Consider the following 57,671-nt stretch of genomic DNA (forward strand, 5'->3'; position numbering starts at 1 on the left):
GGAGATCATCCGTGCGCATGAGGGCGAAGTGTGGGTACGCGAACTGGGCTTCGGCATGAACCGCGCCTTTTCGCGCGAGCAGCTGGTAAACGACATCGGCACCTACGAACGCATGTGCGGCATCCATTTGTCGCTGGGCGCCAAGCACGGCGTCTACACCAAGCCCCAGTTCAAGCGCAAGGATGCGCGCTACCACGTCGATATCTTCGCCGTCACCGAGGCCGTCTACCTCGACGACGAACGCGTGTACGCCGATGGCGCGTGGACGGTGGAAGCCGTCGCTTTCAACTGAGCCTCAGCTGAAAAATCCAGCCGCTTCCAGTTCGCGGTCCCACGGCGGCAAGGGCTGGTATTGGGCCACCAGGAAATCGATCAGCGCGCGCACCTTGGGCGATGGCTGGCGGCTGGCCGGATACAAGGCGCTCAAGTAATTCAACGGCAGCTCCCAGCCCGACAGCACGGGTAGCAGGCTGCCATCGAGCAGCTTGCGCCAGGCGAGAAAGGTGGTGCTATAGACAATGCCCAGGCCGCGCAGCGCCGCCTGGTGCAGCACCAGCCCGTTATTCGCCGTAAAACCTGCCTGCACGCGCACGCTCACCTCTTCGCGCTGCGCTCCTGCTCCACGCTGGAACTGCCAATTTGTGCCATCGGTCAGGTGGCTGAAATGCAAACACTGATGCTGCAGCAAGTCTTGCGGCACCTGCGGCATGCCCCATTGCGCCAGATAGGCGGGGCTGGCGCACAGCACGGCGCGACACGGCGCCAGCCGGCGCATGGCCAGCACGCTGCTGTCCGGGATGCCGCCGACGCGGATAGTCAAGTCAAAACCGTAGCGTATCGGGTCGAGCAAGGCGTCGTCGACAAATAACTCGGCCTGCACCTGCGGGTGCAGCAGGCTGAAACGGGCGACGGCATCGGCTAGCCAGACGCTGCCGAAACTCGATGGTGCCTGGATGCGCAGCGGCCCGGCGAGCTCCGCCCCGGCACCCGCCTGCGCCACGTGCGCCACCATGCGCGCCGCTTCCTGCGCCTGGCTGACGGTAGCCATGCAGGGCGCCAGGTAGGCGCGCCCCGCGTCCGTCAGGCTCACTTCGCGCGTGGAACGGTGCAGCAGGCGCGCATTCAGGCGCTGCTCCAGCTGCATGATGGTCTTGCTGACCATGGCGCGCGTCAGGCCCAGGCGCTGCCCGGCCATGGTGAAGCTGCGCTGGCGCGCCACCTCGACAAAGATTTCCATCGCTTTTAGTTGATCCATGCGAAGAATTGTCTTCGTTTTTGAGACAATCTGTCAACCGACTAGCAATTGTTTGCCCCCACTCCACCACCTACAATGGCATCTTTCTTTTTGTAACAACGCCTGACAGAAGCGTAGCGAGCGGAAGTGAGTTGTGGCTGAGAAGCGGAGCTGTGCTCTAGCACAGTGAGCCTCGCAAGCCGCAAATCGCGGGCGCAGTAGCTTATGTCAGGCGGAACCTGGAGACGCCATGCTGACTACATCACAACAAGAACAATACCAACGCGACGGCTACATTATCCTGCCCGACTTCAAGAATGCGCACGAAATCGCCGCCTTGCGCGCGCGCGCCGAGCAGATTGTCAACGAATTCGATCCCAGCGTCAGCCAGTCCATCTTCACCACGCGCGACCAGGCGAAGAACACCAACGACTATTTCCTCGCTTCCGACAACACCATCCGCTGCTTCTTCGAGGAAGAAGCCTTCGGTCCGGACGGTCAGTTGAAACAGGCCAAGTCCCTGTCGATCAACAAGATCGGCCACGCCATGCATGACCTCGACCCCATCTTCCGCGCCTTTTCGGCCGATCCGAAACTGGCCGAAGTGGCGCGCGACCTGGGCCTGGCAGACGCCCAGGTATGGCAATCGATGTATATTTTCAAGCAGCCCGGCATCGGCGGCGAAGTGCGCTGGCACCAGGATGCCACCTACTTTGAAACCACCCCCATCAGCGTGACCACCTTCTGGTTCGCGCTGGAAGACGCGACCCTGGACAACGGCTGCCTGTGGGCGGAACCGGGCGGCCACCGCGGCCCCCTGCACGAGCGCTTCATCCGCAACGGCGACGCCGTGCACGTGGAAAAACTCGATGCCATGCCCTGGCCCGACGACAGCACGGCAGTGCCACTGGAAGTGAAGGCCGGCGCACTGGTCTGCTTCCATGGCTTGCTGCCCCATTACAGCGCGCCAAACCGCTCGCCCGTCTCGCGCCACGCGTATACCTTGCACGCCACCGATGGCCAGACCGAGTACGCAAAGCATAACTGGATACAGCGCGACGCAGCGTTCCCCGTGCGGGGCTTCGTCTGATGCGCATCGACATCTACGCCGCCCACTGGGGCAATAACGACCTGTCGCCCGAGGTCTTCATCGACAAAGTGCTGACGGCAGGCTTCGACGGCATCGAAATGTCGCTGCCGCTGGACGCCGCTCTGCGCGAGGAATGGACGCAGCGTATCGCCAAGGCAGGCCTGAAACTGATCGCCGCACAGTGGGAAACCGTGTTCCACAGCGATTTTGACCTGCACCGCGCCGCCCTGGCCGAACTGCTGGAAAACGCCTGCCTGGCGCGCCCCGTGCTGGTCAACACGCACACGGGCAAAGACTATTACAGCCAGGCGCAGAACGCGCAACTGCTCGACCTAGCCGCTGCCATCGCGGCAAAGCACGGCGTGCCCATCGTGCATGAAATCCACCGCAGCCGCTTCAGCGGCCATCCCATGCTGCTGCTGCCGTATCTGCAGCAGTACCCGCACCTGGCATTGACGGCCGACCTGTCGCACTGGTGCTGCGCCTGCGAATCGCTGCTGGAAGACCAGCCACAGACCCTGGCGCAGGTGCTGCCGCTGGTGCGCCATGTGCACGCGCGCGTGGGCCACGCACAAGGGCCGCAGGTGGCCGACTTCCGCGCGCCAGAAGCAAAGGGTGCGCTCGACGCCCATCTGGCATGGTGGGATGCCATCGTCGCCATGCGCCGTGCGGCCGGCGCCGAACACATGACGTTTACGCCGGAATTCGGCCCCGCGCCATACCTGCAAACGCTGCCCTACACGCAGCAGCCGGTGGCCGACGCCTGGGAACAGAACGTCGCCATGCTCCATCTGCTGCGCGCGCGGTATGCCGGCTAGGTAAATAGACGCGGTACGGCGCCGTATCGCCAGGTACGGCGCCGTACATTGCAATTAAATAGCGCACTATATATACTGTGCGCATGGATACCACCACCGCCCCCAACCCGCTGCACCAGGTGCCGCGCCTGGACAGCCAGCTATGCTTTGCGCTGTACTCGACCTCGCTCGCCATGAACAAGCTGTACCGCAAGCTGCTGCGCAAACTTGGCCTGACCTATTCGCAATACCTGGTGATGATGGTGCTATGGGAACGCAACGGCTTGACGGTATCGGAAGTGGGCGAGCGCCTGTTCCTCGACTCGGCTACCCTGACGCCTCTGCTCAAACGCATGGAGCAAGCTGGCCTGTTGACGCGTGCGCGGGCAGCCAGCGACGAGCGCCAGGTCATCATTTCCCTCACGCAGCAGGGCGACCAGTTGCGCCACGCAGCGGCCCTGCTGCCCGAAGCCATCCTGACGGCCAGCCACTGCAGCCTGGAACAAGTTGTGGACATGAAGCAACAACTAAACCAGTTGCGCGATAGTTTGATGAAAAGTGAGTAAAGACGCCAATCTACCGATCAAAATCAGGTAAAGCATCGCGCTGACAGCGGTAGGCAAAAGCTGGCGCAAAAGCTGCCTTCCTTTATTACAAATCGATACAAGGATGGCCCCACCCTGCGTATAGAATAGTTGCTACTATTTCCTTACAACAACATCAGGGTGAAAATGCGCATACCTTTCGGCTCCGTCGCCTCGTTGGCTCTCTGCTTTGGCGTCTCGGCTTTCGCCGCCGAGCCATTCGACGACAAGTTCCGCCAACTCGACAATGTGCTGCCCACCCCGAATACCTACCGCACCGCCTCCGGAGCGCCGGGCCACGCCTATTGGCAACAACGCGCCGACTACACGCTGCGCGCCACGCTGGACGAAGCCAGGCGCGAAATCGTCGGCAGTGGCAGCATCACTTACCACAACCAGTCACCCGATACCCTCGGCTACCTGTGGCTGCAACTGGACCAGAATATTTACAAACCCGATTCCGACGCGCGCCGCATGAGCACCGCGCCATCGCGCCAGGCGTGGGCCAAAACGGCAGGCGACGAGACGATGAAGTTCGACGGCTTGCGCAGCATGCTGGCGCGCGGCGACTTCCAGGGCGGCTTCAATATCCGCGCCCTGAAGGGTGCCGATGGCCAGCCATTGAAATATGTAGTGAACCGCACGATGCTGCGCATCGACCTGCCGCAAGCGCTCAAGCCGGGCCAGGACTTCGTCTTCCAGATCGAGTGGGATTACCGCATCAATGAACAGAAAGTGCTGGGCGGACGCGCCGGCTATGAAGTCTTCGACGACAAGAACGCCCTGTTCGAAGTGGCACAGTGGTTCCCGCGCATGGCAGCCTATTACGACGCGGCCGGCTGGCAGCACAAGCAGTTCCTGGGCTCGGGCGAATTCACGCTGGAATTCGGCGACTACGACGTGCAGTTGACGGTTCCTGCCGACCATATCATCGCCGCCACGGGCGAGCTGCAAAATCCTCAGGATGTACTGTCCGGTGCACAGCGCGAGCGCCTGGAAAAGGCCCGCAACAGCGACAAGCCTGTCATCATCGTCACGCAAAAAGAGGCCGAAGCGGCCGAAAAAACGGTGAGCCGCGCGCAAAAGACTTGGCACTTCAAGGCATCGAACGTGCGCGACTTCGCCTGGGCCTCGAGCCGCAAGTTCATCTGGGACGCGCAGGGCTATAACAAGGGCGGCAGCAAGCTGATGGCCATGTCCTACTATCCGAAGGAAGGCAATCCGCTGTGGGAAAAGTACAGCACGCAAGCCATCGTGCATACGATCGAACAATACAACAAGTACAGCATAGACTACCCGTACCCGACGGCCATCTCCGTCAATGGCCCCGTGGGCGGCATGGAATATCCGATGATCTCCTTCAACGGCCCACGCCCGGTCAAGGACAAGAAAACGGGGGAGCTGAGCTACTCCAAGCGCACCAAATATGGATTGATTGGCGTCATCATCCACGAGGTGGGCCACAACTATTACCCGATGATCATCAACTCGGACGAGCGCCAATGGACGTGGATGGACGAAGGCCTCAACACGTTCGTGCAATACCTGGCGCAGCAAGCCTGGGAAGAGAACTATCCGGCCTCGCGCGGCGAGCCGCGCGACATCGTCGACTACATGCGTAGCCGCGACCAGGTGCCCATCATGACCAATTCCGAGTCCTTGCTACAGTTAGGCAACAACGCCTACGCCAAGCCGGCGGCTGGACTGAACATCCTGCGCGAGACGATACTCGGGCGCGAACTGTTCGACTACGCCTTCAAGGAGTATGCGCAGCGCTGGAAATTCAAGCGTCCGACGCCGGCCGACTTTTTCCGCACCATGGAAGATGCTTCCGGCACGGATCTGGACTGGTTCTGGCACGGCTGGTTTTATACCACCGACCCGGTCGACATCAGCATCGACGGTATCAGCGAATATGGCGTGAGTTCGAAAAATCCGGAAACGGAAAAAGCCTGGAAAAAGGCGCAGAAGGATGCGCAACCCGAATCCGTTGCGAGCCGCGCCAACAAGGGTATGCCACGCCGTGTCGACGCGCATCCTGAACTGAAGGATTTCTACAACCAGCACGACGATTTTACGGTGACCAACAAGGACCGCAATGCCTACGCCGAAACGCTGGCGGGCCTGGAACCGTGGGAAAAGGACTTGCTGAAACAGGGCAAGCACCTGTACCTGGTCGACCTGTCGAACCTGGGCGGCATGATCATGCCGCTGATCCTCGAGATCGAACTGAAAAGCGGTAAAAAGTACGTCGAGCGCGTGCCGGCCGAAGTGTGGCGCTACTCACCAAAAAAGATCACCAAGGTCGTCATCACCGATGAGCCGATGGTGGGTCTGGTGCAGGACCCGTACTGGGAAACGGCCGATATCGACACCAGCAACAACGCCTGGCCGCGCAAGATCACGCCATCGCGACTGGAACTGTTCAAGAGCGAGAAGTCGCCCAAGGATAACCTGATGCGCGATTTCAATACGCCGCTGAAAGGCAAGCATGGCGGCGCGGACAAAGGCGACGAGGCGTGAAGCGCTGGCGCACGTTCGCGGCAAGCCTGCTGGCCTGCGCCAGCATGGCAGCAGGCGCGCACAATTTCCACATGGGTATCGCCGACATCAGCTATAACGCGGCCAGCGGCAGCACCGAAGTAGTACACACCTATACGAGCCACGACGTCGAGGCGTTACTGACGCAACTGTACCAGCGCCAGTTCGACCTGGGCCAGGAAGATAGCCAAGCGGCCCTGCGACGCTATGTCGAGAAACAGTTTTATCTGCTGGCGCCGGACGGCAAGCGATTGCGCCTGAACTGGGTCGGCATGAAGGTCAATGCAGACAACGTGGTGATCTTCCAGGAAATCGAGCACACGCGCCTGGCGCCCGCCACGCGCATCCACAACCAGTTGCTGATCGATTTCCTGCCCAGCCAGAGAAATACCCTCAATGTGCAAGATAGCGGCAAGATCCAGACGCTGATTTTCGACAGCCAGAATACGCAACTGCCGATCCGCTAAGCCTTGCCCCCACAGACCCATGACGCCACGCTATCTTTCCCTCCTCCTCACGGCGCTGTTTTCACCCGCCGCCCACGCTGACGACATCTTCCAGCGCGTGCTGGTCGACGGTTCACGCATGAACCAGCTCGGCGTGGCCGATGCAGCCAACGCCGGCAGCGTCACGCAACAGCAGCTCGCAGCACGTACCAGTTATCGGCCCGGCGAATTGCTCGAAGCCGTGCCGGGGCTGATCGCCAGCCAGCATAGTGGCGAAGGCAAGGCCAACCAGTTCTATCTGCGCGGCTTCAACCTCGATCACGGCACGGACTTGCGCACCAGCGTCGACGAGATGCCCGTCAACCAGCGCAGCCATGGTCATGGACAGGGCTGGACGGACCTGAACTTCCTGATTCCCGAACTGGCCATGCGCCTCGATTACAAGAAGGGGCCGTATTCGGCGGTGCACGGCGATTTCTCCTCGGCCGGCGCGGCGTCCATCATTTATGCGAACCGACTGACGCAGGGCATCGCCAGCATGGGGATGGGGCAAAACGGCTTTCGCCGCGCCCTGCTGGCCGACTCGTTTGACGCGGGCGACGGCAGCGTGCTGTATGCGCTCGAAGCGCAGCACAACGATGGGCCATTCACGCAGCCGGACCGCTACCGCAAACGCAATGGCGTGCTGCGCTACAGCCAAGGCTATGCCAACAACGGTTTCAACGTCACGGCCATGGCCTACGACGCCAGTTGGCATGCCACCGACCAGATTGCGCTGCGCGCAGTACAGGACGGCACGCTGGGTCGCTTCGACGCCATCGATGGCAGCGACGGCGGCAAGGCGCAGCGCTACAGCTTGTCGGGCGCCTGGCGCCAGACGACGGACGATATATCGTCCAAGGTCAGTGCCTATGTGATCGCCAACCGCCTGGCCCTGTACTCGAATTTCACGTATGCGATGGACGACCCGGATAACGGCGACCAGTTCGCCCAGCCCGATCGGCGCGTGACGGCCGGCCTGGAGGCCAGCCACACCTGGCACCACCACACGGACAAGGGCAGCAGCGATACCAGCATCGGTCTGCAGCTACAGAACGACAACATCCACAATGGCTTGTACAACACGCGCCAGCGGCAAATCGTGTCGCGCACGCGACAAGACCACATCGTCGAATCGAGCCTGGGCGTGTATGGCGAAAACAGCACGCGCTGGTCGCCCTGGCTGCGCAGCGTGGCCGGCCTGCGGGCGGACGCCTACCGCTTCGACGTACGCAGCGACCGCGCCGCCAATTCGGGGCAGGCCAGCGACCATTTGTTCAGTCCCAGCCTGAGCGTGATCGTCGGCCCCTGGCGCGAAACGGAGGCGTATATCAACATAGGCAATGGTTTTCACAGCAACGACGCGCGCGGCACGACCATTACGCTCGACCCGAAGACGGGCCAGGCGGCAGATAGGGTCACGCCACTGGTGCGCTCGCGCGCCCTGGAACTTGGCCTGCGCAGCAGCGCCATCGCCGGTCTGCAAACATCGCTGTCGCTGTACCGCCTGGACTTCGATTCCGAGCTGCTGTTCATCGGCGACGCCGGTGCCACCGAGGCGGGCCGCCCGAGCCGGCGCTACGGCATCGAGTTTTCCAGCTACTACAAGGCGGCCAGCTGGCTATCGCTGGACCTTGACCTGGCATATGCGCGGGCACGCTCGCGCGGCAGCGACCCGGCGGGCGACTTCATTGCCGGCGCCATCGAAGGCGTGGCCCAGCTGGCCATGACGCTGACGCCGCGCGGGCCATGGTCAGGCTCTTTGCGCCTGCGCTACTTTGGCCCGCGCCCTCTGATTGAAGATAACAGCGTGCGCTCGAGGGCCAGCGTGGGCTTGAATGGGCGCATCGCCTACCAGATCGACAAGACCTTGCGCGTGGAAGTCGAAGGCTACAACCTGGCTAACCGGCGCGACTCGGCCATCGATTACTACTATGCCTCGCGCCTGCCCGGCGAGGCGCAGCCAGTCGACGATATCCACTTCCATCCGGTGGAATCGCGCTCGCTGCGCCTGACACTGCTAAAGAATTTTTAGCTCAACAAACATAATTCCTGCTGGACGTAACACAAGAGTTGCCGCGAAGTCGTAGAATGCCAGGCTGGATAAACTGATACAGGCCGCGACCCGGCCCGCACCGCCATGAGCACTTCCGCACCGATCTTTACCGACCCGTCTTGCATCAAGGACGCCTTGCGCGATAACGGCTACGCCGTCCTGCGCCCGCAGGACGTGGCGGCGCTGGCAGGCTGCCCGCTGGCCGCACTGCGTGCGCTCGAGCCCAGCTGGAACAGCCTGGCGCTGGACAATTACCTGAAAGATGGCGGCCGCTATCGCCGCCGGCGCCACTCGTGCTTCGTGCAAGATGGCGCGCATCTGACACAGACAGCGCATCGCCCGCACTGGCAGCCAGTCGAATACAACGCCCTGCACGGCGGCATGCACCGCCTGTTCGAGCCAATCGAGCCGGCCATCGTCGCGCAAGCAGCCTGGCAACAGCTGATCCGTGCGCTCGGTGACGCCTGCTCGCAAGTCAAGGGCAAGCAAGCGTGGTTCATCGAGGCGCACCAGTTCCGCATCGATACGACCGATGGCATCGGTCGCCCAACACCGGAAGGCGCACACCGCGACGGTGTCGATTTCGTCGCCGTTCTGCTGATCGGGCGCGCACAGGTCAAGGGCGGCGAGACGCGCATCTTCGAAGCCCATGGTCCCAACGGCAAGCGCTTTACCCTGACCGAACCTTGGTCACTGCTGCTGCTCGACGATGCGAACGTGATCCACGAATCGACGCCGATCCAGCCCATCGGTGACCATGGCCACCGCGATACGCTCGTGCTGACCTATCGCGCTGGCCAGTTCCAGGGCGAGAATTAACAGATGGCGGCAACCTTCCCCGTGGCCAAAATAGTCACTGGGAAGTTACTTTTACAAACTTAAATCCGATATAGTCGCAAGATGTCGATCTTGCGCGCTCGCCGCGCCTAGCATCACCACACTGAAATTCTAGGAGAGGTCTGTGGACTCCAACAATCACATCAAGCCTGGCGAAATCGAGATCCTGATCGTCGAGGACAGCCCGACCCAGGCGGAGCGCTTGCGCCGCCTGATCCAGTCGCTGCACTACAATGTGCGCGTGGCGGCGAATGGGCAACTGGCCCTGGCCGCCATCCGCGAGCGCAAGCCGCACCTGGTGCTGTCCGATATTGTCATGCCTGAAATGAATGGCTACGACCTGTGCCGCGCCATCAAGTCCGACCCTACCCTGCGTGACATTCCCGTCATCCTCGTCACCTCGCTCAACGACCCAAAGGACATCATCCGCGGCATCGAGTGTGGCGCCGACAATTTTATCCGCAAGCCCTACGCGGAAGACTACCTGCTCAACCGCATCAGCCACATGCTGATGAACCAGAAACTGCGCAAGAACCAGAACGTGGAAATCGGCATCGCCCTGTACCTGGGCGAGCAGAAGCATTTCATCAATGCAGAACGCCAGCAAATCCTCGATTTGCTCATTTCCACGTATGAACAGGCAGTACAGGTCAACGGCGAACTGCAGGCGCGCGAACGCCAGGTGATCGAGCTGAACATGCGCCTGGCGCACCATGCGGCCGAACTGGAAACCATCAACCGCGAAATCGCGCTGAAGAACCTGGAGCTGGCCGAAGCGAGCCGCATGAAGTCGGCCTTCATCGCCAATATGTCGCATGAACTGCGTACGCCCCTGAACGCCATCATTGGGTTCACCGGCGCGCTGCTGATGAAATTACCCGGCCCCCTGACGTCCGACCAGGACAAGCAGCTCAACACCATCCGCGCCAGCGCGCGCCATCTGCTCTCGCTGATCAACGACATCCTCGACGTGGCCAAGATCGAAGCTGGCAAGCTGACCTTGTCGATCGAACCCGTGCACTGCCAGGAGCTGATGGCCGAAGTGTCCGACACCTTGCGCCCGCTGGCCCAGCAAAAAGGCCTGGCCTTGGAAATGACACTGGGAGCAGCAGGCAGCCCGCCTGTCATCATCGACACGGACCGCCGCGCGTTGACGCAAATCCTCATCAACCTGCTTAACAACGCCATCAAGTTCACCGAACACGGTACGGTGCGCATCAGCCTGTCCCAGCGCGAGGATGACGGCGTGCTGGTGACGGAACTGAGCATCGCCGACAGTGGCGCCGGCATCAAGGAAGAAGACCAGGTCAAGCTGTTCCAGGCCTTCTCGCAGCTCGATTCCACTTCCACACGCCACGTGGAAGGCGCGGGACTGGGTCTGTACCTGTGCCAGAACCTGGCCAACGCCATCGGCGGGACCCTGTTTTTCAACAGCGACTACGGCTCGGGCAGCACCTTTACGCTGGCCCTGCGCAGCAAAGCCTGAGCGTCTGTGCGCCGCAACATAAATTTTAATCTTTTGACATTCTAGATAGATCCACACAGTAGTTCTACCGTATTGCAGCGCACCATTTTTAGCGCTATAGTAGAACTGTCTCCTCCAATTTGTTCTCCGAACATTGGATTTAGCCCGCACATGCAACAGCGGGCTTTTTTTTGCCTGCGCTTTCCATCATCGTCCTCTCTCCTTAACTAAATCAAGCGATTTAGTTATATCAAACGCTTGAGATATTTGTTTAAATCTCTGGCATGCTTGAAAAAAATACTTCCCCAGCAACACATGCCGACGACGGGCGCAAGCCTCGCTCCGATGGTGAGCAATCGCGCGAGCGACTGCTGCACAGTGCCATCCGCCTGTTTGCCGAACAGGGCTACGCCAAGACCTCTACGCGCGAACTGGCACAGGCAGCTGGCACGAACGCGGCCGCCATCCGCTACTATTTTGGCGACAAGGCGGGCCTGTACCGCGCCGCCTTCGCCCAGCAATCTTCGAATCCGCAAGACAATATCGCTCTGTACGAGCAGCCCCATTTCACCCTGCGCCAAAGCCTCGAAGGCTTTTATGCGCAATTGCTCGCCCCCATGCAGCAGGGAGAAATCGCGCGCGACTGCATGCGCCTGTGGTGCCGCGAAATGCTCGAACCGACGGGTCTGTGGGCACGCGAAATCGACCAGAACATCCGCCCCGAGCATGAAGCGCTCACGCGTGTGCTGGCGCGCCACTTGGGTGCGCCCGACAACAGCGACGACATGCATCGCCTGGCTTTTTCCATCGCTTCACTGGCCCTGCAGCACATGGTGGGCACTGAGGTGCTGCAAACCTTGCGTCCGCAACTGCTGGAATCGCCACAGGCCATCGACATCTGGCTGGCGCGCATGACCGACTACGCGCTGGCCATGGCCAACGTGGAGCGCCAGCGCCTGGCCATTCCTCCCTCTCCCCCCACCGCTCAATGACAAGCAGAAGGACCCGCATGACGACTATTCGAGGCACCGCTCAACGCACACTGGCAGCCGGCATCGTGCTGGCGCTAGGTGGTTGCGCTCTGCAAGCCCCACCCGCAGCGGTGGCACCGGGCGCACCCGCGCAGTGGCAGGCATCGCTGCCGCACAATGGCAAGCTGACGGACCTGGCCAACTGGTGGCAGGGCCAGGGCGACAGCCTGCTGGTGGAATTGATCACCGACGCGCAGCAGGCCAGCCCGACCATCGCCGCCGCCGGCACGCGCATCGTGCAGGCGCGCGCAGACAGAATCGCCAGCGGCGCCAGGCTGGCGCCCGCACTCGACGCCACAGGCAGCGTGTTGCGCACCAGCCAGCAATCGGCCCAGCCCAGCGGCACCACCTCGCAGGCGGCCTTGCAGGCGTCATGGGAAATCGATGTGTTTGGGGCCGCGCGCGCCACGCGCGATGCGGCGCAGGAACGCTACGACAGCGCCCGCGCGCTCTGGCATGAAGCACGCGTCTCGGTGGCTGCGGAAGTGGCGAACCAGTACTATGCCTTGCGCACCTGCCAGCAGTTGCAAGCGGTGTCCGAACAGGATGCCGTTTCGCGCCGCGACTCGGCACGACTGACGCAACTGAGCGCCGGCGCCGGCTTCCAGCCGCCCGCCAACGCCGCCCTGGCCCGTGCCAGCGCTGCCGACGGCGCCAGCCGCGCCATCGAACAGCGCGCCGCCTGCGATGTGAATATCAAGGCGCTGGTGGCCTTGTCGTCCATGCCGGAACCAACGCTGCGCCAGAAGCTGGCGGCCAGCCCCTTTGTTGCGCCCTCGCCCGTGGCGATTGCGCAACTACCGGCACAAACCCTGGCCCAGCGTCCCGACATCTACAGCGCCGAACGCGAAGTGGCGGCGGCCAGCTTCGAAGTGCGCGGCGCACAGGCGCAGCGCTATCCCCGTCTGAGCCTGGCCGGCGCCATCGGCAAGGGCAATATCCGCGCTGGCGGCAGCAGCATCACGGCCAGCACCTGGAGCATCGGCCCGCTGGCCGTCAGCCTGCCCATCTTCGACGGTGGCAGGCGCCTCGCCGAGGTCGATGCCGCGACGGCGCGCTACGCTCAAGCCGTGCTGAAATACCGCGCCGGCGTGCGCCAGGCAGTGCGCGAAGTGGAAGAGGCGCTGGTCAACCTGGCCAGCACGGACGAGCGCAGCGGCCACGCGAAAGCCGCCCTGGAAGGCTACCGCGTATCGTTCGTCGCCACCGAGGACCGCTACAAAAATGGCCTGGCCAGCCTGATCGAACTGGAAGACGCGCGCCGCACGCGCCTGGCCGCCGAAAACACCGCACTCAACCTGGAACGCGAACGCAGCGCCGCCTGGGTAGCGCTGTACCGCGCCGCCGGCGGCGGCTGGAACAGCAGCAACGCCATCGCCCACAACGCCCCCTGACGGATACGACAACATGAAAAAAACAACCTTGAAACCGATGGCACTCGCGCTGGCCACCCTTTTTGTAGTGCTGGGCGCCGGCGTTACCCTGTATTCCCCATCCTCTACTGCCGCAGGCGAGGCGCAGGATAAAAGCGCGACGCAAAAACCAGCCCTCAGCGTCACTACGGCCAAGCCGCAAACGACCAGCCTGCCCATCAAGCTGAACGCCAACGGCAACGTGGCAGCCTGGCAGGAAGCCGTCATCGGCAGCGAATCGAACGGCTTGCGCCTGACAGACGTACGCGTGAATGTCGGCGATGTCGTGCGCGCCGGCCAGGTGTTGGCGGTGTTCTCGAACGACACGGTCAATGCCGACGTGGCGCAGGCAAAAGCGGCGCTACAGGAGGCGCAAGCGAATGCGATTGAGGCGGCCGCCAACGCCGAGCGCGCCCGCTCACTGCAAAGCACGGGCGCCATCAGCGCGCAGCAAATCAGCCAGTACCTGACAGCCGAACAGACGGCCAACGCGCGCATTGCCTCGGCCAAGGCGCAACTGGCGTCGCAGCAGCTGCGCCTGAAATACACGCAGGTGGTGGCGCCCGACAGCGGCATCATCTCCTCGCGCTCGGCCACCGTCGGCTCCGTCGTGGGCGTCGGCACGGAGCTGTTCCGCATGATCCGCCAGGGGCGCCTCGAATGGCGCGCCGAAGTGACGGCCACCGAGCTGCTGAATCTGAAAGCGGGTACCGTGGCGCAGGTGAAGGCCGCCAATGGCAGCATTTTGAGGGGCAAGGTACGCATGATCGCTCCCACGGTCGATCCGCAGACCCGCTCTGCCCTCGTGTACGTGGACCTGCCGGCGAGTACCGGCAACAACGCTCCCTTCAAGGCCGGCATGTACGCCAGCGGCGAATTTGAACTCGGTACCTCGGGCGCGCTGACGGTGCCGCAGCAGGCGATTGCCGTGCGCGATGGTTTCAGCTATGTCTTCCGCCTCAATTCCGACCAGCGGGTCAGCCAGATCAAGGTGCAGGCCGGGCGACGCCTGAGCGACCGCATCGAGATCGTAGGCGGCATCACGGCCGATACCACCATCGTCGTCAGCGGCGCCGGCTTCCTCAATGACGGCGACTTGGTGCGCAATGTAGCCCCCTCGGTTCAACAACCGGCCGCTGCTCCGGCCAGTCCTGCGCTCAGCCCAGCGGCGAAAAAATAAGGAGAGGCCATGAATTTTTCATCCTTCTCGATCAAGAATCCGATCCCGGCCATCATGCTGTTCGCGCTGCTGTCCCTGGCCGGTCTGCTGGCCTACAAGGCCAATCCGGTGCAGGACTTCCCTGACATCGAACTGCCCATCGTCACCGTCAGCGCGGTGCTGCCCGGCGCCGCGCCGGCCCAGCTGGAAACGGAAGTGGCGCGCAAGATCGAAGATGCCGTCGCCACCCTGCAAGGCGTGAAGAACATCTACACCAGGGTGCTCGATGGCGTCGCCACGGTGACCGTCGAATTCATTCTGGAAAAACCGATCGCCGAAGCCGTCAACGATGTGCGCGACGCCGTCGCCCGCATCAAGGCAGACATGCCGGCCGAACTGCGCGACCCCACCGTCACCAAGGCGTCCACGGCCGGGCGCGTGGTGCTGACCTTTATCGCCACGGCGAAAACGGGCGTGGACAACCCGCTCGACGCGCCCGACCTGTCCTGGTTCGTCGACAACACCGTGGCCAAGCGCCTGCTGACCGTGCCCGGCGTGGGCGCCGTCAAACGCGTGGGCGGCGTCTACCGCGAGATCCAGGTGGAACTCGACGAGGCGCGCATGGCCGCATTGAAAGTATCGGCCCTCGACGTCTCGCGCCAGCTGCGCCTGGTGCAGCGCGAAGCCCCAGGCGGCCGGGGCGACGTCAGCGGCGCCGAGCAATCGGTGCGTACCATCGCCACCGTCAGGACGGCCGAAGAATTGTCGCGCGTGGAAGTGCCGCTGCCGGACGGGCGCCATGTGCGCCTGGACCAGGTAGCGAGCGTGCGCGACACGATCGCCGAACCGCGCGCGCTAGCCGAGCAAGATGGCAAGAGCGTGGTGGCCTTTGAAGTATTCCGTACCAAGGGCGCCAGCGAAGTGGCCGTCGCCAAGGGCGCGCGCGACGCCATCAGCGACCTGCAGAAGGAAAACTCCAACGTCGTGCTGCAACAGTCGATCGACAATGCCTTCCCCGTCGAGGAAGATTTCGCCGGCTCGATGGAACTGCTGTACGAAGGTGCGCTGCTGGCCGTGCTGGTGGTGTGGTGGTTCCTGCGCGACTGGCGCGCCACCCTGGTGGCCGCCGCCGCCCTGCCTCTGTCAGTGATGCCGGCGTTCCTTGGCATCTACTGGTTCGGCTACACGCTCAATACCGTTACCTTGCTGTCGCTGGCGCTGGTGGTGGGCGTGCTGGTCGACGACGCTATCGTGGAAATCGAAAACATCGAGCGCCACCTGCGCATGGGCAAGTCGCCCATGGCAGCGGCCATGGAAGCGGCCGACGAAATCGGCATGGCGGTGATCGCCACCACCTTCGCGCTGGTGGCCGTATTCCTGCCGACGGCCTTCATGAGCGGCATCCCCGGCCTATTCTTCAAGCAGTTCGGCTGGACGGCCGTGCTGGCCGTGCTGGCGTCCCTGGTGGTGGCGCGCCTGCTGACGCCGATGATGGCCGCCTACATCCTGAAACCCTTGGCGCACAAGGAAGAACAGGATGGCTGGCTGATGACGCGCTACCTGACAGTCATGCGCTGGTGCCTGAACCACCGCGGCCTCACAGCCCTCGCTGCGGCCCTGTTCTTTGTCGGCGCCATCGCGCTGGTGCCCTTGCTGCCGACCGGCTTCGTGCCAGCCGCCGACCGTGCACAGACGCAAATCAACCTGGAACTGCCGCCCGGCTCCACCCTGGCCGAAACGCAGGCCGCAGCGGCCATGGCGCGCGATGCAGCCATGCAGACGCCGGGCATCAAGGGCGTCTTTAGCTCGATTGGCGGCGGCTCCAGCGGCGACGCCTTTGCCCCCGGCGCGGCGGCCGAGGCGCGCCGCGCCGTGCTGACCCTGACCACCGTGCACCGCACCGAACGCAAGGAATCGATGGCGGGCCTGGAAACGCAGTTACGCCACAAGCTCGATGCGATTCCCGGTGCACGCTTCACGGTGGGACCACCCGACACGGGCGTCAAGATGCAGCTGGTGCTGCGTTCGGAAGACCCTGTGGCCCTGATGGCGGCGGCGCAAAAAGTCGAGCGCGAACTGCGTGGCCTGAAAGGCATCGGTAACGTCAATTCCAGCGCTTCGCTGGTGCGTCCGGAAATCATCGTGCGCCCTGATTTCGCCAAGGCGGCCGACCTGGGCGTGACGGCGGCGGCCATCGGCGAGACGGTGCGCGTGGCCACGGCCGGCGACTACGACACGGACCTGACGAAAATGAACCTGCCCGAGCGGCAAGTGCCGATCCGCGTCAAGCTGCCTAACAGCGTGCGCGCCGACCTGGCCGCCATCGAACGCCTGACGGTGCCCGGCAAAAATGGTCCCGTGCGCCTGGCGAGTGTGGCCAGCGTGACGATGGAAAGCGGCCCGGCGCAAATCGACCGCCTGAACCGCAGCCGCAACGTGACGCTCGACGTGGAACTCGGTTCGCGCACTCTTGGCGAACTCAATGAAGAAGCGCGGGCGCTGCCGTCGATGAAGAACCTGCCGCCTTCCGTGAAGATCGCCGAACTCGGTGACGCGCAGGAAATGGCTGCGCTGTTTGCCAGCTTCGGCCTGGCCATGCTGATCGGCGTGCTGTGCATCTACTGCGTGCTGGTACTGCTGTTCAAGGACTTCATGCAGCCGGTGACCATCCTGGCGGCGTTGCCGCTATCGATCGGCGGCGCCTTCGTGGCCTTGCTGATCACGGGCAGCGCGCTGTCGATGCCGTCGATGATCGGCCTGATCATGCTGATGGGAATCGTCACCAAGAACTCGATCCTGCTGGTCGACTATGCGATCCTGGCGCGCCAGGCCGGCATGAAACGCTTCGATGCACTGGTCGACGCCTGCCACAAGCGCAGCCGCCCTATCCTGATGACGACCATTGCCATGGGCGCCGGCATGATGCCGCTGGCACTGGGCTGGGGCGCCGATCCCAGCTTCCGTTCGCCTATGGCCATCACCGTCATTGGCGGCCTGATTACCTCGACCCTATTGAGTCTGCTGGTGGTGCCGGTCGTGTTCACCTACATCGACGACCTCGAGCACCTGCTCAAGCGCGGCATGGCAAAACTGCGCAGCCATAAAGTACCGCTGCGGCGCGATGACAAAATGGCGCTGAAAGAGTAAGCCTGCGGCTGATTTTAAAATCGTCCTCCAAGGGCAAGGAAGCGAGGGAACGGCGGGCAGACCGCGCTCCCTCGCTTCCATCTATCTGGCATACTGCGCCCATTGTCCATGAACGCACTCTGCCCTGCCTATGAATTACCGTACCCCACTCGTCCTGCTGATGCTATCCGCACTGCTCGGCGCCTGCTCGGACAAGAGCGCCCCGGCCAGCACGAACGTGGCAGCTGAGGTGGCAAGCGATGCCCACGCTGCTGCCGCTACAGTATCTGCCGAACAAGTGCTGCCGCCGGCCGCCACCGCGCCCAAGACGGAAGCGATGAACACGCCGCAAGCGCGCAAGCGCGCAAGCGAGCGCGAGGCGGGCATGATGCGCGCCGTCTTTGGCAAGGACTACCGCAGTGACAGCGACGATGCGCTGGCCGACCTGTCCGATCCGGACAACCATGTAGACAAGCTCAGTTATGTGGTCAGTGCCGTCAGCCACAAGCTGCTGCCAGATGGCCGCGCCATCCTGGTGGCGAATGCGGAAACGGCCAACATCGAAGGCACGGCAGAATCGGCACACGCCTCGTCGGGACTATTGAATGTCTTTTTCCTGACGCCCAAGGGCCAGCCGGAAGACGGCCAGTGGCAAGTCGTGAAACGACTGGAAAACATCGCCGCCCTGGGCTCCTCGGGACAACTCGGTGAAGTCCAATGGGTCATGCTGGGAGCGAACAAGCCGGGACTGGCGATACGCCACGGCTATACGGGCCAGGGTTACACCATCACACAACTGGCCCTGTTTGAAATCGGCGACGGCAGGGTCACCGCGCTCGATGGCGACATCGACCTGTACTCGGACAATATGGGCGCCTGCGGGCCGGACATGGACGAGTGCTGGATGGTCGACGGCAAGTGGCGCTTCGCCCCTGCACGCAACGGCGGCGCCTACGACGACTTGTTGATCGATTTCACGGGCGCGTCCGAAAAGATCAAGCCTGGCGTGATGCTCAAGCCTGACCAAGACCCGCCGCGCATCGCCACGTCCCTGAACGGCCGCGCACGCTATGTTTTCGATGGCAAGGGATACAAACTGCTTGAAGGAAAAAACAAGGTGCCTGGCGTGTAATCGGGTCAGACTCGCCGGGTCTGGCCCCACGCAAGCCAGCTATCGGCGTGCTGTCTCCAGGCGCGCCAGCAGCGGCGCATACATGGCGCGCGTATGCCTGCTCCAACGGGCCATGGCACTGTCGATATCAACGCACAGGCGCTCGGCCAGCACCTTGTCGCCCTGCTGCAGCGCCCATATCGCATACTCGGCGCGGCACTCAAAGCTGTTGTAACGCGTCAGCGCGTCGTCGAACTGCGCCTTCGCTTCCGGCTGGCGTCCGCTTTGCGCCAGCGCACGCGCTGACAGCAGGGACGCCATCTCGGGACGGAAATGGATGTCGCTGCGACGGATGAATTCCAGATGTGTCAAGGCTTGGGTACCACGCGCGCATTCCAGGTAGGCGCGTGCCGCGCCCAAGCGAATTTCCAGGTCCGATGAAAATGCTCCCTGCAGGCAGGCTTCATACGTCGCTGCCGCTTCCTGCGCATTGCCCGCTTCGAGCAGCGCGCTGGCCAGGCGCATCTGGTTTTGCGCCGTCGGCGTGTACTCGAAGGCAGCCTTTGCCTCGCGCAGTTCGCGGTTCGGATCAAGCACCTGCACGGCCACCGTAGCGACCTTGCGCGCGCCTTGCGGCAGACGCGAATTGGGCAGGTAAATGGCGAAAAAATACACCACGCTGCCCAGCAGCGGAAACATGAATAAAATGAGCAACCAGTACAGCTGCTGCCCGTTGCGCACCACATGGATCGCAAAAAATACCGCGATCAGGATGTGAATGCCTATGCCAAAAATCGTCATGCTGCGACCTCGTTCGTTCGTGATGGCTGCGGCTGGCACCATACCGCCGCTTTTCCAGGCCAGATATTACACCGGCCAATGCCACAGCTTGCGCCCTACAAGCAGGCGCTATTGTCCACCCGCGTGCCAGCCGCCGCCCATGGCCCGGTACAGATCGACCGAGGCGACGAGGATGCGTGTCTTTAGCTGCAGCAGTCCCACATCGGCGCTGTACAGGGTACGCTGGGCATCGAGTTCTTCCAGGTACGATGCATAGCCATTGCGGTAGCGGTTATGCGCGATGCGCAGGGTGTCGGCCGCAGCAGCCCGGCGCGCATCGTTTTCCACGGCTTGCTGCTTGAGACGGTAGATGGCGCCCAGGCTATTGTCCGTTTCGGCGAAAGCATTCCTCACCACGTTTTCATACGCATAGGCGAGCTGGTCGCGCTGCGCGCCGGCCGCATCCGTTTGTGCCTGCACGCGCCCGCCATCGAACAGGGGGCCGGCTGCCAGCGCCGTCAGCCGCCACAGGGCCGTCGGCGCATGCAGGAAATCGCTCAAGGTCGTGGCTTGCCCGCCACCCGCCGCCGTCAGCTTGAACGAGGGCAGTAACTGAGCCCGCGTGGCGGCCAGGCTGGCATTGGCGGCCGCCAGCATGTGTTCCGCGCGCGCGATGTCAGGCCGCCGGCGCAGCAGTTCGGAAGGCAGGCCGGCCGGCACGCCAGGCGCCACCAGCTCGGCCAGCGGCAAGCCGCGGGCAATCGGGCCGGGATTGCCGCCGACCAGGATGGCCAGCGCATTTTCCTGTTCAAATATCTGCCGCTGCAACTGCGGCACCTGCTCGGCTGCCGCATGGTATTCCGATTGCGCCTGCAACCATTCCAGCCGCGAGCTGTAGCCCACCTCGAACTGCTTGCGCGCCAGCTCGCGCGACTGTTCGCGCAACTGCAAGGTCGATTGGGTCAGCACCAGCTGCGCATCGAGTCCGCGCAAATTCAGATAGGCCGTGGCCACGCTGGCGGCGACCGACAGCGCTGCCGCATCGACGCTGGCCTGCTCGGCGCGGTAACTCTCGCCGGCTGCATCGCTCAGACTGGCCAGCCGACCCCACACATCGATTTCATAACTGGCCTGCAGCTCCGCCTGGAAGACGTTCGTCACATACGGCACGCCGTTGTAAGCGAGGGTACGCGTACGCGTGGGCGAGCCGTCAACGGCCAGGCTTGGCGCGCGGTTCGCATCGGCCTGCGCCAGGCGTGCGCGATATTCCTGCACGCGGGCGCGCGCCACGCGCAAGTCGCCATTGCGCGCCAGCGCCGCGCCCACCAGATCACTTAAAACGGGATCGCCGAACGCCTGCCACCACAGCTGTTCTACCTGCGCGCCATGCGCGGACGCTGCACCGCCCTCGCCTTGCGCGCGCCAGCCGGACGGCAGTTGCAAGGCCGACACGGGCTGCGGTGGCGCGCTGGCGGTGCAGCCGGCCAGCGCCAGCACGCAAGCAACCAACAAGAGGCGGCGCTTCATGGCTTGGCCTTCGCAGCTGCCTTCTTCGGTGCAGGCGCCGGCGCGGGATTCTCGGCCGAATCGTTCAGCACCGCAGAAGTATCGACGCTGACCACCACCGACATGCCCGGCACGATCCGGCGCGCATTCGCCTGCCCCGCATCGATACGGATGCGCACGGGAATGCGCTGGGCGATCTTCAGGTAGTTGCCCGTCGCGTTATCGGCCGGCAGCACGGAAAACTCGGAACCGGTGGCCGGCGAGATACGCTCCACCTGGCCCGTCAGCACGGCGCCGTCGAGCGCGTCGACGTGGAAGGTGGCGCTCTGCCCTTCCTGCACGCCATTCATCTGCGTTTCCTTAAAATTGGCAATGACCCACATCTGGCGCGGCACCAGCGCCATCAGCTGCGCGCCGGAGTTCAGGTACGCGCCCTGGCGCACGCTCACCTGGCCCAGCTGGCCATCGGACGGCGCCACGATGCGCGTGTTATCGAGATCGATCTTCGCCGCCTTCACAGCCGCCTGTGCGTTCGCCACGGCCGCCGCCAAAGCCTGCTTGTTGAGCACCACGGACTGCACGCTTTGCTGGGCGATGTCGAGATTTGCCCTGGCCTGCGCCAGCGCGGCTGCCATCTGCGCCTGCGTGGCGCGCGACTGGTCATGCTCGCGCTGCGACAAGGAGCCATCGGCCACCAGTTGCTGCACCCGGTTCAAGTCTGCGCTGGCCTTGTGTGCCTGCGCTTGCGCGTTCGCCAGCGCCGCCTCGCTGACGGCAATACCCGCCTGCGCGCTGGCCTTCTGCTGCGCCCAGTTCGACAGCGCCGCCTGCTGCGCCGCCAGTTGGGCTTGCGCCTGCTCGTAGCGCTGCTGGTAGATACGGTCGTCGATGCGCACCAGCAGTTGCCCCTCCTTCACATCCATGAAATCTTGCACCGTCACTTCCACCACATAGCCTGACAACTGCGTGCCAATGATGGTCACCTGCCCCCGCACGGTGGCGTTTTCCGTCGTCACGATGGGACTGGTGAACGGCGGAAAACGCCACGCATACAGCACGATCAACACGCCCACCAGGGCCACGGCGGCAAAGGCCAGCGCGGACAGCCACTGGTGGCGCCGGTCAGGCTGCTGTGACGTGGTGCTGGACGTGGCCGAGGGTGGCGATGCCGGCGGCGACGCAGGTGCTGGTGCGGGTGTCGATGGCGGTGCTGGCGGTGGGGTATTATTTTCTGTCATTGCTCGGTTCCGAATTGGTAATGGGGACGATCGCCATGGCCGTCTGCGCATCGCGCACGGGGCCAACCAGGCGACGCGCGCCGGTGCTGATGCGGTTCCAGGACTGGCTGAGCAGCATCCACAGCAAGGTGGCGATGGCGACGCCGGCAATCATCAAAAAGACATCGTTGTAGGCGAGGACATTGGCTTCGCGCGTGGCGATGGCGCCCAGGCGCGCCACGCCCTGGGCGCTGCGCAAGCTCGGGTCCATCAGCACACTGGCATAGGCCGATGCTCCCGACTGCACGCGCGCAGCCACCTGCGGATCGAGCATGCTCAGATGCTCGACCAGATAGCTGGAATGGTATTTTTCGCGCGCCGTCTGGATGGTGCCGACGATGGCCGAACCGAGCAAGCCACCAAGGTTTTGCGTCATGGTAAACATCACCGAAAAACTCACCAGGTTGCGCGGTTCGGCGATCACGGCGCCCATGCCGGCCACCATGGTGGGACCGAGGAAATACGTGCCGCCAAAGGCCAGCAGGAACTGGCTCAGGTACATATTGACGGGGCGTGTCTGGCTGGTGGCATGAGCATCGATCAGCGCCCCGGCGGCGATCAGCAGCAAGGCGAACATCAGCGAGCGGTGCATGGTGGCCGGATTGATCGTCAGCGCGCTCACTAGCAGACCCGCCACGCTACCTAAGAGCACGACGATGAACAGGTTTTGCATCTGGTCCGTGTTCAGGCCCAGCGCCTGCAGGAAGCCCACGGCGCCCGTCGATTCGGATAGCACGATGCGAAACAGCAGCACCGACAAAAACAGCTTGGCGATCTTGCCCGTGCTGAGCCAGCGCGTGTTGAGCAGCGGGCGGGCGCGGTTATGCTCGATGGCTAGCGAGGCGGCGATCAAGACGATGGCGCCAGCGAGGCACACGCCCACCCATTCGGACGCCATCCACCACGCCGTGCGCCCCTGCGCCAGCACGGCGCACAGCAGGGCCACGCCGGGCGCAAACAGGACGAAGGTGAGGAAGTCGAGCGGCTCGAACGTCTGCACGCGGTCGCCTGGCGGCAGTTTCAGGGCCAGCACACAGCCCAGCGCCAGCAGGGCTAGTCCCAGTTCGAACAGGTACAGGCCATGCCATTCGCCGATCTGCAGCAGTTCGGAAGTGAAGATGCGCGCCAGCGGCAAGGCCAGCTGGGCAAAGCCCAGGCCCAGCACAAGGCCCTTCAAGCGGTGCCGCGCGGGAAACGCCTGCAAGGTGTAGTACAGGCCCAACACACCGAGCGCGCCGCCCACCATGCCATGCGCGGCGCGCACGGCGATCGCCGACGGCAAGGTATTGGCATACAGGTGGGCGAAGGTCACCAGCGCATACAGCAGCAAAAACGCTTCGGTGAACAGACGCAGGCCGAACTGCTGGCGGAACTTCACCAGCAGCAGGTTCATGGAAACAATGGTCATCACGTAGGCGGCCGGCAGCCACTGCATCTGGTAGGCATAGGCTGCCAGCGAACCTTGCAAGTTCAGCAAATTGGCCGTCACCAGGCCGTTGCCCAATCCCCCTGTCAGCGCGACGAGCAGGCCAACGATAAAATACGCGACACGCTTGGGCGTCGAATGTTCGGGCATCGATGGTGACCCGGGCAAGGTCGGGCGTTCGCCCGGCCCCCAGGTGCGAGGTGTGTACTTGTCCATGCAGTCATCACGATCCTGTTTGCTGAAGCTGTTCTTTACTGATGCTTGCTGCCATCAAGCAAACAGTTGCAAATGAACAGTTCTCACGCGCAGCATATCACCGCAGGCCGTTTTTATTGTTTACATTAATGTGTGGCGTTGCGCAGGCAGGCAGGCAAACAGGGGGCGCAACCGGACCTGCGATGCGGCCCTGCTCTTGCCTCTGCGCAGACGCCACCCCAAACGCCACCCTTTACACGCGCGGCGGGTCCGTCTCGCGCGCAAACGCCCTGTGCGCCGCCAGCGCCTTTTTAAAGGCAGCCGTGGCTTTCAGCACCTCGCCAGACGGTACGACGATGACGGCAGGGTCGGGCGTTCCATCGGGCAGCGCCGCCGGCACGCCCGCCTTGTCCAGCAAGCCCTGGCCCGCGCCGATGGCCAGCATCGGCTTACAGTGGCGGTATTGCAGACGCAGGAAGTCGAGCGCATTGGCATCGTCGCCCAGTTGCTGCACGGCGCCCTGACCGTCGGCCAGCACAACGGCGTCGAACAGCACGGACGGTCCCGTTTCGAGCGAAATTTCCACATCGAGCGGCGCACCGACGCTGGTGTCGATTTTTCCCAGATGGCTGCCTACCAGGCGCGGTGCCGCGCCGTCGGCCAGCAGCGAGGCATACATATTGCGCACCTGCGCGCCATCGCTGCCCGCTCCCACCAGGATGGCCACGCGCAAGGTATGGATGCCCGTCTTGCCTGGGCGAAAAAAGAGCGACAGCGCTGGCGACGGCCGATACGCGGGCAGCGGCTGCACGGAGGCGCGCGGCATGGCGCGCGGCAGCGCCAGGCCCAGTGCATCGGCCAGGCGCTGCGCCAAGGTCTCGTCGACATTGCGCAGCATGGCGACGATGCGCTGGCGTATCACCGGCGTTTGCACCTTGCTCAGCTCAAAACGGAACGCATGCACGATATGCTCTTGCTCGACCGGTGTCTGGCTAATCCAGAACAAACGCGCCTGGCCATAATGCTCGGCGAATTTCTCGGGTTTGCCGCGCACCTTGTCACCTTCGGCCGGCGCGGGAAAGCTGGTAAATCCCTTGGCGCCTGCCTGGAACGGACACCCGCCTGCCAGCGAATTGGGCTCATAGGCTACCCGGCCACGGTTGATAGCCTGGCGATGGATACCGTCGCGCTGATTGTTGTGCAGTGGCGCCAGCGGAGAATTGATGGCAATTTCATGGAAATTGGCGCCGCCCAGGCGCGTGATCTGCGTGTCGATGTAGGAGTGGATACGCCCCTGCAGCAGCGGGTCATTCGAAAAATCGATGCCGGGCACGATATGCGCGGTGCAAAAAGCCACCTGCTCCGTCTCGGCAAAAAAATTGTCGGGGTTGCGGTTCAAGACCATTTTTCCGACAGGGACCAGCGGTACCAGCTCCTCGGGTATCAGCTTGGTGGGATCGAGCACGTCGAAGGGAAACGCTGCGGCCTGCGCTTCCGTGAAAATCTGGAAAGACAGCTCGTATTCGGGATAGGCGCCGCACTCGATGGCTTCCCACAGGTCGCGCCGGTGGAAATCGGAATCAGCGCCGCTGATCTTGACGGCTTCGTCCCATACCAGCGAGTGCGTGCCGGCCATCGGCGACCAGTGAAATTTGCAGAAAACGGACTCGCCCTTGGCATTCACGAGCCGGAAGGTATGCACGCCGAAGCCCTGCATCATGCGATAGCTGCGCGGAATGGCGCGGTCCGACATGGCCCACATCAGCATGTGCGTGATTTCCGGCGATAGCGAGGCGAAGTCCCAAAAAGTGTCGTGTGCGCTGGCCGCCTGCGGCATGCCATTGTGCGGCTCGGGCTTGACGGCGTGGACCAGGTCGGGAAATTTCATCGCATCCTGGATGAAGAAGACGGGCATGTTATTGCCCACCAAATCCCAGTTACCCTCGTCCGTATAAAACTTCACGGCGAAGCCGCGCACGTCGCGCGCCGTGTCGGTCGAACCGCGTTCGCCAGCGACGGTGGAAAAGCGCACGAAGACGGGCGTGCGCTTGCCTGCCTTGGCAAACAGCGCCGCGCGCGTATGCTTGCCTTGCTCCTTGTAGCATTCAAAGTAACCATGGGCGGCCGAACCGCGCGCATGCACGACCCGTTCGGGGATACGCTCATGGTCGAAATGCGTGAGCTTTTCACGCAAGATAAAATCTTCCATCAGGGTAGGGCCGCGCAAGCCCGCCTTCAGCGAATTCTGATTGTCGCCCACAGGCACGCCCTGGTTCGTCGTCAGCACGCAGCCGCTGTCATCGGACCTGGCGCGGTCCAGCGAGGCATACACGGCGCTCTCGCCTGGCGCCGGCTGGCCATCGCCGGTCTTCGGCGACGCTATCGTTTCACCCGTGGTGCTGGCCGTGGCCAGTGGATCGCCCGCTGCCACATGCACGCCTTCGATCGGCGTGCGCGCCGCCTCGCCGTACTGACCATCCTCCTTGGGATTGACAGCCATGGCAGCAGCCAACTGTTCGCCAGCGGCCGTTTTTTGCAGCAGCGCGCGGGCCATGTCATTCTCCGCACCCAAGCTGTCTGGCGCCTTGCTGTCGGCTGCGCCGGACTTGCTCTTCAAGACGGAACCAGCATCGTCCGTAGCCGGCGTTTTCTTGCTACTAGCCATGTCATCTCCTGTCAGTAGTTTGCCCCGCTAAAATGCTACAACGCTACAACGCCCTCATGCAGCGCACGAACAGGACAATTAAAATATTGGTGGGATCAGGTATACCGATCAAGCACAAAAAACCGGAGCGCAGCATCACTGTGCCTGACTGCTTGCTAGTCGCTTATGCGCTTATGCGCTTGCGCGCGCGCTGGCCCGCCCCGCCGTGACGGCGAAGGGTACAGCGCCCACGACAACTACCTTGCCGCTGTGGGCAGAACTTATTTACGCGAACCCAGCAGTTTGGACAAGCCATAACCGGCCGCTGCCGCAATCAGCAGGGACATTGCCGGGCGCTCACGCACATAGCCGCGCCCCGTCTCGCCAGCGCGCTGGCAGGCGGCGCCCAATTGCTTGCCGCGCGCCATCACGCGCTCGGAAGTCTTGCTGATGCTGTCGCTGACCTGCTCGATGCGCTCGCCCACCTGGTCCACGCCATCGCGGGCATGCGTGGCCACCTTGTCGACCAGGGGCTGGACCTGGCTAGCTACCTTGTCGATGGTGTGGTGCAAATCCTGGCGGGTGTCCTGGACATTACCGTTCATATCGGAGCTATTTTTTTCAATCGCGTTCATGCTGGTTTCCTTTAACAGTGAATAATCTCAACCATGCTCGATGCCGTAAGCGAATCATGATTGTCCTCGCTTCGGAAAAAAAGAAGCGGCTAAACGCTGCCGGACTGAGCCATGTCAACGACTGGATCAGCAGCAAGCTGTTGGCACCACCTTAACCGCGCCCGCCGCACACCACTGTGCGCTGCCACACCTTGTGAGCCAGACTTAAATGCCTGCCAGAAATAACAATCCCCGCCGGCCTGGTGGAGCGGGTGGGGATAGGGGCAAGGCTGAAGCGCTGTTACTGGGTTGCCGCCAGACTTTTCCAGCAGGCACGCCACATCCATGAGTACATCGGTGCAGCTTGGTGGGCGAGAACGCTGCAGGCAAAAAAAAACCACCGCTTGAGCGGTGGTTTTTTCTACTGCGAATACTTGGTGCCGTTGGCCGGAATCGAACTGGCGACCTTCACATTACGAATGTGCTGCTCTACCAACTGAGCTACAACGGCGAAGACCCACATTCTACAAACAATGCACAAAATTTGCTAGTGTCAACGCGAACTTTTTTGCATTTTTTTCGCGGCCCTGCTGCGGGCCGCTGAAAAGCGTGGGGAAGTGCGGCTTTTTACTCAGCGTGGTAGGCCGTGACGCGGGCCACTTCGTCTTTCGAACCGAGGAAGACGGGCACGCGCTGGTGCAGCTTGTGCGGAGCGATGTCCATGATGCGCTGCTGGCCGTCGGTGGCCGCGCCGCCGGCTTGCTCGACGATGAAGGCCATCGGGTTCGCTTCGTACATCAGGCGCAGCTTGCCCGGCATCGAGGTGTCGCGCAGGTCGGCCGGGTACATGAAGATGCCGCCGCGATTCAGGATGCGATGCACGTCGGCCACCATCGAGGCGATCCAGCGCATATTGAAGTTGGTGCCGCGCGGGCCCGTGTCGCCGGCCAGCAGTTCGTCGACATAGCGCTTGACGGGCGGATGCCAGTGGCGCGCGTTCGACATATTGATGGCAAACTCCTTGGTCGTCGGCGGAATTTGCATATTGCTTTGCGTAAGTACCCACGAACCCATTTCGCGGTCCAGGGTGAAGCAGTTCACGCCATTGCCGAACGTCAGCACCAGCATGGTTTGCGGGCCATACACGGCGTAGCCGGCGGCGACCTGCTTGGTGCCTGCCTGCATGAAGTCTTGCTCGGTCGGCTGACCCATGCCTTCCGGCGCTTTAAGCACCGAGAAGATGGTGCCGATGGAGACGTTGACATCGATGTTCGACGAGCCATCGAGTGGGTCGAACAGCAGCATGTATTCGCCCTTCGGATAACGATTCGGGATCGGGTGGATCGATTCCATTTCTTCCGACGCCATGGCCGCCAGGTGGCCGCCCCATTCGTTCGCTTCGAGCAGGATCTCGTTGGAGATGATGTCGAGTTTTTTCTGTACTTCGCCCTGCACGTTTTCCGTGTCGGCCGTGCCCAGAACTTCACCGAGGGCGCCCTTGCCGACAGCGTGGCTGATGGTCTTGCAGGCGCGCGCGACGACTTCGATCAGCAGGCGCAGTTCGGCCGGAATGCTGTTGTTCGAGCGCTGCTCTTCAACCAGGTATTGCGTAAGACTGATGCGTTTCATGAAACCCCTTAGTTAGTGTTTTAAATACGTCTCGTGCGGCGATTGTCGGCTTACGCGCCGTTGGCGCTAAGCCGACCTACGAAATCATGACGCCGCGTAGGTCGGATTCGCCCGCAGTGCATGATCCGACATGCATTCAGTGGGCCAATGCCTTGCTGACCACTTCCATCACATCATTCGACAAGCTGGTCTGGCCGGCGACTTGTTCCAGCGCCTCGCGCATGCGGCTTTGCAGGACCGGCACGTAACGGCGCCAGCGGTCCATGGAACGCGCCAGGCGGGCAGCCACTTGCGGGTTCAGGGCGTCGAGCGCGATGACTTGCTCGGCCCAGAAGGCATAGCCGCTGCCGTCCGCCGCATGGAACTGCGATGGATTGCCACTGGTGAAATTGAAGATCAGGCTGCGCGCGCGGTTCGGATTTTTCAAGGTGAAAGCCGGGTGCGTCATCAACTGGCGCACGGCTTGCACATCGGTCGTTGGCGCGGCCGCCTGCATGGCGAACCACTTGTCGACCACCAGCGCTTCATTGTCGAAGTCGCGATAGAAACTGACCAGGGCGGCCTGCGCGTGCGCAGTGGAACCCGAATGGATCAGGGCGGCCAGCGCTGCGGCGCGGTCCGTCATGTTGCCGGCGCTGTCGAACTGCTGCTGCGCCAGTGCCAGTTCTTGCGCGCCTGGTGCGATCAACAGGTAGGACAGGGCCAGGTTTTTCAGCGCCCGCTTGCCGGCCGAGAGGGCGTCGGGGCTGTATGCGCCCGGCGTCTGGTTGGCGTGGTATTGCGCCAGCAATTCGGGCTTCAAGGCGGTGGCGATGGTGCTGCGCATGAACTGGCGCGCTGCGTGGATCGCCTGCGGGTCGACTTGCGCCATGCGCTCGGCGATGATGGTTTCAGACGGCAGTATCAAGGCCAGCTCGCGGAAGGCGGGGTCGAGCGTTTCATCGGCCAGCAAGGCGCGCTGCGCGGCGATGAAGGTGTCGTCCAGCGCCAGCGTGGCGCCAGTGGCGACGGCGCCGGTCAGTGTCAGCAGGCGTTCCATGGCCAGGCGCTGGCCCGCTTCCCAGCGGTTGACAGGATCGCTGTCATGACGGAACAGGTGCAGCAACTGCGCATCGGTATAGTCGTATTCCAGCACCACCGGTGCGGAAAAATCGCGCAGCAGCGAAGGCACTGGTGCTTGCGTCACGCTCGTGAAGCGGAAGGTTTGCGACGCTTCGGTCAGCTCCAGTACGACGCTGGTGGCGCCGTTCGACGCCACGCCATCGACGTGCAGCGGCAGGTCGCGCCCATCCGCGCCCAGCAAGCCGACGCTGAAAGGAATGTGGAATGGCAGTTTTCCCGGCTGGCCCGGCGTGGCGGGGCAGCTTTGCGCCAGGGTCAGCTCGAACGTCTGGCTGGCCGCGTCGTAGCGCGTGGAAGCTTGCACGATGGGCGTACCGGCCTGGCTGTACCAGCGCTCGAACTGCGTGAAATCACGGCCGTTCGCGTCCGCCATGGCGGCGCGGAAATCGTCGCACTGCACGGCCTGGCCATCGTGGCGCGCAAAGTACAGGTCCATGCCCTTGCGGAAACCGTCGCGGCCCACCAGGGTCTGATACATGCGCACTACTTCGGCGCCTTTTTCGTAGATCGTAACGGTATAAAAGTTATTGATTTCAACGAAAGAATCGGGACGCACGGGATGCGCCATCGGGCCCGCGTCTTCGGGAAACTGCGCCTGGCGCAAGGTGCGCACCTGATCGATGCGCGTGACGGCGCGCCCCGTCTCCGTGCCTATCATGTCGGCTGAGAATTCCTGGTCGCGGAACACCGTCAAGCCTTCTTTCAAGGACAGCTGGAACCAGTCGCGGCAGGTCACGCGGTTGCCGGTCCAGTTATGGAAGTACTCATGGCCCACCACCGCTTCGATACCCGCGTAATCGACGTCGGTCGCCACGCGTGAATTGGCCAGCACATACTTGGTATTGAAAATGTTCAAACCCTTGTTTTCCATGGCGCCCATATTGAAGTCGCCCACGGCAACGATCATGAAGCGGTCCAGGTCCAGCTCCAGGCCGAAGCGTTCTTCATCCCAGCGTATCGAGTTTTTCAGCGACTGCATGGCGTAATCGGTTTTATCCAGATTGCCCTCTTCCACCCACACCTGCAACAGCACTTCGCGGCCGGACTTGAGGCTGTAGCGCTCTTCCTGGCACACCAGGCGCGCCGCCACCAGGGCAAACAGGTAAGACGGCTTGTTGAACGGGTCTTCCCACTTGGCGTAATGGCGGCCGTCACCAAGGTCGCCCTCTTCGATCAGGTTGCCGTTCGAGAGCAGCACCGGATACTTGTCCTTGTCGGCGCGCAGCATGACGGTGTACCTGGCCATCACGTCCGGACGATCCGGGAAGAAGCTGATGCGGCGGAAACCTTCGGCTTCGCACTGCGTGAAGAAGTTATGGTTCGACACGTACAGGCCGGACAGCGAGGTATTGTCCTGCGGCGCCAGCACAGTCTCGATCTCGAGCAGCACCTCGTCGGGCGCCTTGGGGATGGTCAGCATGCTCGGCGTCAGCTTGTATTGCGACGGCTTGAGCAGCTTGCCGTTCAGGCGTACTTGCACCAGTTCAATGTGTTCGCCGTGCAACTCGATGCTGCGGCTACTGCTGGCCGGATTGTGGCGCATGCGCATCCGGCTCGCCACCACTGTGCGGGCGGGATCGAGATCGAAGCCAAGTTCGACGCTGTCAACGAGAAAGCTGGGCGGCGTGTAATCTTTGCGGTAAATCGTCTGAGGGCTGTCTGTGCGCATAGGGATTTTGGCGGGAGCGGAGGCAAAAGCCTATTTTACCAACACCAGGCAGGGAAAGGACCGATTCAGCCGCCAATTGCGCCGATTCAGCTCAGGAATGTCAGATTGCCTTGCACGCCGGCATGGCAGGTAACATTCTGTAATAATACCTGGGGAAAAATAGAACTATTCTTATACTTCCAGGCGACAAATTGCGTCTACTATCAGGAGATCATGCGATGAAACGATACCTCACCATCATGCTGGCCGCATTGACCGTGCTGCTGACCGGATGCGCCACCACCGTGCGCAGCGATGTGACCGTCTTCCATGAGTGGCCGGCGCAATTACGGGACCAATCGTATGTCTTTGAAGCGCCAGTGGCGGAAAACGACACGCTGGAATACCGCAGCTATCAAAACCTGTTGCGCGCGGAACTGGCAAAACACGGCTTCGGCGAGGCTTCCGGCCCTGCGGCGGCCAATTTGCGCGTGGCCATGCATTTTTCGACCGTCGACTATCCTGAGCGCGTGCTGCAAGCGGCCGATCCATTCTGGTATGGCGCCGGCTACTGGCCTGGCCGCTACGGCTATCGCTACGGTGCATGGCCAGGCTATGGCCGCTTCGCCTACAACCCCTATTGGTATGGCCCGATGGAGGTGGAAGAAAGCGTGCGGCATCAATACGAACGCGAATTGCGCGTCACGATCAATGACCGCAACGGCAAGAAACTGTACGACGTGACCGTGCACTCGACCGGCAACAAGCGCGCCACGTCGCAAATCATGCCGGCCATGGTGGCCAGCGCCTTTGCCGACTTCCCCGGCCAGAGCGGCGTACCGCGCAAGGTCGAAGTCAAAATCGACTAAAGACTTGGCCAGACAAAAAACCGGCTGGTGCAGCAATGCGCAAGCCGGTTTTTTTATGTCTACGCGTATTTTATATCTACGAGTAATACGCCTCGGCAGCAAAAGTGAGTACGCCGACCAGCGCTACGGCCAGCAGCAACACGATCAGCAGGCGGCCCAATTTCGGCGTGCCGTCATTGTCGCCGCTCATGGCACGATGATGCTAGAACCAGTGGTCTTGCGCCCTTCCAGCTCGGCGTGCGCCTGGGCCACATGAGCCAAGCCATAGCGCTGCCTGATCTCGATGTTGACTTCACCGCTGCTGACGACGCCAAACAGCGAAGCGGCCATCTCTTCCAGGTTAGCGCGGTTGGAAGCATAGCTGAACAGGGCCGGGCGCGTGATGAAGAGCGAACCGCGCGAGGCCAGCTCGGCCAGCGTAAACGCCGGCACGGGACCGGACGCGTTGCCGAAGCTGACCATCATGCCCAGCGGCGCCAGGCAATCGAGCGAGCCCGTAAACGTATCCTTGCCGATGGAATCGTAGACCACGCAGACGCCCTTGCCGCGCGTGATCTCGCGCACGCGCTCGACGAAGTTTTCCGTGTTGTAGTTGATGACATGGGCGGCGCCATGCGCCTTGGCCAGCGCCGCCTTTTCATCGGTACCGGCCGTGCCGATCAGGTGTACGCCCAGCACTTTCGCCCACTGGCAGGCGATCAGGCCGACGCCGCCCGCCGCCGCATGGAATAGCACCGTGTCGCCAGCCTTCAGGGCCACCGTGCGGTGAAACAGGTATTGCACCGTCAAGCCCTGCAGCATCATGGCGGCGGCCGTGTCGAAAGCGATGCGCTCGGGCAGCACCAGCAACAGCGCCGCCGGCAGGTTGCGCTGCTGCGCATACGCGCCGTTGATGCGCGCCGCATACGCCACACGGTCGCCCACTTTCACCTCGGTGACGCCCTCTCCCACCGCCTCGACGGTGCCCGCGCCCTCGACACCGAGGCCATTGGGCAGCGCTTGCGGATACAAGCCGGTGCGGAAATACACATCGATGAAGTTCAGGCCGATCGCCGCGTGTTTCACGCGCGCCTCGCCGGGGCCGGGCGGCGGCAGCTCCACATCCACATATTCCATCACGTCCGGGCCGCCTACGCGCTGCACGCGGATGGCTTTGGTGCTAATCGTTGCGCTCACACTATGCTCCTTGAAGAAGAATCGGGAAAAGCTCAGGGCGCCGGATTGGCCAGCGCCCGCAGTTGCAGCTGCGACAGCACCAGGTGGGCCGACGACAGATTCGTCGCGCAAGCCACATTGTGCACGTCGCAGGCGCGCACCAGGGCGTTGATGTCGGGCTCGTGTGGCTGCGGCGTCATCGGGTCGCGCAAGAAGATCACGCAATCGATCAAGCCTTCCACCAGCAGCGAGCCGATCTGCAAGTCGCCGCCGAACGGACCGGAATGCTTGCGCTCCACTTGCAAGCCCAGCTCATTGATCAGGCGCCCGCCCGTGGTACCCGTGGCCGACAGTTCGCACCCCTTCAAAAAATCCAGGTATTCGCCCGCCAGGGTAATCATGTCATCTTTTTTCTTATCGTGGGCAATCAGGGCGATGCGTGTTTTCATGGTGAGAATCAGTTCTGTGGGTGGAGGAATTATTTCTTTTTCGACAGCAAGTAAATACCGGCCAATACCAGGCTGGTACCAAGCAGTTGCCAGTTGGTAATGGGCTCATCGAGGATCATGGCGCCCAGGAACAGCGTCGATACGGGGCCGATCATTCCCGCCTGCGAGGCGACGGGCGCGCCTATGCGCTCGACGGCGATCATCGTCATGAAGACGGGCATCACCGTGCAAAAGAGACCATTCAATACAGACAAGCCATACACAGGCATGGGCTGTATCAGCATCCCGACCGGGCGCAGAATGAAAAATTGCGCAATGCAGGCAAAGCTGGCCACGCACATGGCGTAGGAAACGAGCCGCATCGAACCGATGCGTTTTACCAATTCGCCCGAGCCCAGCAGATACACGGCATACGCACAGGCCGAGCCCAGCACCAGCGTGGAACCGAGCGCCACGTTGCTGGCACCGCCCTGCAAGTCATGCACGAAGACCAGTACGATGCCGCAATACGAAGTGAGCAGGGCCAGCCATTGGATGCGGCTGATGCGCTGCTTGAAGTAGACGGTGGTAATCAAGAGCACGAAAGTGGGCGTCAGAAACAGGATCAGCCGCTCAAGCCCCACGGAAATATATTGCAGGCCCAGGAAATCCAGATAGCTCGACAGGTAATAGCCAACCAGACCCAGCCCGATCAAGCGCCAGCGATCGCTGTTGGATAACGGCGGCGCCGTGCGCATCTTCCACCAGGCGATGACGGCGAACACGGGCAGCGAGAAAATCATCCTGAAGGCGATCAGGGTGACCGCATCGATCTGGTAGCGGTACAGCAACTTGGCGACGATGGCCTTGGTGGAAAACAGTACCGCCCCGCCCACGGCAATGGCCAAGCCACCGAGGTAGACGGAACGGGGAAGCGAAGATGGTGTGGCTTGCGGGGAACTGGGGCTCATGCCCAGATTGTAAGGCAAAAGCCAAGGGTGGCTGATAACCCCAACGGCAAATACTGGGGTACGACCCCGGCCCTTGCCTTGGGCTTAACTTTCAAGAAACAAGTTTAAGAAACCGCCACCGCCGCCGCGCCCGCCGTGACCGTGGCCGTCGTCACACGCGCAATCACGTTGCTTGGTGCCGCCGTGCCGATCAGTTTATTCACCTGCTTGAACTGCGCCACCAGCTTGCCCGGCGTCACAGTGACCACCGTGTAACCCTGCGCATCGGTATTGAGATGCTTGATCCACGGGTTATTGCCCAGGCCGGACAATTGCTGCGCCAGGCCCAGCAGCGTCGTATTGAAGTCAGCACTCGCTTTCAAGCCCGCCTGCACGGCTACGACCGTGGCATCGAGCTGCACTTCCGGCACGCCCTTGGCGGCCAGCGCGCCGCGCAACTGCACGCGCAACTGCTCGAGCAGGCTATCGACGGTAGGCGCCGCCTTGCCCATGGTGTAGTCGAGCAGGTTGATGTCGAGGTTGAGCGTGCCCAGGCCCGTCACGGGAATGGCCAGCGGATAGCTGACGAGGGTGCCGATATCGCCCATGCTGCCGGCGGCCGACTTCAGGTAGCTGAAGAAGGAGTCGGAACTGACGCCGGCCGACACCAGGTCCACCATGACGGGCGTGCCGCCGCCTGGCGCGTCGAAATCGTCGCTGACCGTGCCGGCAAAGAAGGAATGAATATCGCCCGTGATGGCCACCACGTTGCCGATGGCATTCGTTTTCAGGTGCGCCATCAGATTCTTGCGTTCGCTGTTGTAGCCATCCCACTGGTCGCAATTGAGCAAGAAGCGCGTGAAAAATGGCGCCAGCGCAGCTTGCTGGCCCGATGCGGCGACAAAGGCCGAGGCGGCGCCCTTGGCCTGCACGTCGGGCTTGATCCAGCCGAAGGCGATCACTTGCGCGGCAGCGGCCGGCGAGCCGCTATTATAGGCAGCCACCGTGATGCCGGCCTGGGCCGCGCTCAAGCCGGCACCCACCGCTGCGGCGCCCTGCGCGCTGGCGTTCGCGCCTGCGCCGGCAATGGCCATGGCCGCTGCCTGCGCCACGGTCGTTGACGCACCCGCCGTCGAGGCGGCCACGATGGCCGACGCCAGCGGCACGCTGCCGCCCACCAAAGGCAGGGTGCTGGCAATGGCCTGACCCACTTTCGACATGGCGCTCAGCGCCAGCAAAGTGGCTATCGCATCCGTGCCATTCAAGCCCATGCGCAGCAATGACACTTCATTGCCCCACAGCTTCCAGGTGGACGTGGCCGCCTTCATCTTGCCTTTCCACCAGTCGCGCTGCGTGCTGCCCAGCATGCCGACGGCGGCCAGCGGATCGGTGCCAGCCTTTGTCGCGGCGGCCATTTTCTGCCCTTCCACGCTATCGAACAGCGCTTGCGGCACCAGGTAGCGGCTGCCGACGCTGCCCATGGGCTTGCCCGTGGCCGGATTGATCGTCGCTTCGGCGATCGCGTGGTCGGCGCGGTACAGGCGCTCGTCCGTCATGACCAGTTGCATGAGTTTGCCGAACTGGAAATCGCGATAAATCTGGATATTCTGGAACGTCGTCGCGGCGGCATCGAACGTAACGTCGGCCGGCATGAATTCGAACCAGGCCTGGTTGGCGCTGCGGCGGCGATTCGGCTGGTGCAGGTCGCTGCCATCGGCGGCCACGATGCCTTCATAGGTAGAGGCGTCCTGCCAGGCGTCGTCGGTGAATTCGTGGTCATCCCAGATGGCGATGAAGGCGTAGCGCTCGTGCACGGCTTGCAAGCGCGTATCGGTGCGGTATTTCTTGTACAGATAGCGGTAATCGGCCACCGTGGTGGCGTACTTGGCCCCCGCGTTGCCGCTTTTGAACGTGCCATCGGGCAATTTCAGCTGGTCATGGCGGCTTTCCACGGCGCCGCTCTGGAAGCCCTCGCCCACCGTTTCATAGATGTAGTCGCCCAGGTGGACGATGAAGTCGAGCGACTCGTTGGCGGCGATGTGCGACAGCGCGCCCCAGTGATTGATGCTCCAGTCCTGGCACGTCAGATAGGCGAACTGCAACTGCGCTACGTCGGCCGTGGCGGCGGGCGCCGTCTTGAAGCGGCCCACGTTGGAGCGCACGTCGCCGGCGATGAACTGGTAAAAATACACCTGGCCTGGCTGCAAGCCCGTCACCTTGTGGCGCAGCGTATTGTCGAAATCAGCTTTCAGAGGCAGTTTTGCATCGACGATCGGGGCGCCGGCCAGGGCCGTGTTGCTGCCCAGCGCGGCCGTATTATCAAGCGCGCTGACGATCAGGCGCACGGCCACGTCCGATTTTCCGGCCACGGCAGGGGCGACAGCATCAAAGCTGGCAGGCACGACGCGCGTCCACAGCATCGCGCTGTCGGCGCGCGGATCGCCCGAGGCTACGCTTTGCGGGAATTTCCAGTCGCTGCCCGATGCCAGCGGCACGCCCGGATCGCTGTAGTCGGTGCTGCCGCAGGCGGCGAGGCCGACGGTGGCGACAGAGGCAGTTATAAAACCGCCCAATTTAAGAAATTGCCGTCTATCCATTTGACTTGCCATGATGTCGCGCTCTCGATATGGTGAAAGCGCGTCACTTTAGCAACAGATTGTGTCATCTTGATGACGTGACCACGGCGCTTGGCGGGGGGGCGATATGCTAAAATGTCGGCCACAATTGAACACCCGTCTAAGGAAGATTCGACATGGCAGGACATAGCAAATGGGCCAATATCAAGCATAAAAAGGCTGCCACCGATGCCAAGCGCGGCAAAATCTGGACACGCCTGATCAAGGAAATCACGGTCGCGGCCCGCATGGGCGGCGCTGACGCCATCACCAATCCGCGCCTGCGCCTGGCTGTCGACAAGGCGGCCGATGCGAACATGCCAAAAGACAACGTCCAGCGCGCGATCAACCGCGGCAGCGGCGGCGTCGACGGCGCCAACTATGAAGAAGTGCGCTATGAAGGCTACGGCGTGGGCGGCGCGGCCGTCATCGTCGAATGCATGACCGACAACAAAGTACGCACGGTGGCCGAAGTGCGCAACGCCTTCAACAAGAACGGCGGCAACATGGGTAACGAAGGCTCGGTCGCCTTCATGTTCCAGCACTGCGGCCAGTTGCTGTTCGCGCCGGGCACCGATGAAGACAAGCTGATGGAAGCGGCGCTGGAAGCGGGCGCCGACGACGTCATCGCCGACGAAGAAGGCGGCTTCGAGGTGCTGACCCCCGTGCACGATTTCGCCACCGTCAAGGAAGCGCTGGAAGCGGCCGGTTTCAAGGCCGAAGTGGCCGAAGTCATCATGAAACCGGCGACCGAAACCGTGTACGCGGGCGACGATGCCATCAAGATGCAAAAGCTGATCGATGCGCTGGAGTTGCTCGACGACGTACAGGAAGTGTTCACCAACGCTTTAATAGAGAACTAATCAGAGAACTAATTACTCTGCCTACAAGGGCGGCAGCGCCGCCCTGCAACCCACACTGAACGAACGGTCCCTATGAAAATTCTGGTAGTCGGCTCTGGCGGCCGCGAACACGCCCTGGCCTGGAAACTGGCCCAGTCCGAACGCATACAGATGGTGTATGTCGCTCCGGGCAATGGCGGCACCGCGCGCGATGCGCGTCTGGTCAACCTCGACATCAGCGACCCGCAATTGCTGGCCGACTTCGTTCAGCAGGAACACATCAGCCTCACCGTGGTCGGTCCGGAAGTGCCGCTGGCGGCCGGCATCGTCAACCTGTTCCGCTCGCGCGGTCTGAAAATCTTCGGCCCGACCAAGGAAGCGGCGCAGCTGGAATCGTCGAAAGACTTCGCCAAGGCCTTCATGCAGCGCCACGGCATTCCGACGGCAGCCTACCAGACGTTTTCCGACGTCGGGCCCGCGCATGCCTACATCGATGCCATGGGCGCGCCCATCGTCATCAAGGCTGATGGCCTGGCCGCCGGCAAGGGCGTGGTCGTTGCCATGACGCTGAAAGAAGCACACCAGGCGGTCGACATGATGCTGGCCGATAACCAGTTCGGCGACGCCGGCGCGCGCATCGTCATCGAAGAATTCCTCGCTGGCGAAGAAGCGAGCTTCATCGTCATGTGCGACGGCAAGAACATCCTGCCACTGGCCACCAGCCAGGACCATAAACGCCTGAAGGACCACGACCAGGGACCGAACACGGGCGGCATGGGCGCGTATTCGCCGGCACCGATCGTCACGCCGGCCATGCATGCACGCGTCATGCGCGAAATCATCAATCCGACCATCCAGGGCATGGCCAAGGACGGCATCACATTCACGGGCTTCCTGTACGCTGGCCTGATGATCGATGACAAGGGCACGCCGAAGACGCTGGAATTCAACTGCCGCATGGGCGACCCGGAAACGCAGCCCATCATGGCGCGCCTGAAAACCGATCTGGTCAGCGTCATGGAACACGCCGTCAACGGCACGCTCGATGCGGTGGAACTGGAATGGGACCGCCGCACGGCTGTCGGCGTGGTCATGGCTGCCGCCGGCTACCCGGACGATCCCGTCAAAGGCACGCCAATCGGCGACATCCCGGCCGAAACGAGCGACTCCGTCACCTTCCATGCGGGCACCCGCATCGAGGACGAGCGCTTGGTCACCAACGGCGGGCGCGTGCTGTGCGTGGTGGGCCTGGGCGACAGCATCAAGATGGCGCAGAAGCAGGCATATGAAACGGTGGAAAAAATCCATTTCGACGGCGCGCAGTACCGCCGCGACATCGGCTGGCGCGGCCTGAAGCACTAAGCCAGCCGCTGACGGCAAACGGCGGGGCCGGCGCGGTATTTATCCGCCCCGGTCCCGTCCATCACCGTCATGCAGGAAAGCGCCACGCCGCAGGTGCGCTGAATCACAACACGAACGCACAGTGCAAGCTCCGCGCTATCACAAAAACGCGTAACAGGGTACAATCCACCCTTAATTTTTATTTCGGCCTCGTCGGCCCACGCGATGTCGTCAACTCCCTCTCCTTCGGCCGTTAAGGCTTATTTTCTCGATCTGCAAAGCCGTATCGTGCAAGCGCTCGAAGCGCAGGACGGCAAGCCCTTCCTGACCGATACCTGGCAGCGCCCCGAGGGCGGTGGCGGCATTTCGCGGCTGATCGAGGAAGGCAATGTGTTCGAGCGTGGCGGCGTGAATTTTTCGCACGTTACCGGCGCCGCATTGCCGCCATCGGCAGCAGCGGCGCGCCCTGAACTCGGTGGCAAGGCATGGGAAGCGATGGGCGTGTCGCTGGTGCTGCATCCGCGCAATCCGTATGCGCCCACGGTGCACATGAACGTGCGCTTTTTCAGCACCGTCAATACCGATGGCGAAGCCGTCTGGTGGTTTGGCGGCGGCATGGATCTGACGCCGTATTATGGCGATGCGGACGACGTGCAGCACTTTCACCAGGTCTGCCATGATGCGCTGGCACCGTTTGGCGCGCAGCTGCATCCGAAGTTCAAGCAGTGGTGTGACGATTATTTCTACCTGAAGCACCGGCGCGAAGCGCGCGGCGCGGGCGGCATCTTCTTCGACGACTTCAATGCCCTGGGCTTTGACGACAGCTTTGCGATGCTGCGCAGCGTCGGCGACGCCTTCATTGACGCCTATGTGCCGATCCTGGCGCGCCGCAAGGACACGCCCTACGCTGAACGCGAACGCGATTTCCAGTGCTACCGGCGCGGACGCTATGTCGAATTCAACCTGGTCTTCGACCGTGGTACCCTGTTCGGACTGCAGTCGGGCGGACGCACCGAGGCGATCCTGATGTCGATGCCGCCCATAGTCAAGTGGCGCTACGACTGGCACCCGGAAGCGGGCAGTCCAGAAGCGGCGTTGTATACTGATTTCCTCGTGCATCGCGACTGGCTGAAGGCGTGACCATAGGTAGCATGACGGCAACGACAGCATGCGTGGCGCTGTTGGGCGGCAGCTACGATCCGGTGCATCATGGCCATGTCGCGCTGGGCACGCATTTTTCCAGCCTGCTACAAGCCGACGAGCTGCGCGTGATTCCAGCGGGCGCGCCCTGGCAAAAGGGCAATCTGGGCGCCACCGGCCAGCAGCGCGCCGAGATGGCCAGCCTTGCCTTTGCCGGCCTGCCCCTGCGCGTGGTGATCGACCGCCAGGAAATCGAGCGCAGCGAACATGGCCAGGCCAGCTACACCATCGATACCTTGCGCCAGGTACGCGCAGAACTGGGACCGCGCGCTTCCATCGTTTTCCTGATGGGCGCCGACCAGCTGCAGCGCCTCGCGACATGGCGCCAATGGCAGCAATTATTTGAATACGCGCATATCTGCGTCGCAGCCCGCCCCGGCTTCGCGCTGAATGACACAGCAGTACCGCAAGTGGTCGCCGACGAATTTTCGCGCCGCCTGGGGTCGCTGGAAAGCATCCGCAACACGCCGCACGGTCTGACTTATCTGGCACAGGACTTCGCGGTGGATATCTCCGCCACCGAAATACGTGCGGCATTACAACGGGGGGATCGGGCAAGCTCGCTTGTTTCCCCGCTAGTGCTAGACTATATTGAACAACATAATTTATACAAAAGCTAAATGGACATCAAAAAACTGCAAACCCTCGTCGTTGACGCCCTTGAAGACGTCAAAGGCCAAGACATCGCCGTCTTCGAAACGAGTCACCTGACCAGCCTGTTCGACCGCATCGCGATCGTCTCCGGTACCTCGAACCGTCAAACCAAGGCACTCGCTGCCTCGGTACGCGACAAAGTCAAGGACGCCGGCGGCCAAATCATCGGCATGGAAGGCGAGGAAACGGGCGAATGGGTACTGGTCGATCTGGGCGACATGATCGTCCACATCATGCAAGCACCTATCCGCGCCTACTACCGCCTGGAAGAAATCTGGGGCGATACCCCGATCAAGCTCGGTGCCGCCAAGCGCGCGCCGAAAAAAGCTGCCGGTGATGAGCCGAAAAAGGTCAGCGGCCATCTGGCAGCAAGCAAGGCCAAGGTGGAAGCTTCGCCTGTGATCGAAAAGAAAGCGCCAGCGAAGAAAGCCACGCCAGCGAGCGCCGCCAAGAAAGCGCCGGCGAAAAAAGCCGCCTCCAAAGCTGTCGGCAAAACCGTGAAAGTGGCGCCGACCAAGACCGAAGCGGCTGCCGTGAAAGCCTTGAAAGCGCTGCCAGAGAAAAAAGTGCGCGCCCCACGCGCGGCCAAGCCGGCAGCCGATGCTGCACCGGCAAAAACCGTGATCAAGCGTATCAAAAAAGTCGAAGAGTAAGCCTCGATGCAGCTCATCATCGCTGCGGTCGGCCATAAAATGCCGGCCTGGATAGAGACGGGCTTCGCCGAATACGCGAAGCGCATGCCACCGGAACTGCGCATCGTGCTGAAAGAAATCAAGCCGGTGGAGCGTTCCGGCAGCAAGACCGCCGCCACGGCGATGGCGCTGGAACGCGAACGCATCGAAGCCGTCTTGCCCAAGGGCGTGCGTATCATCGCCCTCGACGAACGCGGCAAGGACTTGACCAGCGTCGGCCTGTCGCAGCAATTGATGACGTGGCAGCAGGATGGCCGCGACACGGCCTTCCTGATCGGCGGCGCCGATGGCCTCGACCCGCAACTCAAGGCGCGAGCCGAAGGCATGTTGCGCATCTCCAGCATGACCCTGCCGCACGGCGTGGTGCGCGTGATCCTCGCCGAGCAGCTGTACCGTGCCTGGTCGATCACGCAAAACCACCCCTACCACCGCGTCTGAACTTCCCATGAAAACGGCTGATCACAAGATCTACCTTGCCTCCAAAAGCCCGCGCCGGCGCGAATTGCTGCGCCAGATCGGCATCGATTTCGAATTGCTGCTGCTGCGCAGCGATGGCCCGCGCGGCGCCGACGTCACCGAGGAAGTCCTCGCTGGCGAGTCGGCGCTCGACTATGTCGCCCGCGTGTCGAATGAAAAAGCCGCCTTTGCCTGGAACCTGGTGCACCGCCGCCACCTGCCACCGCGCCCCGTGCTGGCAGCCGACACCACCGTCACCATCGATGGCGTCATCCTTGGCAAACCAGCCGACCGCGTTGAAGCCGTGGCGATGCTGCAGCAGCTGTCTGGCCGCACGCACCAGGTGCTGACCTCGATCGCCGTGCACTACCAACACTTCGCCGAGCAGCGCACACAAGTGTCACACGTGCGCTTCGGCGTACTCTCGCCGGCCGCCATCGCCGCCTATTGCGCCACGCCCGAGCCATATGACAAGGCCGGCGGCTATGGCATCCAGGGCAGCGCCGCCCTGTTCGTCGAGCATATCGAAGGCAGCCATTCCGGCATCATGGGCCTGCCTCTGTACGAGACCGCACAATTGCTCAAGCTAGCAGGTTTGCCCCTGCCCTGAAGACGGGTATGATGTCATTCGTTGCCTCAACTCCCCCGCCTCCATGAACGAAGACATCCTGATCAATATCACGCCGCAAGAAACCCGCGTCGCCCTCATCTTGCAAGGCGCCGTGCAGGAATTGCACATCGAGCGCACGCTCACGCGCGGCCTGGCCGGGAATGTCTATTCCGGCAAAGTCGTGCGGGTATTGCCGGGCATGCAATCGGCCTTCATCGACATCGGCCTGGAGCGCGCTGCCTTTTTGCACGTGGCCGACATCTGGGAAGCGCGTGGCCACGATGGCCAGAACACCACTCCCGCGCCGATTGAAAAAATCCTCTTCGACGGCCAGGTGCTGACGGTGCAGGTGATCAAGGACCCGATCGGCACCAAGGGGGCACGCCTGTCGACGCAAATTTCCATCGCCGGGCGCATGCTGGTGTACCTGCCGCAAGACAAGCATATCGGCATCTCGCAGAAAATCGAGAAGGAAGCGGAACGCGAACAGTTGCGCGTGCGCCTGCAAAGCCTGCTGCCGCCCGATGAAAAGGGTGGCTACATCGTGCGCACCATGGCCGAGGATGCCTCGGACGCGGACCTGAAGGCGGACGTCGATTACCTGCGCAAGACCTGGAGCACCATCACGCACGGCGCGCGCACGCGCCCGGCCACCAGCTTGCTGCACCAGGACTTGAGCCTGGCACAGCGCGTGCTGCGCGACTTCGTCGGCGATGAAACGGCCACCATCCAGGTCGATTCGCGCGAAAACTATGTGAAATTGCGCGAATTTGCGGAAATCTACACGCCCAGCGAACTGACACGTCTGCAGCACTACACGGGCGAACGCCCGCTGTTTGACCTGTACGGCGTAGAAGAGGAAATCCTGCGCGCACTGGGCCGCCGCGTCGATCTGAAATCGGGCGGCTACCTGATCGTCGACCAGACGGAAGCGATGACCACCATCGACGTCAACACGGGCGGCTTTGTCGGCGGGCGCAATTTTGCCGACACGATCTTCAAGACCAACCTGGAAGCGGCGCACGCCATCGCGCGCCAGCTGCGCCTGCGCAACCTGGGCGGCATCATCATCCTCGACTTCATCGACATGGACAACGCCGAGCACCGCAACGCCGTGCTGGCCGAATTGAAACGCACCTTGTCGCGCGACCGCACGAAGGTGTCGGTGAGCAATTTCTCGCCGCTGGGCCTGGTGGAAATGACGCGCAAGCGCACGCGCGAATCGCTGGCCCACATCCTGTGCGAACCGTGCCCGGCCTGCGCCGGCAAGGGACAAGTCAAGACCTCGCGCACCATCTGTTATGAAATCTTGCGCGAACTGCTGCGCGAAGCGAAACAATTCAACCCGCGCGAGTTCCGCATCCTCGCCTCGCAGGAAGTCGTCGATCTGTTCCTCGAAGAAGAATCGCAGCACCTGGCCATGCTCGGTGATTTCATCGGCAAGAAAATTTCGCTGCAGGTGGAAAATGCCTACCACCAGGAGCAGTACGACGTCATCCTGATGTAGCCCGCTGCGCACGCTGAGCATGAAAACAAACGCCGCCCTGTGCCTGTTACTGCTGTGTGCATCGACGGCCCTGGCCGCTGCGCTCCCCGTCAGCCTCGCCAACGGCACGCCTGTGGTGCAACTGGACCTGAATGGCAAGACGCTGCCCTTCGTGCTCGACACGGGTGCAAGCACCAGCCTGCACCTGACGCCGGAGGTCGCAGAATCGCTGCCGGGGCTGGCCTGCACGGGCCGGCAGCGCAAAAGCATCGATGAAGGACTGCTACTGCATCTGGCCGACGGCAAGAAAACCTATCGCCTGGTACTCGATACGGCTGCCTCCGTCTCTATCATCAAGAGTTCGGCAGCTGAAGCAGCTTCGCGCGTGGAACAATGCGCGTTCAAGCTGGGTCCCGGACGCCCCTGCCGCACGATCACACTGTCGCTGCCGGGTGGCAAGAGTATCTCGCCCCTGTTGATTGCATTGCCAAATGAATTCAAGGCAGATGGCATATTAGGCACGGATTTCTTCCAGCAAATGCCGGTGCTGTTCGACCTGCAGCATCAAATGCTGTATTTGCGCCCGCCCGCGCCTGCTGCTTGACGCCTATGTCCGCACACAACGGCAGCACCGCCTTCTGGCGTGACCCGGCTCTGCCCCACATGGAGAGCCGGCGCGCCTGCCACAGCCAGGCGTGCTACAAGCCGCACAGCCATCCCACGTTTTCGATTGGCGCCGTCGACGCTGGCGGCAGCATCTTTACGGGCAGCAAAGACGGCAAGGTCGCCCTCGGCAATGGCAGCCTGGTGCTGGTGCCGGCCGGCTGCGTGCACGCCTGCAACCCCCTGCCTGGCGCCTTCTGGAGCTACCAGATGCTGCATCTCGATGCGCGGTGGCTGCAAGCACACGCGCCGGCGCTCGATGGCGACACGGCGACGGTGTTGCACTGCCCACGGCTGTACGCACAGTTTTGCGCCATGAATGCGCTGCTGTTTTCAAGCGCCGGCGTGGCAGAGAAGGATGCGGCGCTGCTGGCGTTCCTGGGCGCTTGCGCCGATACCCGTGCAGACCTGCTGCCCTCGGGACGCAAGCCGCTGCCGCTGCAACTGGCGCCCGTGTTCGAAACGCTGCAGGCGCGGCCTTCGGCCAGCCTGCGGCAGCTGGCGCAAGCGGCGGGCCTGAGCGCGTATCAATTGATACGCGCTTTTCGCGCCGCCACGGGCATGACGCCGCATGCCTACCAGCTAAATATGCACGTCAACCGCGCGCGCAGTCGCTTGCAGGCAGGGACGGCGCTGGCGCAACTGGCGCATGAGCTGGGCTTTGCCGACCAGAGCCATATGCAGCGCGTCTTCAAGGCGCATGCGGGCATCACGCCGGGGCGCTATCGCGGCCAGGGCAGCTAAGGCGCCCGCAATTTTCTTCAATACAGGCTGCCGCCAGCCCCTGCATACTCGCGCATCGCCATTGCCGGAGCCAAACTCCATGCACGATTTCCTCTTCATCGCCGCCGCCCACTTTCTTTCCCTGCTATCGCCCGGTCCCGATTTTTTCCTGATCGCACGCACCTCGCTGGCCCACGGCTGGCGCGGCGCAGCCGGCACGTGCGTGGGCATTACGCTGGCCAATGCGGTGTTTATCGTGGCGGCGTTTGCGGGACTATCGGTGCTCAAGGCGGGCAGTACGGCATTTCTGGTAGTGCGGCTGGCCGGATGCGCCTATCTGCTGTACCTGGGCTGCCTGTTCTTGCGCCATGCGGGCAAGAGCCGCCTGGATGCCAAGCCTGCCACCGGCAAGGCGCGCTGGCGCGGCGGTGTCGCGATGGGGTTTGTCTCCGCCATCCTGAACCCGAAGAATGCGCTGTTCTACGTCAGCCTGGCCACCGTGCTGGCCGCCAGGCAGACGAATCCCGTTGCGATGGTGGCGTATGGCGCGTGGATGGTCGTTGCCGTGCTGGCGTGGGATATGGCGCTGGCGCTGGCCATCGGCAGCAGCGCCCTGCGGCAGCGCTTTGCGCGCGCGCTGCCGCTGCTGGAACGGCTGTCGGGCGTGATGCTGATCGTGCTGGCGGTGGTGCTGTTGGCGGATCAGGCTGGCAATGGATCGAGGTAAAACACGGCGTACACTTTCAGTGGCGACGTTTCGGTGGCTTTTTCCGAACGCACGACGGAGCAGTCGTCGGCGGCCAGGCTGCGCCAGTTCTGGATGCCCGCCTTGGCGAACATCGCGTGCGCAGGGGCATTTGCGGCCAGATCGAGCACCAGGCAGGCGTTGCGCGGGCCGGCGCCGTAGTTGACGGCGCGGATCTCGATGCCGAAGGTCGTCATCCACGGTTCCCACAAGCCTTTTTCCTTGCCGGCGGCCATGCGATCGAGCATGTCGCCAAAGCTCAAGCCTTTCTTGACGGTATCGCGCAGGGCTTGCAACGACGGCGCCAGGCGGGGATCGGGCTGCTTGTTGCCGGCGCGGATCTCGGCGATCGCTTTCAATTCCTTGATGATGGCCGCATCGCGCTCCGTGTAATCGCGCATGCGCGCGTAAAACTCGGCGTCAAGAAAAGGATTGACGGTCAGCTTGGCGACGCCCTCTTCGCGGCGTTTCGGGGAAGGCGTGGTGGTTTTGGTCATGGCGATGGAGGGCAAAATACGTTGAGGGCCGCCAGTGTACCACCTTGCAGCGGCGCGACCACTAGCTTTGCATCAGTGCCTGGGGGCGGCCGTCGATTCGCGCACCACCAGTTCGGGCTTCAAGCGCACGTCGAGCACCGCGCAATCGGGCGCATCGATGGTTTGCAGGATCAGCCGCGCCGCTTCCGTGCCGATGCCATGGTGGCGAATGCGGATGGTGGTCAGGGGGGGACGGATCATATCCATATAGGGCATGTCGTTGTGGCCCACGACGGAAATATCTTGCGGGCAGTTCAAGCCCAGTTCGCGGATGGCATCGTAGCAGCCGATGGCTACCAGGTCGCTGCCGGTCACCACGGCCGTCGTCTGCGGCGATTCGCGCAGCAGCGCCAGCAAGGCTGCCTTGCCGCATTCGCGCGAATAGCCGCTGCTTTCAAACACGAACGCTTGCGAGGGATCGAGTTCGCTGGCCTCGATGGCGGCCAGGAAACCGAGACGGCGCACGTGGCCCGTGGACAGGTTTTCGGGGCCGGCGATGTGCGCGATATGGCGGTGGCCCAGCGCCAGCAAGTGCTCGACGGCCAGGCGCATGCCGACCGCGTCGTCGCTGACGACGCACGATGCGATGCCCGTCTCGTCACTGCGGTTGACGGTGACGACAGGCACATTCTGGTCGATGCACATCTTGATGACGGGATCGTGGCGGCGCGCCGTAGCCAGTATCAGGCCATCGACTTGCTGCCCCAGCAGACGGTTGATGACGAACAGCTGCTCTTCCTCGTCGGCGCCCACATTGGCGACGATGGCCAGATAGCCATGCTTGCGCAAGCCTTCCTCAATACCCAGCAGTATCGGCGGAAATACGGCGTTGGTAATGTCGGGCAAGACCACGCCGATGATGCGCGACTTGCGCGTGACGAGCGTAGAGGCAGCGCGATTCGGGCGGTAGCCGAGCCTGCCAGCTTCGGCCAGCACGCGCGCGGCCACCTCGGCGCTGACCATGTGCCGCGTTGCCGGGTTCATCACGCGCGAGACAGTGGAAAAGTGCACATCGCTGGCCCGTGCTACGTCGCTTAAGGTGGGGTTCTTGTTTGTCATGGGCTTTTCGGATCGCAATACCTTGATTTTATCGTAAAAATTCCTCTTTCCGTCAAAAACCGAGCAAACGCTTGCATTGGAATAAAGCCATTTCTCAAAGCGGTTTTGATCGACTTCCCACCAATCGAGCCTTGACAGCGTGCAAACGCTTGCATAACATGGTCTGGATTCACCACTCGGGCACTGTATGCCCCTCTCATCATTCTTATGTCTACTTCCCACAGCCAGCACGCCGACCAACACGGCGAAAATTTCAACCTGAAAGAAGCCGCCCTCGCCTATCACGCTGAACCCCGCGCAGGCAAGATTTCCGTTACGCCAACCAAACCACTGGGCGACGCACGCGCCCTGACCCTGGCGTATTCGCCAGGCGTGGCCTTCGCCTGCGAAGCCATCGTGGAAGATCCGCGCACGGCCGGCATCTACACCTCGCGCAGCAATCTGGTGGCCGTGATCACGAATGGCACCGCCGTGCTGGGACTGGGCGATATCGGCCCGCTGGCCAGCAAGCCGGTGATGGAAGGAAAAGCTTGCCTGTTCAAGCAGTTTGGCGACGTCGACGTGTTCGACATTGAACTGGCCGAGAACGATCCCGACCTGTTCATCGACACCGTGGTGCGCATGGAGCCAACCTTCGGCGGCATCAACCTGGAAGACATCAAGGCACCGGACTGCTTCTACATCGAGCAGCAATTGCGCAAGCGCATGAACATCCCCGTCTTCCACGACGACCAGCACGGCACGGCCATCATCGTCGCGGCCGGCATCCTGAACGGTCTGGAACTGGTAGGCAAGGATATCGGCAACGTCAAAGTGACCGTCTCTGGCGCCGGTGCAGCCTCGATCGCCTGTCTCGACTTGCTCGTCTCGCTGGGGCTGAACAAGTCGCTGCTGAAAGTGTGCGACAGCCAGGGCGTCATCTACCCGGGCCGCGATGCCAACATGGAAGAGAACAAGGCGCGCTACGCGAATGACACGAGCGACCGCGACCTGGCCGCTGCCATGGTCGGCGCCGACATCTTCATCGGTGTCTCGAAGGGCGGCGTGGTCAGCGCGCAGATGGTCGAATCGATGGCTGCCAAGCCTTTGATCTTCGCCCTGGCCAACCCACATCCGGAAATCGCCCCGGAAAAAGTGCATGCCGTACGCGACGACGCCATCGTGGCCACGGGCCGCTCGGACTACCCGAACCAGATCAACAACGTGCTGTGCTTCCCCTACATCTTCCGTGGCGCGCTCGACGTGGGCGCCACCACGATTAATGAAGAGATGAAGCTGGCCTGCGTGCGCGCCATCGCCGCCCTGGCAAAAGAACCGTTGCCAGGCCACACCAGCAGCGCGCTGACGCCTTTGCAACTGATACCGTCGCCGTTCGACGAGCGCCTGCGCAGCTGGGTCGCGCCTGCCGTGTCGCAAGCGGCCATCGCCAGCGGCGTGGCTACGCGCGTGCCGGCCAGCGGCAAGTAAGCCAGTTGATGTAAAGCAGGAAAGCAGGACCGCGCCGCCCGCACATGGGGACGGCGCGCATTACCGTATCAGCCCGGTACGCGGGGCTGCTGCCCCGCCCGCGCCGGCAAGGCGCCCGCCAGCGGAATGGCCAGCAAGATCATGAAGGCCATGCCGAAGACGCCATCACGTATCATCGCGTTGAACATGGCACCGAGCATCAGCGACAGCGTCAGCATCCCCAGCCACATGCCATGCTCGCCCCCCTTGCGCCAGGCATGCACGAGCAGCCCCACCAGTACCCACAGCAATGCCAGCAGGCCGAACAGCCCGATTTCGGACATATACAGCATATAGTCATTGTGCGGCGTCAATTGAATGCTGATCGGGTCGCCCACTGTCCTGGCGCGGTATTCTTGCAGCCAGGTGCCGACACCGTGCCCCTGCAGCGGCTTCTCGGCGATGATGCGCAAGGTGACGCCATACATCGCCAGGCGGATGCCCTGTTCGCTGGTCGCCTTGCCTTCGGAAAAGGCGTTGAGATCTGCCAACGTGCCGTCGACGCGCTGGCGCAGTCCCGACGCTTGCGCCAACAGCAGGGCCAGCAGCACGCCCACTGTCAGCACGCCCAGCACATTGCGCCATGACAGATGAAGGTGGCGCGAACCGATGAGCATGCACAGCATGACAAAGATCAGGCTGCCCGTGCGCGTCTTGCCCAGCAATAGCCCGGCTGCGGCCACATACAGGAATTGCAGCAGGCGTGGCCAGTTGACGGGGCGCGCCGGCTGCTCGCTCAACTGGTACAGCATCCAGGCGGAAGCAAGACCGAGCAACACTCCCAGCAGGATCGACTTGTTGCCGGAATAAATCACATAACTGCGGAAAAAATTCCAGTGCGGCAGCAGGCCCAGATAATTGAGATAAAACAGGGTAGCGGCCACCGTGGCGCCGGTAAAAAAGGTATTCACAGCGCGGCGCTGCCACGCACCGGGACCGATGCTGGAAAAGAACAATAAGAAGACAAAAATCTGATAATGCACGATATCAGTCCAGAATTCGCTGGGCGGGCGTTCGAGGAAGATGCCGGCGCACACGGAGACGACGCTCAACGCCAGTACCGGCCAGCGCAAGGGGCTTTCCTTGATGTGCCGCCAGCGGCTGGCAAAGTCCCCGGCCAGCAGGTAGGCGATGATGAAAGCCACCACGCCGGTGTACATGAAGCCGAGTGGAAAGAACAGGGTGAACGGCAAGACGGCAAGAATGGCTTGAGGCGATTGCGAACGGCGGGCAAAGAAATTCATGGAGGGTTGGGCTCGGTATCTAGTGAAAAACGGTGGCGCTGCAGCGCGACACACGGTAGCGGGCCGGTGCAGGAAAGCAGTATCGCCTATGCATCAGGGCAAGTCAAACCGCCGCCGGCTTAGCCTGGCGGCGCCAGCGGCAGGCTTATTTCCAGCAGCAGTCCCTGGCCGCCGCTGGCGCGGTGCAGTTGACTCGTGCCGCCGTGCTGGCGCACGACCAGAAGCGACGATGGACAAGCCCTGGCCACTGCCCGCCTGCGCCTGCTGCGGCGCACGGAAAAAGCGGCCGAACACGCGCATCGTTGCTGTGCGTCACTAGCTACCTCGCCTTGCCTCTTGCTGCACACGCTACAATCCGTGGCCGGCACAATCCTGTTACGCTCACGCTATCGGTATGCATTACGGTGCGCCGGTTTCCCCAACGCTTACTAGGAGGCATTCATGCGCGTAGACATCTACCGCCGGGCCGAGCACGACGGCATTTTTTCCTACCTCGCCGTACCGGAAGGAAAGCTCATTCCTGAAGAAGTGACCAATACCGACTGGCAACTCGAAGTGCGCGCCAGCGAAGTGGCCGACGAGGCCCAGGCCTTGCCCGACTACCACATCGAACAGCCGCACCAGCAGATCGCCGCCAAGGGCTATGCGATCACGGGCTTGAAAGATATGTAAACGAAAAAAGCCAAACCAGCATATCTGCGGTTTGGCTTTGTTGTAGGCGCCGGGCAGTGCCGGTCAGTATTCGACCGCCACCTCTTGCGCACCGAGCATCTGCTCGAGCGCCATCTGCAACTCATCCGATGGCGCCACTTTCCACTCATCCCCAAACTGCAGCACGCAACTGATGCCTTGCGGGCTGACCCGCGCAGCGATCGGCAAGCCCGTCTCGGCCCGGTGCGGCAGGATCACGTCGCGGATACGCTTGGCATCCAGGGTGGCCGGCAACACCAGGCCCAGCTGACGGCCGTACTGCACGCGCGCGGCGATGATATCAAAGGCGCTCTCGGCCGTAATGCGCAAGCCGCCCGAAAAACGGTCTTCCGACACCTTGCCGACGACGGCGAGGAATTCATCTTCCTTGAAGATTTTCCGGTTGGCATCGAACAATTCGCCATACACGGTCACTTCCACCGTGCCGCTCTTGTCGTCGAGCGTGACGATGAGAATCTTGCCGCGCTGCGTCATCTGCGTGCGCAAGCCAGTGATGATGCCGGCCATCATGCGCGGTTCGCGCGACGGTGACAATTCGGACAGTTTCGTGCGCGCAAAACGGCGCGCCTCGGGCGCATACGAATCGAACAGATGGCCAGAAAGGTAGAAGCCCAGGGCGATCTTTTCTTCCGTCAGGCGCTGCTTATCGCTCCACACGGGAACCTTGACATAGTCGGGCGGCGCCACCATGTCGCTGTCGTCGCCACCAAACAGGCTCACCTGGTTCGCCGCCTTGGCGGCCTGGTCGGCGCACTCCATGGCGAATGCCACGGATGCGAGCAAGATGGCGCGGTCGACCTTCAGGCAGTCGAAGGCACCGCTGCGTATCAGGGACTCGATGGTGCGGCGGTTGATTTGCTTCTTATCGACACGCATGCAGAAATCGAACAGGCTGGTGAAGGGGCCACCGGCCGTGCGCGCGGCGATGATGGCTTCGATGGCATTCTGCCCGGAACCCTTCACGGCACCGAGGCCATAGCGGATCTGCGTGACTTTTTTGCCACTCACCGACGGCGCTTCGCCGCTCGGCGTGAAGCGGTAGTCCGATTCGTTGATATCGGGCGGCAACAAGGTCAGCTTGCAGATTTCCAGCGAGTCTTCCACCAGAATCTTGATCTTGTCCGTGTCGTCCATGGCCAGCGACAAGTTGGCGGCCATGAAGGCGGCCGTGTGGTGCGCTTTCAAATACGCCGTGTGGTAGGACAGCAGGGCGTAGGCGGCGGCGTGCGATTTGTTAAAACCGTAGCCCGCGAATTTTTCCATCAAGTCGAAGATCTCGTCGGCCTTTTCCGCCGTCAAGCCATCTTTCGCCGCACCGGCACGGAAAATCTCGCGGTGCTCGGCCATTTCTTCGGCCTTCTTTTTGCCCATGGCGCGGCGCAGCATGTCGGCGCCGCCCAGCGAGTAACCGCCGACGATCTGCGCCATCTGCATCACCTGCTCCTGATACACCATGATGCCGTAGGTTTCGGACAGAATCGATTCCGTACGCGGATCGGGATAATCGAAGCGTTCGCCGTGCTTGCGCTTGCAAAAATCGGGAATCAAGTCCATCGGGCCAGGGCGGTACAGCGCCACCAGCGCGATAATGTCTTCGAAACGGTCGGGCCGCGCGTCTTTCAGCATGCCCTGCATGCCGCGCGACTCGAGCTGGAACACGGCCACGGTCTTGGCCTTGGTCAGCAAGTCGTAGGACGGCTTGTCGTTCAGCGGCAAGGTAGCCAGGTCGAAATCGGCTTGCGCCGGATCGAGCTGCTTGATGTAGCGCACGGCGCGGTCGAGAATGGTCAGCGTGGTCAAGCCCAAAAAGTCGAACTTCACCAAGCCGACCGCTTCCACGTCATCCTTGTCGTACTGCGACACGACACCCGAATCGCCACCCTGCGTGTACAGCGGGCAGAAATCGGTCAGCTTGCCGGGCGCAATCAAGACGCCCCCGGCGTGCATGCCGATATTGCGCGTGATGCCTTCGACTTGCTGCGCCAGCTCCAGCAACTGCTTGACCTCTTCCTCGTTTTCCAGGCGCTCCTTGAGCAGCGGCTCTTCCTCGATGGCGTCGGCGATCGACACGGGTTTGCCCGGCTTGAACGGGATCAGCTTGGAAATGCCGTCGCAGAAGTTGTAGCCGAAGTCCATCACGCGGCCCACGTCGCGGATCGCTCCCTTGGCCGCCATGGTACCGAAGGTGGCGATCTGCGAGACGGCCTCCTTGCCATACAAATCCTTGACGTGCTGGATGACGCGGTCACGCCCTTCCTGGCAAAAGTCGATATCGAAGTCGGGCATCGAGACGCGTTCAGGATTAAGGAAACGCTCGAACAGCAGGTTGTATTGCAATGGATCGAGATCGGTAATCAACAGCGAATAGGCGACCAGCGAACCGGCACCCGAACCGCGGCCCGGGCCGACTGGCACGCCGTTTTCCTTGGCCCACTGGATAAACTCGGCGACGATGAGGAAGTAGCCGGGAAACTTCATGTTGCAAATCGTATCGGTCTCGAACTTGAGCCGCGATTCGTAGCGCGCACGCTCCTGTTCGCGCCGCTGCGGGTCCGGATACAGCTGGATCAAGCGCTTTTCCAGGCCGGCCTGCGATTCGGCGACGAGAAACTGGTCGATCGTCATGCCGGGCGGCGTGGGGAAGTTCGGCAGTTGCGGCTTGCCCAGAGTCAAGGTCAGATTGCAGCGCTTGGCGATTTCCACCGAATTGGCCAGCGCGGCCGGCAAGTCGGCAAACAACTGCGCCATGTCCGCCTGCGACAGGAAGCGCTGGCTGTCATTAAAACGTTTCACGCGCTTGGCGTTGGCCAGCATTTCGCCTTCGGCGATACAGGTGCGCGCTTCGTGGGCAACAAATTCTTCAGGGGAAATGAATTGCACGGGATGCGTGGCAACAACCGGCAAACCCAGCTTGGCCGCCAGGGCCACCGCATGACGTACTTGCGCTTCCTGGTTGGCCTGGCCGCCGCGCTGGATCTCGACATAAAAATGGCCAGGGAAAATGTCGGCCCAGCGCTGCGCATTGCGTTCGGCCAGCGCCAGGTTGCCATTCTCGATAGCGATACCGACATCGCCGAAATGGGCGCCGGACAGCACGATCAAGCCATTCGCTGCGCTGTCATCCGGGTACAGCTCATAGGTATTCGTCGCCAGCGCCTGCAGCCACTCGATGCGCAGCTCGGCGCGTCCTTTGTACTGGTTGCTCAGCCAAGCCATCGACAACAGTTCGCACAGTTGCAGATAACCCATGCGGTTCTTCGCCAGCAACAGCAAACGCGACGGCTTTTCGCGGTTATCGTCATTCGTGATCCACACATCGACACCGACGATGGGCTTGATGCCCTTGCCGCGTGCTTCCTTGTAAAACTTGACCATGCCAAACAGGTTCGACAAGTCGGTGACGGCCAGCGCCACTTGCTTGTCCTTGGCCGCCGCCTTGACCACGTCGTCGATGCGTACCAAGCCATCGACGATCGAGTACTCCGAGTGCACGCGCAAGTGGACGAAGGCAGGACCGGGCTGCATCGCTTGCTGTGAACCTGCCGGAGCGCCGGCCTCTTGCATTACCATTTCCATCCTGTGTACCGTTTCGTGCAAAATTCAATGGGGTCTATTCTACCGCGTCGCGGGTAGGCACCGGGTATCCTGGCTGGCCTGTCGGGCTTATAATGTCGGCTGTTCAGTCTAAGCCGATCGCCATCATGCAAGCCATCATCCCAGCAACACCCGCCGTTTCCGCCGCCGCCAGCCCGCTGGCTTCCACCCCCGCCGCCACCTTTGTCAATATTGCCGCGTATAAATTCATTACGCTGGCCGATACCGAAGACATGCGCCCCTTGTATCAGGAGCAATGTCTGGCGCTGGAACTGAAAGGCACGATCCTGCTGACGCCGGAAGGCATCAATATGTTCCTGTCGGGCACACGCGAACATATTGACACCTTCCTCGCCTGGGTGCGCAGCGACCTGCGTTTGGCCGATCTGGAGTGGAAAGAGAGCTTATCGAACGAGCAATCGCACAAGCGCATGCTGGTCAAGCTGAAAAAAGAAATCATCACCATGCGCATGCCGCTGATCAAGCCGGAACTGGGCCGCGCGCCATCCGTCGACGCGCATACGCTCAAGCGCTGGCTCGATGCTGGTGTCGACGATGCGGGCAAACCGGTGGTCATGATGGAAACGCGCAACGCCTTTGAAGTGGACGTCGGCACGTTCAACAACACCCTCGATTACCGTATCGACAAGTTCACGGAATTCCCGGCCGTCGCCGCCGCGCACAAGGATGAGCTGGAAGGCAAGACCGTCGTCACCTTCTGCACCGGCGGCATCCGCTGCGAAAAGGCCGCCATCCACATGAAGGAAATCGGCTACGACAGCGTGTACCAGCTCGACGGTGGTATCTTGAAATATTTCGAGGAAGTGGGCGGCGAGCACTACACGGGCGACTGTTTCGTCTTCGACTACCGCACGGCGCTGAACCCAAAACTGGAACCGACGGAAACGGTGCAGTGTTTCGTCTGTCGCGCCGTCGTCACGCCGCGCCAGCAACTGGCGCCGGAATATGTGTATGAAGTGTCATGCCCGCATTGCCATCAAAAAGGCTAAACTAGCGGACACTTGGGAAAAAAATGAATCAATACCTATCCGACTTGGACACCCGCCGCTTTGGCATCGTCACGGTCAAGGCCGACGGCTTCGCGCAGGAAGATGAGCTTGCACAATGCTTTTCCTTTTGCCAGGAAAACCAGGCATCGCTGCTGATTGCCCGCATCGACGCCAGCAAGACGCCGCTGACGCACGCGATGGAGCGTGCCGGCGCCCTGCTGTGCGACACGCTGGCCTATTACGACTTGCCACTGAGCAAGGTGCCCAAGGCGCCCGAGGCGCGTGCCAGCAGTGACGCCGTCGTGGTGCGTGAAATGGTCGCGGCCGACCATGCGCACGTGGTCGGCATTTCGAAGGCGGCGTTTAGCGGTTACTTCGGCCATTATCATTCGGACCCCAGACTGAATAAGCAGGACTGCGACGATACCTACGTTTCCTGGTGCGCATCGACGCTGGCCAGCACCGATCCTACCAACCGGATACTGGTGGCGCAAGACGACGCGGGAGTGTGTGGCTTTCTCACCATGCGCCTGCACGAAGATGCCCGCCTGGAACTGGTATTGAGTGGTGTCGACCAGCGCGCCACGGGCCGCGGCGTGTATCGACGCCTGATACAGGCTGGCGTGGCGTTCGCAGCCGAACATCAGCTGGCGCACGTGTTTACCTCGACCCAGATCAGCAATATTGCCGTACAGAAAGTATGGTGCGCCCAAGGCTTTGCGCCCACAAACTACGTGCATACTTTCCATAAGTGGTTCTGATTCACTACCGGAAGCCGCAACCGGCGCGCACCCGTCGAGCACAAGACACGGC

General features: G+C 62.2%; 46 protein-coding genes, 1 tRNA gene and 1 pseudogene (1 of these 48 cut by a window edge). 30 read left to right on the forward strand and 18 right to left on the reverse strand.

What is annotated here, in order from left to right; translation table 11 throughout:
* Positions 1–292 carry the final stretch of a hypothetical protein gene (locus tag H4V96_RS17275; protein ID WP_070346365.1) on the forward strand. 779 nt of this gene lie to the left of the window's left edge, so only the last 292 of its 1,071 coding nucleotides appear in the window; its start codon lies beyond the left edge, outside the window; its stop codon occupies positions 290–292.
* A 3-nt stretch (positions 293–295) separates the two neighbouring features.
* Here the strand turns inward: H4V96_RS17275 and H4V96_RS17280 are convergent, their stop codons facing one another.
* Positions 296–1,255 carry a LysR family transcriptional regulator gene (locus tag H4V96_RS17280; RefSeq protein ID WP_043462657.1) on the reverse strand — a complete coding sequence of 320 codons (960 nt, stop codon included), beginning with the start codon at positions 1,253–1,255 and terminating at the stop codon, positions 296–298.
* Positions 1,256–1,484: 229 nt separating this feature from the next.
* On the opposite strand from H4V96_RS17280, the gene H4V96_RS17285 reads away from it, so the two are divergent.
* The 13 genes from H4V96_RS17285 (at position 1,485) to H4V96_RS17345 (ending at position 18,949) form a co-directional block, all read left to right on the forward strand.
* Positions 1,485–2,324 (forward strand): phytanoyl-CoA dioxygenase family protein, encoded by an 840-nt coding sequence (locus H4V96_RS17285; RefSeq protein WP_196854676.1) that lies wholly within the window; start codon positions 1,485–1,487, stop codon positions 2,322–2,324.
* Positions 2,324–3,142, forward strand: coding sequence for a TIM barrel protein (locus H4V96_RS17290; protein WP_196854675.1), 819 nt, complete (start codon positions 2,324–2,326; stop codon positions 3,140–3,142). The genes H4V96_RS17285 and H4V96_RS17290 overlap by 1 nt, the downstream gene beginning before the upstream one ends.
* A gap of 83 nt (positions 3,143–3,225) precedes the next feature.
* Positions 3,226–3,687, forward strand: coding sequence for a MarR family transcriptional regulator (locus H4V96_RS17295; RefSeq protein ID WP_070346363.1), 462 nt, complete (start codon positions 3,226–3,228; stop codon positions 3,685–3,687).
* Positions 3,688–3,852: 165 nt separating this feature from the next.
* Complete coding sequence (locus H4V96_RS17300) at positions 3,853–6,228, forward strand: M1 family metallopeptidase (RefSeq protein ID WP_196854674.1); 2,376 nt, start codon at positions 3,853–3,855, stop codon at positions 6,226–6,228.
* On the forward strand, positions 6,225–6,713 hold the full coding sequence (locus tag H4V96_RS17305) for a DUF6702 family protein (protein ID WP_010401030.1): 489 nt from the start codon (positions 6,225–6,227) through the stop codon (positions 6,711–6,713). Before H4V96_RS17300 ends, H4V96_RS17305 begins: the two co-directional genes overlap by 4 nt.
* Positions 6,714–6,732: 19 nt before the next feature.
* Positions 6,733–8,766, forward strand: coding sequence for a TonB-dependent receptor (locus H4V96_RS17310; RefSeq protein WP_196854673.1), 2,034 nt, complete (start codon positions 6,733–6,735; stop codon positions 8,764–8,766).
* 105 nt (positions 8,767–8,871) lie between these two features.
* Entirely contained in the window at positions 8,872–9,606 is a 735-nt protein-coding gene (locus tag H4V96_RS17315; RefSeq protein ID WP_196854672.1) for a 2OG-Fe dioxygenase family protein, read from the forward strand.
* A 142-nt stretch (positions 9,607–9,748) separates the two neighbouring features.
* The gene (locus H4V96_RS17320; protein ID WP_196854671.1) at positions 9,749–11,110 is read left to right on the forward strand and encodes a response regulator; all 1,362 of its coding nucleotides are present in this window, start codon (positions 9,749–9,751) and stop codon (positions 11,108–11,110) included.
* Between the two features lie 263 nt (positions 11,111–11,373).
* Complete coding sequence (locus H4V96_RS17325) at positions 11,374–12,081, forward strand: CerR family C-terminal domain-containing protein (protein ID WP_196854670.1); 708 nt, start codon at positions 11,374–11,376, stop codon at positions 12,079–12,081.
* A 17-nt stretch (positions 12,082–12,098) separates the two neighbouring features.
* Positions 12,099–13,514, forward strand: coding sequence for an efflux transporter outer membrane subunit (locus H4V96_RS17330; protein WP_280721075.1), 1,416 nt, complete (start codon positions 12,099–12,101; stop codon positions 13,512–13,514).
* A gap of 13 nt (positions 13,515–13,527) precedes the next feature.
* Positions 13,528–14,712, forward strand: coding sequence for an efflux RND transporter periplasmic adaptor subunit (locus H4V96_RS17335; RefSeq protein ID WP_196854669.1), 1,185 nt, complete (start codon positions 13,528–13,530; stop codon positions 14,710–14,712).
* Between the two features lie 9 nt (positions 14,713–14,721).
* Complete coding sequence (locus tag H4V96_RS17340) at positions 14,722–17,838, forward strand: efflux RND transporter permease subunit (protein WP_196854668.1); 3,117 nt, start codon at positions 14,722–14,724, stop codon at positions 17,836–17,838.
* A 130-nt stretch (positions 17,839–17,968) separates the two neighbouring features.
* Positions 17,969–18,949 carry a hypothetical protein gene (locus H4V96_RS17345; protein ID WP_196854667.1) on the forward strand — a complete coding sequence of 327 codons (981 nt, stop codon included), beginning with the start codon at positions 17,969–17,971 and terminating at the stop codon, positions 18,947–18,949.
* A 39-nt stretch (positions 18,950–18,988) separates the two neighbouring features.
* On the opposite strand, the gene H4V96_RS17350 is transcribed toward H4V96_RS17345, so the two are convergent.
* The 9 genes from H4V96_RS17350 to pepN form a co-directional block, all read right to left on the reverse strand.
* Positions 18,989–19,729, reverse strand: coding sequence for a tetratricopeptide repeat protein (locus H4V96_RS17350; protein ID WP_043462687.1), 741 nt, complete (start codon positions 19,727–19,729; stop codon positions 18,989–18,991).
* Between the two features lie 108 nt (positions 19,730–19,837).
* Positions 19,838–21,235, reverse strand: a complete 1,398-nt coding sequence (locus H4V96_RS17355) for an efflux transporter outer membrane subunit (protein ID WP_196854666.1) — start codon at positions 21,233–21,235, stop codon at positions 19,838–19,840.
* Positions 21,232–22,452: an HlyD family secretion protein gene (locus H4V96_RS17360; protein ID WP_280721076.1), complete on the reverse strand. Its 1,221-nt coding sequence runs from the start codon at positions 22,450–22,452 to the stop codon at positions 21,232–21,234. The genes H4V96_RS17355 and H4V96_RS17360 overlap by 4 nt, the downstream gene beginning before the upstream one ends.
* Positions 22,439–24,133 carry an MFS transporter gene (locus tag H4V96_RS17365; protein ID WP_043462664.1) on the reverse strand — a complete coding sequence of 565 codons (1,695 nt, stop codon included), beginning with the start codon at positions 24,131–24,133 and terminating at the stop codon, positions 22,439–22,441. The genes H4V96_RS17360 and H4V96_RS17365 overlap by 14 nt, the downstream gene beginning before the upstream one ends.
* A gap of 232 nt (positions 24,134–24,365) precedes the next feature.
* Complete coding sequence (locus tag H4V96_RS17370; RefSeq protein WP_196854665.1) at positions 24,366–26,777, reverse strand: catalase; 2,412 nt, start codon at positions 26,775–26,777, stop codon at positions 24,366–24,368.
* Positions 26,778–27,037: 260 nt separating this feature from the next.
* On the reverse strand, positions 27,038–27,391 hold the full coding sequence (locus tag H4V96_RS17375; protein WP_010401050.1) for a hypothetical protein: 354 nt from the start codon (positions 27,389–27,391) through the stop codon (positions 27,038–27,040).
* Between the two features lie 414 nt (positions 27,392–27,805).
* A tRNA-Thr gene (locus H4V96_RS17380) sits at positions 27,806–27,881 on the reverse strand.
* A gap of 116 nt (positions 27,882–27,997) precedes the next feature.
* Positions 27,998–28,999, reverse strand: a complete 1,002-nt coding sequence (locus tag H4V96_RS17385; RefSeq protein ID WP_010401051.1) for a class 1 fructose-bisphosphatase — start codon at positions 28,997–28,999, stop codon at positions 27,998–28,000.
* Between the two features lie 136 nt (positions 29,000–29,135).
* Entirely contained in the window at positions 29,136–31,790 is a 2,655-nt protein-coding gene (gene pepN / locus H4V96_RS17390) for an aminopeptidase N (RefSeq protein ID WP_196854664.1), read from the reverse strand.
* A 218-nt stretch (positions 31,791–32,008) separates the two neighbouring features.
* Between pepN and H4V96_RS17395 the strand changes: the two genes are divergently transcribed.
* Complete coding sequence (locus H4V96_RS17395; protein ID WP_196854663.1) at positions 32,009–32,638, forward strand: DUF4136 domain-containing protein; 630 nt, start codon at positions 32,009–32,011, stop codon at positions 32,636–32,638.
* Positions 32,639–32,824: 186 nt separating this feature from the next.
* Here H4V96_RS17395 and H4V96_RS17400 read toward each other — a convergent pair whose 3' ends face one another.
* From H4V96_RS17400 to H4V96_RS17415, 4 genes are all read right to left on the reverse strand, one after another.
* Entirely contained in the window at positions 32,825–33,754 is a 930-nt protein-coding gene (locus tag H4V96_RS17400; protein ID WP_280721194.1) for a quinone oxidoreductase, read from the reverse strand.
* A 92-nt stretch (positions 33,755–33,846) separates the two neighbouring features.
* Positions 33,847–34,242 carry a methylglyoxal synthase gene (locus tag H4V96_RS17405; protein WP_010401058.1) on the reverse strand — a complete coding sequence of 132 codons (396 nt, stop codon included), beginning with the start codon at positions 34,240–34,242 and terminating at the stop codon, positions 33,847–33,849.
* Positions 34,243–34,271: 29 nt separating this feature from the next.
* Positions 34,272–35,192, reverse strand: a complete 921-nt coding sequence (locus tag H4V96_RS17410; RefSeq protein ID WP_196854662.1) for an EamA family transporter — start codon at positions 35,190–35,192, stop codon at positions 34,272–34,274.
* A 104-nt stretch (positions 35,193–35,296) separates the two neighbouring features.
* Positions 35,297–37,768 carry an alkaline phosphatase D family protein gene (locus H4V96_RS17415; RefSeq protein WP_196854661.1) on the reverse strand — a complete coding sequence of 824 codons (2,472 nt, stop codon included), beginning with the start codon at positions 37,766–37,768 and terminating at the stop codon, positions 35,297–35,299.
* A 155-nt stretch (positions 37,769–37,923) separates the two neighbouring features.
* Here H4V96_RS17415 and H4V96_RS17420 point away from each other — a divergent pair, with 155 nt between their 5' ends.
* The 11 genes from H4V96_RS17420 (at position 37,924) to H4V96_RS17470 (ending at position 47,180) form a co-directional block, all read left to right on the forward strand.
* Positions 37,924–38,649, forward strand: coding sequence for a YebC/PmpR family DNA-binding transcriptional regulator (locus H4V96_RS17420; RefSeq protein WP_010401062.1), 726 nt, complete (start codon positions 37,924–37,926; stop codon positions 38,647–38,649).
* Positions 38,650–38,721: 72 nt separating this feature from the next.
* A complete protein-coding gene (gene purD, locus H4V96_RS17425; RefSeq protein ID WP_196854660.1) occupies positions 38,722–39,990 on the forward strand; it encodes a phosphoribosylamine--glycine ligase in 1,269 nt (422 codons plus the stop codon).
* Between the two features lie 204 nt (positions 39,991–40,194).
* Complete coding sequence (gene hemF, locus H4V96_RS17430; protein ID WP_029496632.1) at positions 40,195–41,109, forward strand: oxygen-dependent coproporphyrinogen oxidase; 915 nt, start codon at positions 40,195–40,197, stop codon at positions 41,107–41,109.
* A gap of 11 nt (positions 41,110–41,120) precedes the next feature.
* Positions 41,121–41,789: a nicotinate-nucleotide adenylyltransferase gene (locus H4V96_RS17435; protein WP_196854864.1), complete on the forward strand. Its 669-nt coding sequence runs from the start codon at positions 41,121–41,123 to the stop codon at positions 41,787–41,789.
* Positions 41,790–42,476, forward strand: coding sequence for a ribosome silencing factor (rsfS, locus tag H4V96_RS17440; RefSeq protein WP_010401071.1), 687 nt, complete (start codon positions 41,790–41,792; stop codon positions 42,474–42,476).
* A 6-nt stretch (positions 42,477–42,482) separates the two neighbouring features.
* Entirely contained in the window at positions 42,483–42,953 is a 471-nt protein-coding gene (gene rlmH / locus H4V96_RS17445; protein WP_035821794.1) for a 23S rRNA (pseudouridine(1915)-N(3))-methyltransferase RlmH, read from the forward strand.
* 7 nt (positions 42,954–42,960) lie between these two features.
* Positions 42,961–43,581, forward strand: a complete 621-nt coding sequence (locus tag H4V96_RS17450) for a nucleoside triphosphate pyrophosphatase (protein ID WP_010401073.1) — start codon at positions 42,961–42,963, stop codon at positions 43,579–43,581.
* A gap of 43 nt (positions 43,582–43,624) precedes the next feature.
* On the forward strand, positions 43,625–45,088 hold the full coding sequence (gene rng / locus H4V96_RS17455; RefSeq protein WP_010401074.1) for a ribonuclease G: 1,464 nt from the start codon (positions 43,625–43,627) through the stop codon (positions 45,086–45,088).
* A gap of 19 nt (positions 45,089–45,107) precedes the next feature.
* Positions 45,108–45,671: a pepsin/retropepsin-like aspartic protease family protein gene (locus H4V96_RS17460; protein ID WP_196854659.1), complete on the forward strand. Its 564-nt coding sequence runs from the start codon at positions 45,108–45,110 to the stop codon at positions 45,669–45,671.
* A gap of 5 nt (positions 45,672–45,676) precedes the next feature.
* On the forward strand, positions 45,677–46,474 hold the full coding sequence (locus H4V96_RS17465) for an AraC family transcriptional regulator (RefSeq protein WP_196854658.1): 798 nt from the start codon (positions 45,677–45,679) through the stop codon (positions 46,472–46,474).
* Between the two features lie 79 nt (positions 46,475–46,553).
* Positions 46,554–47,180: a LysE family translocator gene (locus H4V96_RS17470; protein ID WP_196854657.1), complete on the forward strand. Its 627-nt coding sequence runs from the start codon at positions 46,554–46,556 to the stop codon at positions 47,178–47,180.
* Here the strand turns inward: H4V96_RS17470 and H4V96_RS17475 are convergent.
* Together H4V96_RS17475 and H4V96_RS17480 are read right to left on the reverse strand one after the other, a co-directional pair.
* Positions 47,156–47,695 (reverse strand): hypothetical protein, encoded by a 540-nt coding sequence (locus H4V96_RS17475; RefSeq protein ID WP_280721077.1) that lies wholly within the window; start codon positions 47,693–47,695, stop codon positions 47,156–47,158. The genes H4V96_RS17470 and H4V96_RS17475 overlap by 25 nt on opposite strands.
* Before the next feature lie 72 nt (positions 47,696–47,767).
* A complete protein-coding gene (locus H4V96_RS17480; protein ID WP_043462670.1) occupies positions 47,768–48,793 on the reverse strand; it encodes a LacI family DNA-binding transcriptional regulator in 1,026 nt (341 codons plus the stop codon).
* A 207-nt stretch (positions 48,794–49,000) separates the two neighbouring features.
* Here H4V96_RS17480 and H4V96_RS17485 point away from each other — a divergent pair.
* Positions 49,001–50,239: pseudogene (locus H4V96_RS17485) on the forward strand (malic enzyme-like NAD(P)-binding protein); the annotation flags it as partial.
* 89 nt (positions 50,240–50,328) lie between these two features.
* On the opposite strand, the gene H4V96_RS17490 reads toward H4V96_RS17485, so the two are convergent.
* Positions 50,329–51,543 carry an O-antigen ligase family protein gene (locus tag H4V96_RS17490; RefSeq protein WP_196854655.1) on the reverse strand — a complete coding sequence of 405 codons (1,215 nt, stop codon included), beginning with the start codon at positions 51,541–51,543 and terminating at the stop codon, positions 50,329–50,331.
* A 441-nt stretch (positions 51,544–51,984) separates the two neighbouring features.
* On the opposite strand from H4V96_RS17490, the gene H4V96_RS17495 reads away from it, so the two are divergent.
* Complete coding sequence (locus H4V96_RS17495) at positions 51,985–52,215, forward strand: DUF6139 family protein (RefSeq protein WP_196854654.1); 231 nt, start codon at positions 51,985–51,987, stop codon at positions 52,213–52,215.
* Positions 52,216–52,278: 63 nt separating this feature from the next.
* On the opposite strand, the gene dnaE is transcribed toward H4V96_RS17495, so the two are convergent.
* Positions 52,279–55,818, reverse strand: a complete 3,540-nt coding sequence (dnaE, locus tag H4V96_RS17500; protein ID WP_010401090.1) for a DNA polymerase III subunit alpha — start codon at positions 55,816–55,818, stop codon at positions 52,279–52,281.
* Between the two features lie 137 nt (positions 55,819–55,955).
* Between dnaE and H4V96_RS17505 the strand changes: the two genes are divergently transcribed.
* Positions 55,956–56,858, forward strand: coding sequence for a sulfurtransferase (locus H4V96_RS17505; protein ID WP_280721078.1), 903 nt, complete (start codon positions 55,956–55,958; stop codon positions 56,856–56,858).
* A gap of 23 nt (positions 56,859–56,881) precedes the next feature.
* Positions 56,882–57,619, forward strand: coding sequence for a GNAT family N-acetyltransferase (locus tag H4V96_RS17510; protein ID WP_196854653.1), 738 nt, complete (start codon positions 56,882–56,884; stop codon positions 57,617–57,619).
* Positions 57,620–57,671 lie beyond the last annotated feature (52 nt).

The organism is Janthinobacterium sp. CG_23.4, from assembly GCF_029892305.1.
GTDB classification, from domain to species: domain Bacteria; phylum Pseudomonadota; class Gammaproteobacteria; order Burkholderiales; family Burkholderiaceae_D; genus Janthinobacterium; species Janthinobacterium lividum_D.

What these genes read in the sequence shown, in the direction of transcription:
- H4V96_RS17450 (WP_010401073.1), top strand. Translation starts at nt 42,961, where the DNA reads ATGAAAACGGCTGATCACAAGATCTACCTTGCCTCCAAAAGCCCGCGC.
- H4V96_RS17310 (WP_196854673.1), top strand. Translation starts at nt 6,733, where the DNA reads ATGACGCCACGCTATCTTTCCCTCCTCCTCACGGCGCTGTTTTCACCC.
- H4V96_RS17405 (WP_010401058.1), bottom strand. Translation starts at nt 34,242, where the DNA reads ATGAAAACACGCATCGCCCTGATTGCCCACGATAAGAAAAAAGATGAC.
- rsfS (WP_010401071.1), top strand. Translation starts at nt 41,790, where the DNA reads ATGGACATCAAAAAACTGCAAACCCTCGTCGTTGACGCCCTTGAAGAC.
- H4V96_RS17375 (WP_010401050.1), bottom strand. Translation starts at nt 27,391, where the DNA reads ATGAACGCGATTGAAAAAAATAGCTCCGATATGAACGGTAATGTCCAG.
- H4V96_RS17435 (WP_196854864.1), top strand. Translation starts at nt 41,121, where the DNA reads ATGACGGCAACGACAGCATGCGTGGCGCTGTTGGGCGGCAGCTACGAT.
- pepN (WP_196854664.1), bottom strand. Translation starts at nt 31,790, where the DNA reads ATGCGCACAGACAGCCCTCAGACGATTTACCGCAAAGATTACACGCCG.
- H4V96_RS17340 (WP_196854668.1), top strand. Translation starts at nt 14,722, where the DNA reads ATGAATTTTTCATCCTTCTCGATCAAGAATCCGATCCCGGCCATCATG.
- H4V96_RS17295 (WP_070346363.1), top strand. Translation starts at nt 3,226, where the DNA reads ATGGATACCACCACCGCCCCCAACCCGCTGCACCAGGTGCCGCGCCTG.
- H4V96_RS17330 (WP_280721075.1), top strand. Translation starts at nt 12,099, where the DNA reads ATGACGACTATTCGAGGCACCGCTCAACGCACACTGGCAGCCGGCATC.
- H4V96_RS17365 (WP_043462664.1), bottom strand. Translation starts at nt 24,133, where the DNA reads ATGGACAAGTACACACCTCGCACCTGGGGGCCGGGCGAACGCCCGACC.
- H4V96_RS17300 (WP_196854674.1), top strand. Translation starts at nt 3,853, where the DNA reads ATGCGCATACCTTTCGGCTCCGTCGCCTCGTTGGCTCTCTGCTTTGGC.
- H4V96_RS17460 (WP_196854659.1), top strand. Translation starts at nt 45,108, where the DNA reads ATGAAAACAAACGCCGCCCTGTGCCTGTTACTGCTGTGTGCATCGACG.
- H4V96_RS17420 (WP_010401062.1), top strand. Translation starts at nt 37,924, where the DNA reads ATGGCAGGACATAGCAAATGGGCCAATATCAAGCATAAAAAGGCTGCC.
- H4V96_RS17400 (WP_280721194.1), bottom strand. Translation starts at nt 33,754, where the DNA reads ATGGAATATGTGGATGTGGAGCTGCCGCCGCCCGGCCCCGGCGAGGCG.
- H4V96_RS17495 (WP_196854654.1), top strand. Translation starts at nt 51,985, where the DNA reads ATGCGCGTAGACATCTACCGCCGGGCCGAGCACGACGGCATTTTTTCC.
- H4V96_RS17510 (WP_196854653.1), top strand. Translation starts at nt 56,882, where the DNA reads ATGAATCAATACCTATCCGACTTGGACACCCGCCGCTTTGGCATCGTC.
- H4V96_RS17465 (WP_196854658.1), top strand. Translation starts at nt 45,677, where the DNA reads ATGTCCGCACACAACGGCAGCACCGCCTTCTGGCGTGACCCGGCTCTG.
- H4V96_RS17350 (WP_043462687.1), bottom strand. Translation starts at nt 19,729, where the DNA reads ATGACGATTTTTGGCATAGGCATTCACATCCTGATCGCGGTATTTTTT.
- H4V96_RS17285 (WP_196854676.1), top strand. Translation starts at nt 1,485, where the DNA reads ATGCTGACTACATCACAACAAGAACAATACCAACGCGACGGCTACATT.
- H4V96_RS17280 (WP_043462657.1), bottom strand. Translation starts at nt 1,255, where the DNA reads ATGGATCAACTAAAAGCGATGGAAATCTTTGTCGAGGTGGCGCGCCAG.
- H4V96_RS17315 (WP_196854672.1), top strand. Translation starts at nt 8,872, where the DNA reads ATGAGCACTTCCGCACCGATCTTTACCGACCCGTCTTGCATCAAGGAC.
- H4V96_RS17345 (WP_196854667.1), top strand. Translation starts at nt 17,969, where the DNA reads ATGAATTACCGTACCCCACTCGTCCTGCTGATGCTATCCGCACTGCTC.
- rlmH (WP_035821794.1), top strand. Translation starts at nt 42,483, where the DNA reads ATGCAGCTCATCATCGCTGCGGTCGGCCATAAAATGCCGGCCTGGATA.
- H4V96_RS17470 (WP_196854657.1), top strand. Translation starts at nt 46,554, where the DNA reads ATGCACGATTTCCTCTTCATCGCCGCCGCCCACTTTCTTTCCCTGCTA.
- H4V96_RS17335 (WP_196854669.1), top strand. Translation starts at nt 13,528, where the DNA reads ATGAAAAAAACAACCTTGAAACCGATGGCACTCGCGCTGGCCACCCTT.
- rng (WP_010401074.1), top strand. Translation starts at nt 43,625, where the DNA reads ATGAACGAAGACATCCTGATCAATATCACGCCGCAAGAAACCCGCGTC.
- H4V96_RS17490 (WP_196854655.1), bottom strand. Translation starts at nt 51,543, where the DNA reads ATGAATTTCTTTGCCCGCCGTTCGCAATCGCCTCAAGCCATTCTTGCC.
- H4V96_RS17480 (WP_043462670.1), bottom strand. Translation starts at nt 48,793, where the DNA reads ATGACAAACAAGAACCCCACCTTAAGCGACGTAGCACGGGCCAGCGAT.
- H4V96_RS17325 (WP_196854670.1), top strand. Translation starts at nt 11,374, where the DNA reads ATGCTTGAAAAAAATACTTCCCCAGCAACACATGCCGACGACGGGCGC.
- H4V96_RS17415 (WP_196854661.1), bottom strand. Translation starts at nt 37,768, where the DNA reads ATGGATAGACGGCAATTTCTTAAATTGGGCGGTTTTATAACTGCCTCT.
- H4V96_RS17475 (WP_280721077.1), bottom strand. Translation starts at nt 47,695, where the DNA reads ATGACCAAAACCACCACGCCTTCCCCGAAACGCCGCGAAGAGGGCGTC.
- H4V96_RS17395 (WP_196854663.1), top strand. Translation starts at nt 32,009, where the DNA reads ATGAAACGATACCTCACCATCATGCTGGCCGCATTGACCGTGCTGCTG.
- dnaE (WP_010401090.1), bottom strand. Translation starts at nt 55,818, where the DNA reads ATGCAAGAGGCCGGCGCTCCGGCAGGTTCACAGCAAGCGATGCAGCCC.
- H4V96_RS17355 (WP_196854666.1), bottom strand. Translation starts at nt 21,235, where the DNA reads ATGAAGCGCCGCCTCTTGTTGGTTGCTTGCGTGCTGGCGCTGGCCGGC.
- hemF (WP_029496632.1), top strand. Translation starts at nt 40,195, where the DNA reads ATGTCGTCAACTCCCTCTCCTTCGGCCGTTAAGGCTTATTTTCTCGAT.
- H4V96_RS17385 (WP_010401051.1), bottom strand. Translation starts at nt 28,999, where the DNA reads ATGAAACGCATCAGTCTTACGCAATACCTGGTTGAAGAGCAGCGCTCG.
- H4V96_RS17410 (WP_196854662.1), bottom strand. Translation starts at nt 35,192, where the DNA reads ATGAGCCCCAGTTCCCCGCAAGCCACACCATCTTCGCTTCCCCGTTCC.
- H4V96_RS17360 (WP_280721076.1), bottom strand. Translation starts at nt 22,452, where the DNA reads ATGACAGAAAATAATACCCCACCGCCAGCACCGCCATCGACACCCGCA.
- H4V96_RS17505 (WP_280721078.1), top strand. Translation starts at nt 55,956, where the DNA reads ATGCAAGCCATCATCCCAGCAACACCCGCCGTTTCCGCCGCCGCCAGC.
- H4V96_RS17290 (WP_196854675.1), top strand. Translation starts at nt 2,324, where the DNA reads ATGCGCATCGACATCTACGCCGCCCACTGGGGCAATAACGACCTGTCG.
- purD (WP_196854660.1), top strand. Translation starts at nt 38,722, where the DNA reads ATGAAAATTCTGGTAGTCGGCTCTGGCGGCCGCGAACACGCCCTGGCC.
- H4V96_RS17370 (WP_196854665.1), bottom strand. Translation starts at nt 26,777, where the DNA reads ATGGCTAGTAGCAAGAAAACGCCGGCTACGGACGATGCTGGTTCCGTC.